This is a genomic window from Pseudoalteromonas sp. 13-15 (assembly GCF_001468205.2).
Lineage (GTDB): Bacteria > Pseudomonadota > Gammaproteobacteria > Enterobacterales > Alteromonadaceae > Pseudoalteromonas > Pseudoalteromonas marina.
Genome location: NZ_CP019162.1, coordinates 230,685 through 288,355, shown reverse-complemented (window position 1 = coordinate 288,355; position 57,671 = coordinate 230,685). Strand labels below are relative to the sequence as shown.

At 39.7% G+C, this 57,671-nt stretch carries 48 protein-coding genes and 25 tRNA genes (1 of these 73 only partly in view); 37 read left to right on the top strand and 36 right to left on the bottom strand.

The window, feature by feature from the left end:
• Positions 1-475: 475 nt before the first annotated feature.
• A complete protein-coding gene (gloA, locus tag ATS72_RS01485) occupies positions 476-862 on the top strand; it encodes a lactoylglutathione lyase (RefSeq protein ID WP_058428639.1) in 387 nt (128 codons plus the stop codon).
• A gap of 49 nt (positions 863-911) precedes the next feature.
• Here the strand turns inward: gloA and ATS72_RS01480 are convergent, their stop codons facing one another.
• The 10 genes from ATS72_RS01480 to ATS72_RS01435 form a co-directional block, all read right to left on the bottom strand.
• Positions 912-1,178 (bottom strand): DksA/TraR family C4-type zinc finger protein, encoded by a 267-nt coding sequence (locus ATS72_RS01480; RefSeq protein WP_010558061.1) that lies wholly within the window; start codon positions 1,176-1,178, stop codon positions 912-914.
• 129 nt (positions 1,179-1,307) lie between these two features.
• Entirely contained in the window at positions 1,308-4,175 is a 2,868-nt protein-coding gene (locus ATS72_RS01475; RefSeq protein WP_058428638.1) for a M16 family metallopeptidase, read from the bottom strand.
• A 193-nt stretch (positions 4,176-4,368) separates the two neighbouring features.
• Positions 4,369-4,444: transfer RNA gene (locus tag ATS72_RS01470), tRNA-Glu, on the bottom strand.
• Between the two features lie 90 nt (positions 4,445-4,534).
• A tRNA-Glu gene (locus tag ATS72_RS01465) sits at positions 4,535-4,610 on the bottom strand.
• Between the two features lie 90 nt (positions 4,611-4,700).
• Positions 4,701-4,776: transfer RNA gene (locus ATS72_RS01460), tRNA-Glu, on the bottom strand.
• Between the two features lie 89 nt (positions 4,777-4,865).
• Positions 4,866-4,941, bottom strand: a tRNA-Glu gene (locus ATS72_RS01455).
• Positions 4,942-5,031: 90 nt separating this feature from the next.
• Positions 5,032-5,107, bottom strand: a tRNA-Glu gene (locus tag ATS72_RS01450).
• A 90-nt stretch (positions 5,108-5,197) separates the two neighbouring features.
• Positions 5,198-5,273, bottom strand: a tRNA-Glu gene (locus ATS72_RS01445).
• A 141-nt stretch (positions 5,274-5,414) separates the two neighbouring features.
• Positions 5,415-5,490 (bottom strand) — tRNA-Glu (locus ATS72_RS01440).
• Positions 5,491-5,526: 36 nt separating this feature from the next.
• A tRNA-Ala gene (locus ATS72_RS01435) sits at positions 5,527-5,602 on the bottom strand.
• A 727-nt stretch (positions 5,603-6,329) separates the two neighbouring features.
• Here ATS72_RS01435 and ATS72_RS01430 point away from each other — a divergent pair.
• The 8 genes from ATS72_RS01430 to ATS72_RS01395 all read left to right on the top strand — a co-directional run bounded on the left by ATS72_RS01430 (position 6,330) and on the right by ATS72_RS01395 (position 9,450).
• Positions 6,330-6,405: transfer RNA gene (locus ATS72_RS01430), tRNA-Val, on the top strand.
• A gap of 150 nt (positions 6,406-6,555) precedes the next feature.
• A tRNA-Val gene (locus ATS72_RS01425) sits at positions 6,556-6,631 on the top strand.
• 43 nt (positions 6,632-6,674) lie between these two features.
• Positions 6,675-6,750, top strand: a tRNA-Val gene (locus tag ATS72_RS01420).
• A 151-nt stretch (positions 6,751-6,901) separates the two neighbouring features.
• A tRNA-Val gene (locus ATS72_RS01415) sits at positions 6,902-6,977 on the top strand.
• 45 nt (positions 6,978-7,022) lie between these two features.
• Positions 7,023-7,098 (top strand) — tRNA-Val (locus ATS72_RS01410).
• A gap of 33 nt (positions 7,099-7,131) precedes the next feature.
• Positions 7,132-7,207: transfer RNA gene (locus ATS72_RS01405), tRNA-Val, on the top strand.
• 54 nt (positions 7,208-7,261) lie between these two features.
• Positions 7,262-7,337 (top strand) — tRNA-Val (locus ATS72_RS01400).
• 475 nt (positions 7,338-7,812) lie between these two features.
• Positions 7,813-9,450: a response regulator gene (locus ATS72_RS01395; RefSeq protein WP_058429163.1), complete on the top strand. Its 1,638-nt coding sequence runs from the start codon at positions 7,813-7,815 to the stop codon at positions 9,448-9,450.
• Here the strand turns inward: ATS72_RS01395 and msrB are convergent.
• From msrB to ATS72_RS01360, 7 genes are all read right to left on the bottom strand, one after another.
• The gene (gene msrB / locus ATS72_RS01390; protein WP_058428637.1) at positions 9,447-9,887 is read right to left on the bottom strand and encodes a peptide-methionine (R)-S-oxide reductase MsrB; all 441 of its coding nucleotides are present in this window, start codon (positions 9,885-9,887) and stop codon (positions 9,447-9,449) included. The two genes, ATS72_RS01395 and msrB, sit on opposite strands and share 4 nt — an antisense overlap.
• Positions 9,888-10,018: 131 nt before the next feature.
• The gene (locus tag ATS72_RS01385; protein ID WP_006794528.1) at positions 10,019-10,465 is read right to left on the bottom strand and encodes a hypothetical protein; all 447 of its coding nucleotides are present in this window, start codon (positions 10,463-10,465) and stop codon (positions 10,019-10,021) included.
• On the bottom strand, positions 10,465-10,986 hold the full coding sequence (locus tag ATS72_RS01380; RefSeq protein ID WP_058428636.1) for a DUF2919 domain-containing protein: 522 nt from the start codon (positions 10,984-10,986) through the stop codon (positions 10,465-10,467). The genes ATS72_RS01385 and ATS72_RS01380 overlap by 1 nt, the downstream gene beginning before the upstream one ends.
• Positions 10,987-10,995: 9 nt before the next feature.
• On the bottom strand, positions 10,996-13,014 hold the full coding sequence (ligA, locus tag ATS72_RS01375) for an NAD-dependent DNA ligase LigA (protein WP_058428635.1): 2,019 nt from the start codon (positions 13,012-13,014) through the stop codon (positions 10,996-10,998).
• 77 nt (positions 13,015-13,091) lie between these two features.
• Entirely contained in the window at positions 13,092-13,859 is a 768-nt protein-coding gene (gene zipA, locus ATS72_RS01370) for a cell division protein ZipA (protein WP_039036671.1), read from the bottom strand.
• Between the two features lie 74 nt (positions 13,860-13,933).
• Positions 13,934-17,338 (bottom strand): chromosome segregation SMC family protein, encoded by a 3,405-nt coding sequence (locus tag ATS72_RS01365; protein ID WP_058428634.1) that lies wholly within the window; start codon positions 17,336-17,338, stop codon positions 13,934-13,936.
• Between the two features lie 67 nt (positions 17,339-17,405).
• A complete protein-coding gene (locus ATS72_RS01360; protein ID WP_010556024.1) occupies positions 17,406-18,137 on the bottom strand; it encodes an RNA methyltransferase in 732 nt (243 codons plus the stop codon).
• Positions 18,138-18,304: 167 nt separating this feature from the next.
• On the opposite strand from ATS72_RS01360, the gene ATS72_RS01355 reads away from it, so the two are divergent.
• Genes ATS72_RS01355 through ATS72_RS01345 form a run of 3 tightly spaced genes read left to right on the top strand, consistent with a single transcriptional unit; the run spans position 18,305 to position 20,831 of the window.
• Entirely contained in the window at positions 18,305-19,414 is a 1,110-nt protein-coding gene (locus ATS72_RS01355) for a YjgN family protein (RefSeq protein ID WP_058428633.1), read from the top strand.
• A gap of 9 nt (positions 19,415-19,423) precedes the next feature.
• On the top strand, positions 19,424-20,446 hold the full coding sequence (locus tag ATS72_RS01350; RefSeq protein WP_058428632.1) for a M48 family metallopeptidase: 1,023 nt from the start codon (positions 19,424-19,426) through the stop codon (positions 20,444-20,446).
• On the top strand, positions 20,433-20,831 hold the full coding sequence (locus ATS72_RS01345) for a DoxX-like family protein (protein WP_006794520.1): 399 nt from the start codon (positions 20,433-20,435) through the stop codon (positions 20,829-20,831). The genes ATS72_RS01350 and ATS72_RS01345 overlap by 14 nt, the downstream gene beginning before the upstream one ends.
• A 43-nt stretch (positions 20,832-20,874) precedes the next feature.
• Here ATS72_RS01345 and speB read toward each other — a convergent pair whose 3' ends face one another.
• From speB to ATS72_RS01320, 5 genes are all read right to left on the bottom strand, one after another.
• Positions 20,875-21,804 (bottom strand): agmatinase, encoded by a 930-nt coding sequence (speB, locus tag ATS72_RS01340; RefSeq protein WP_006794519.1) that lies wholly within the window; start codon positions 21,802-21,804, stop codon positions 20,875-20,877.
• 3 nt (positions 21,805-21,807) lie between these two features.
• Entirely contained in the window at positions 21,808-23,721 is a 1,914-nt protein-coding gene (speA, locus tag ATS72_RS01335; protein WP_058428631.1) for a biosynthetic arginine decarboxylase, read from the bottom strand.
• A 328-nt stretch (positions 23,722-24,049) separates the two neighbouring features.
• Complete coding sequence (locus tag ATS72_RS01330; protein ID WP_006794517.1) at positions 24,050-24,919, bottom strand: MYG1 family protein; 870 nt, start codon at positions 24,917-24,919, stop codon at positions 24,050-24,052.
• Positions 24,920-25,119: 200 nt separating this feature from the next.
• Complete coding sequence (locus ATS72_RS01325; RefSeq protein ID WP_058428630.1) at positions 25,120-27,360, bottom strand: sensor domain-containing phosphodiesterase; 2,241 nt, start codon at positions 27,358-27,360, stop codon at positions 25,120-25,122.
• Between the two features lie 206 nt (positions 27,361-27,566).
• Positions 27,567-28,028 carry a GNAT family N-acetyltransferase gene (locus ATS72_RS01320; RefSeq protein ID WP_006794515.1) on the bottom strand — a complete coding sequence of 154 codons (462 nt, stop codon included), beginning with the start codon at positions 28,026-28,028 and terminating at the stop codon, positions 27,567-27,569.
• A gap of 263 nt (positions 28,029-28,291) precedes the next feature.
• Between ATS72_RS01320 and cysZ the strand changes: the two genes are divergently transcribed.
• Entirely contained in the window at positions 28,292-29,002 is a 711-nt protein-coding gene (gene cysZ / locus ATS72_RS01315; protein WP_170865584.1) for a sulfate transporter CysZ, read from the top strand.
• 75 nt (positions 29,003-29,077) lie between these two features.
• On the opposite strand, the gene rlmM is transcribed toward cysZ, so the two are convergent.
• The 12 genes from rlmM to hemA all read right to left on the bottom strand — a co-directional run bounded on the left by rlmM (position 29,078) and on the right by hemA (position 40,495).
• Positions 29,078-30,163, bottom strand: a complete 1,086-nt coding sequence (gene rlmM, locus ATS72_RS01310; protein WP_058428629.1) for a 23S rRNA (cytidine(2498)-2'-O)-methyltransferase RlmM — start codon at positions 30,161-30,163, stop codon at positions 29,078-29,080.
• 17 nt (positions 30,164-30,180) lie between these two features.
• Positions 30,181-30,549 carry a DUF423 domain-containing protein gene (locus ATS72_RS01305; RefSeq protein WP_006794512.1) on the bottom strand — a complete coding sequence of 123 codons (369 nt, stop codon included), beginning with the start codon at positions 30,547-30,549 and terminating at the stop codon, positions 30,181-30,183.
• Positions 30,549-31,181, bottom strand: coding sequence for an alpha/beta family hydrolase (locus ATS72_RS01300; protein WP_058428628.1), 633 nt, complete (start codon positions 31,179-31,181; stop codon positions 30,549-30,551). The genes ATS72_RS01305 and ATS72_RS01300 overlap by 1 nt, the downstream gene beginning before the upstream one ends.
• Before the next feature lie 2 nt (positions 31,182-31,183).
• Positions 31,184-32,080: a transcriptional regulator GcvA gene (locus tag ATS72_RS01295; RefSeq protein ID WP_006794510.1), complete on the bottom strand. Its 897-nt coding sequence runs from the start codon at positions 32,078-32,080 to the stop codon at positions 31,184-31,186.
• Positions 32,081-32,198: 118 nt separating this feature from the next.
• Positions 32,199-33,053, bottom strand: a complete 855-nt coding sequence (gene kdsA / locus ATS72_RS01290) for a 3-deoxy-8-phosphooctulonate synthase (RefSeq protein ID WP_006794509.1) — start codon at positions 33,051-33,053, stop codon at positions 32,199-32,201.
• 9 nt (positions 33,054-33,062) lie between these two features.
• Positions 33,063-34,316, bottom strand: coding sequence for a DUF819 family protein (locus ATS72_RS01285; RefSeq protein ID WP_058428627.1), 1,254 nt, complete (start codon positions 34,314-34,316; stop codon positions 33,063-33,065).
• A 14-nt stretch (positions 34,317-34,330) separates the two neighbouring features.
• Positions 34,331-35,158 carry a tetratricopeptide repeat protein gene (locus ATS72_RS01280; RefSeq protein ID WP_008133135.1) on the bottom strand — a complete coding sequence of 276 codons (828 nt, stop codon included), beginning with the start codon at positions 35,156-35,158 and terminating at the stop codon, positions 34,331-34,333.
• A gap of 144 nt (positions 35,159-35,302) precedes the next feature.
• Positions 35,303-35,677, bottom strand: coding sequence for a SirB2 family protein (locus tag ATS72_RS01275; RefSeq protein WP_006794506.1), 375 nt, complete (start codon positions 35,675-35,677; stop codon positions 35,303-35,305).
• A 28-nt stretch (positions 35,678-35,705) separates the two neighbouring features.
• Complete coding sequence (locus ATS72_RS01270; protein ID WP_006794505.1) at positions 35,706-37,247, bottom strand: DUF3369 domain-containing protein; 1,542 nt, start codon at positions 37,245-37,247, stop codon at positions 35,706-35,708.
• A gap of 56 nt (positions 37,248-37,303) precedes the next feature.
• The gene (gene prmC / locus ATS72_RS01265) at positions 37,304-38,143 is read right to left on the bottom strand and encodes a peptide chain release factor N(5)-glutamine methyltransferase (RefSeq protein ID WP_058428626.1); all 840 of its coding nucleotides are present in this window, start codon (positions 38,141-38,143) and stop codon (positions 37,304-37,306) included.
• A gap of 2 nt (positions 38,144-38,145) precedes the next feature.
• Positions 38,146-39,231 carry a peptide chain release factor 1 gene (gene prfA, locus ATS72_RS01260; RefSeq protein WP_008133139.1) on the bottom strand — a complete coding sequence of 362 codons (1,086 nt, stop codon included), beginning with the start codon at positions 39,229-39,231 and terminating at the stop codon, positions 38,146-38,148.
• 7 nt (positions 39,232-39,238) lie between these two features.
• Positions 39,239-40,495, bottom strand: coding sequence for a glutamyl-tRNA reductase (gene hemA, locus ATS72_RS01255; RefSeq protein WP_170865573.1), 1,257 nt, complete (start codon positions 40,493-40,495; stop codon positions 39,239-39,241).
• 83 nt (positions 40,496-40,578) lie between these two features.
• Between hemA and lolB the strand changes: the two genes are divergently transcribed.
• The 16 genes from lolB (at position 40,579) to ATS72_RS01175 (ending at position 47,099) form a co-directional block, all read left to right on the top strand.
• Positions 40,579-41,166 (top strand): lipoprotein insertase outer membrane protein LolB, encoded by a 588-nt coding sequence (lolB, locus tag ATS72_RS01250; RefSeq protein WP_082652820.1) that lies wholly within the window; start codon positions 40,579-40,581, stop codon positions 41,164-41,166.
• A 2-nt stretch (positions 41,167-41,168) separates the two neighbouring features.
• The gene (gene ispE / locus ATS72_RS01245) at positions 41,169-42,026 is read left to right on the top strand and encodes a 4-(cytidine 5'-diphospho)-2-C-methyl-D-erythritol kinase (RefSeq protein ID WP_010556006.1); all 858 of its coding nucleotides are present in this window, start codon (positions 41,169-41,171) and stop codon (positions 42,024-42,026) included.
• Between the two features lie 88 nt (positions 42,027-42,114).
• Positions 42,115-43,062, top strand: coding sequence for a ribose-phosphate pyrophosphokinase (locus ATS72_RS01240; RefSeq protein ID WP_008133143.1), 948 nt, complete (start codon positions 42,115-42,117; stop codon positions 43,060-43,062).
• 150 nt (positions 43,063-43,212) lie between these two features.
• Positions 43,213-43,830: a 50S ribosomal protein L25/general stress protein Ctc gene (locus ATS72_RS01235; protein ID WP_008133144.1), complete on the top strand. Its 618-nt coding sequence runs from the start codon at positions 43,213-43,215 to the stop codon at positions 43,828-43,830.
• 18 nt (positions 43,831-43,848) lie between these two features.
• Positions 43,849-44,433 carry an aminoacyl-tRNA hydrolase gene (pth, locus tag ATS72_RS01230; protein WP_008133146.1) on the top strand — a complete coding sequence of 195 codons (585 nt, stop codon included), beginning with the start codon at positions 43,849-43,851 and terminating at the stop codon, positions 44,431-44,433.
• A gap of 53 nt (positions 44,434-44,486) precedes the next feature.
• Entirely contained in the window at positions 44,487-45,578 is a 1,092-nt protein-coding gene (ychF, locus tag ATS72_RS01225; protein WP_058428625.1) for a redox-regulated ATPase YchF, read from the top strand.
• A gap of 318 nt (positions 45,579-45,896) precedes the next feature.
• Positions 45,897-45,973: transfer RNA gene (locus tag ATS72_RS01220), tRNA-Met, on the top strand.
• A gap of 47 nt (positions 45,974-46,020) precedes the next feature.
• A tRNA-Leu gene (locus tag ATS72_RS01215) sits at positions 46,021-46,105 on the top strand.
• 40 nt (positions 46,106-46,145) lie between these two features.
• A tRNA-Gln gene (locus tag ATS72_RS01210) sits at positions 46,146-46,220 on the top strand.
• A 5-nt stretch (positions 46,221-46,225) separates the two neighbouring features.
• Positions 46,226-46,302 (top strand) — tRNA-Met (locus tag ATS72_RS01205).
• 95 nt (positions 46,303-46,397) lie between these two features.
• Positions 46,398-46,482: transfer RNA gene (locus ATS72_RS01200), tRNA-Leu, on the top strand.
• A 40-nt stretch (positions 46,483-46,522) separates the two neighbouring features.
• Positions 46,523-46,597, top strand: a tRNA-Gln gene (locus ATS72_RS01195).
• Positions 46,598-46,662: 65 nt separating this feature from the next.
• Positions 46,663-46,747 (top strand) — tRNA-Leu (locus ATS72_RS01190).
• Between the two features lie 40 nt (positions 46,748-46,787).
• Positions 46,788-46,862, top strand: a tRNA-Gln gene (locus ATS72_RS01185).
• Between the two features lie 38 nt (positions 46,863-46,900).
• A tRNA-Leu gene (locus ATS72_RS01180) sits at positions 46,901-46,985 on the top strand.
• 39 nt (positions 46,986-47,024) lie between these two features.
• Positions 47,025-47,099, top strand: a tRNA-Gln gene (locus ATS72_RS01175).
• 303 nt (positions 47,100-47,402) lie between these two features.
• On the opposite strand, the gene ATS72_RS01170 is transcribed toward ATS72_RS01175, so the two are convergent.
• Together ATS72_RS01170 and ATS72_RS01165 are read right to left on the bottom strand one after the other, a co-directional pair.
• Positions 47,403-48,731, bottom strand: coding sequence for a putative bifunctional diguanylate cyclase/phosphodiesterase (locus ATS72_RS01170; protein ID WP_235591621.1), 1,329 nt, complete (start codon positions 48,729-48,731; stop codon positions 47,403-47,405).
• A 427-nt stretch (positions 48,732-49,158) separates the two neighbouring features.
• Positions 49,159-50,340: an FAD-dependent monooxygenase gene (locus ATS72_RS01165; RefSeq protein WP_058428623.1), complete on the bottom strand. Its 1,182-nt coding sequence runs from the start codon at positions 50,338-50,340 to the stop codon at positions 49,159-49,161.
• A gap of 244 nt (positions 50,341-50,584) precedes the next feature.
• Here ATS72_RS01165 and miaB point away from each other — a divergent pair, with 244 nt between their 5' ends.
• From miaB to ATS72_RS01125, 8 genes are all read left to right on the top strand, one after another.
• On the top strand, positions 50,585-52,033 hold the full coding sequence (miaB, locus tag ATS72_RS01160; RefSeq protein ID WP_058428622.1) for a tRNA (N6-isopentenyl adenosine(37)-C2)-methylthiotransferase MiaB: 1,449 nt from the start codon (positions 50,585-50,587) through the stop codon (positions 52,031-52,033).
• Positions 52,034-52,084: 51 nt separating this feature from the next.
• Entirely contained in the window at positions 52,085-53,143 is a 1,059-nt protein-coding gene (locus tag ATS72_RS01155) for a PhoH family protein (RefSeq protein WP_006793414.1), read from the top strand.
• Between the two features lie 4 nt (positions 53,144-53,147).
• Complete coding sequence (ybeY, locus tag ATS72_RS01150) at positions 53,148-53,606, top strand: rRNA maturation RNase YbeY (RefSeq protein WP_006793413.1); 459 nt, start codon at positions 53,148-53,150, stop codon at positions 53,604-53,606.
• 22 nt (positions 53,607-53,628) lie between these two features.
• Entirely contained in the window at positions 53,629-54,513 is an 885-nt protein-coding gene (gene corC, locus ATS72_RS01145; protein WP_006793412.1) for a CNNM family magnesium/cobalt transport protein CorC, read from the top strand.
• Positions 54,494-56,044: an apolipoprotein N-acyltransferase gene (gene lnt / locus ATS72_RS01140; protein WP_058428621.1), complete on the top strand. Its 1,551-nt coding sequence runs from the start codon at positions 54,494-54,496 to the stop codon at positions 56,042-56,044. The genes corC and lnt overlap by 20 nt, the downstream gene beginning before the upstream one ends.
• 157 nt (positions 56,045-56,201) lie before the next feature.
• The gene (locus tag ATS72_RS01135; protein WP_039036654.1) at positions 56,202-56,786 is read left to right on the top strand and encodes a MalM family protein; all 585 of its coding nucleotides are present in this window, start codon (positions 56,202-56,204) and stop codon (positions 56,784-56,786) included.
• A gap of 15 nt (positions 56,787-56,801) precedes the next feature.
• A complete protein-coding gene (locus ATS72_RS01130) occupies positions 56,802-57,545 on the top strand; it encodes a hypothetical protein (protein WP_235420593.1) in 744 nt (247 codons plus the stop codon).
• Positions 57,542-57,671: the 5' end (the start) of a hypothetical protein gene (locus ATS72_RS01125; protein WP_058428620.1), read on the top strand. It continues 545 nt past the right edge of the window; 130 of the gene's 675 nt are visible here — the first part of the coding sequence; its start codon is at positions 57,542-57,544; its stop codon lies beyond the right edge, outside the window. Before ATS72_RS01130 ends, ATS72_RS01125 begins: the two co-directional genes overlap by 4 nt.

The window sequence follows — 57,671 nt, the reverse complement described above, 5'->3', positions numbered from 1 at the left end:
TTAACGAGGTTACCAATTGGTATGCACAAACATTATGACCAAATGCGTTTATTGTCAACCAATAAGTTACTTTTTGTAAATTAGCCAGTTACAACCAAATGCTAATAGAAATAAAAATACCCAACAATTACAATAAGATAAAAACCATAACCTAACTCTTCGTGTAAAAGCATTGTTAAATAATATTAAAATAAACTTTCAGTGACAGGTTGACCAATAAGCGTAAAAATTGGCTGACCAGTCGTATTTTTATTTAAAATTGGTAATTAATTTAAGTTGTTAACTCACATATAAATAATAATGTTTTATTTATTCATACTTAAATACTAAATGGACGTTTTATTGGTTGTAATAAACATGTGCTGCCCTCATATAATCTCAAACTAACAAAGCAATTCGCCTTCTATAAAAAACGTATTTCAAAACGTCTGAATGAAAGGCCGACGACATTCAAATAAAGTTTAAGGTTACTTACATGCGCTTATTACACACTATGCTTCGCGTTAAAGATTTAGAAAAATCCATTGCGTTTTACACGCATGTTCTTGGTATGAAAGAGCTACGTCGCTCTGAAAACGAAGAGTACCGGTACACGTTGGCCTTTATAGGCTATGGCGACGAAAAAGATACAACCGTCCTTGAGCTAACATACAACTGGGATCAAAGTAGTTACAGCTTAGGAGACGCCTACGGGCACATCGCAATTGAATTTGAAGACATATACAAAGCGTGCGATGACATAAAAGCTGCAGGTGGAAATATAAGTAGAGAACCCGGCCCAGTTAAAGGTGGGACAACCCAAATTGCATTCGTTAAAGACCCTGATGGGTATGCAATTGAGCTTATTCAGAAAAAATCATAAATAATAACGCGTGGTATTTTACCCATAAAAAAAGGTGCCTTTGGCACCTTTATCGTAGTTGACTATCTTTACTACCACGGCGATTGAACGCGTTAGAATTGCTTGGTAGTCCTTCTAATTCTGCTTGGCATGAAATGCAGTAGCGTACGCCTGGTAATGCTAGCCTTCTTGCTTGTGGTATTTTCTCGTCACACTCATCGCAAATCTCAGCACTAGCTCCAGTGATTAAGTTTCTTCTTGCATATTGTACTGCATCGTTAACACTTGCATCTATTTGCTCTTGAATTGCGCCATCTCGCGCCCATCCACTTGCCATAAATCCTCCTCTTTTTCTGGAAGTTTTATATAGGTTAACAAGTAAAATATTTATAAGCCCTGAATAGAGAAGAGATAAAATTAAAGCAGCTAAAAAGCTGCTTTATCATACCGATTATTCAATTAAATATTAAAGACTATAATCAACAACCTTCATACCTAATTTCTCAAGCTCTGGACGCAATGTCTTTGCATCTCCAACCACTAGGTAAATCATATCTTTAGCATTTAAGTGCTTTTTAGCTAAAGCATTAATTTCTTCTTTACTAATAGTGCTAACAATCTTATTTCTTTCTTTTACAAAATTAGGTTCTAAATCAAACTCTAAAATTTGTGCCAAAAAGCCAAGTTTTGCATTAGGGGTTTCGTATTTAAGCGCATCTTTTTGGTTAATTGCCTTACGCATAAACATCAGCTCTTCGTCTGTTACACCGTTTTGAGCGTAGTTATTAAGCTCATTAGTAAACTCTGTAATAGACGCAGCAGTCGAATCAGCTCTTACTGCTGCAGAGGCTGTAAAACCACCTGATGTTTTATCACCCCAAAAACGTGAACGAGCACCATATGTATAGCCTTTATCCTCTCGTAAATTTAGATTGATACGGCTGTTAAAAGTACCACCAAGCGCAAAGTTCATTAAATTAGCTTTAAAAAATTCACCTGTAATATCTTCAACCATATCGCGTTTACCGATACGAATTTGTGATTGCGGCGCACCAGGTTTATCTACAAGATAAATTACGTTTGTTTGAACGTTAGGCTCGGTAAAGTCTACATCAAAACTTTGGCCTTTCCCTTGCCAGTTAGCAAGTGCTGATTTAACTTTTGGTTCGACAGCAGCTTCACTTAAATCTGACACTATAATGACTTGAGCACCTTGTGGTTTAAAGTTGGCTTTATAAAAAGTTTCAACGTCATCTAATGTAATAGCCTCAATACTATTTAGCGTTCCAGAACTTGGAAGTGCAGCTATATTGTCGCCATATAGTAATTTGCTATATGTATTAGATGCTAAATACCCAGCATCCTTCATTGAATGTTGAATATTTTGAACGATTTGCTTTTTATTACGCTCAAAATCATCGGCATTAAATGCTGGTCTAAATAACTTTTCTTCAACAAGCTTTAATGTTGCGTCTAGGTTTTTAGTCAAGGTAGAAACATATACATTTGTGTGTGTTTTATCAGCGTATATGCTTACTTGGCTACCCAGTTTTTCAAGCGCGTTACTCATTTCCTCTGTAGTATAGTTTTGCGTTGACTCGCTCATTAACGATGCAGTCATCGACGATAAACCCACTTTACTGGTCTGCTCGTTATAAAAGCCACCCGGTATTTTAATGAATACAGCTGTAGTGGGTGTTTCACTGCTTTGAGTGCCCAATATTTTAATACCGTTGTCGGTCTTAGTTTGCCAAAGCGCAGGTACGTCTACAGCAGGGTTTGCACCCGCTACAGGCTGAACACTTCGATCAAATGTATCAACAGCTCTTCGGGCGACTAAATCATCAGCAGAGGTTGTCGAGGGGCCTCCAAAATCATGCTTCTTAGGAGTAAAATTATCTGGAGCGGCTATAAGTTGAGTTTGTCCCTCTGGAACTACACTCATAATAACTGCAAATTTACCTTTAATGTATTGATTAAATACACGCATAACATCTGCTTTTGTCACACTGTTATAGCGTGCAATTTCAGCTTTCGTTGAGTTTGGATTGCCCGTAAATGTTTCTGATGCAGCAAGTTGAGATACCTTTCCGGATACGCTTTGTAAGCCAAATATTGCACCCGATTCTATTTTTGCTTTTACTTTATCTAAATCGTCTTGTGTAACACCGCGCTTTTCAAATTCAGTAAATGAATCACGTACAATTTTTTCCATATCAGCTAACGTTTTACCTGATGTGGGGTTTGGTAAAGCATAAATACTAATTGAGCAAGATAACTCTTGGCATGGGTGATTGGCACTAGCTTGAACTGCAAGTTGAGTTTTTACTAGGTTTTTATAAAGTAATGAGTTATTGCCACCACCTAAAATTTCGGCAAGTATATCTAGTGGTGCTTCATCCTCAGAGCGAGCATAAGTCGTTGGAAAACTCATTGCCAGTAAAGGTAAATGAACTTTATCTTCCATCGATATATATCTATCAGCATTTAGTGTTACCGCTTTTTTTTCAACTTTAGGTATTTCAGGGCCTTTTGGGATTGGCGCAAAGTATTTAGTAACTAATGGCAATATTTCATTAGCATTGATGTCTCCACCAATGGTAAGCGTTGCGTTATTAGGACCATACCATTTCAAAAAGAATGCTTTTAGGTCATTAACATTCACACGATTTAGATCGTCCATAAATCCAATAACAGGCCACGAATACGGATGTCCATCGGGATACATTGCTTGTGCCATACGCTCACCTAAACGACCATAAGGACGATTATCGACTCGTTGACCTCGTTCATTTTTTACAGTTTCTCGTTGTACTTCAAATTTTTCTTGAGTCACAGCATCTAATAAAAAGCCCATTCTGTCAGACTCTAACCACAACATCTTTTCTAACTGATTTACAGGCACTGTTTCAAAATAATTTGTTCTATCTGAATTAGTAGTTCCATTTAAAGTACCACCTGCCTCTGAGATTATTTTAAAATGCTCTTCGTCAGCAACATTTTCAGATCCTTGAAACATCATATGCTCAAAAAAATGAGCAAAACCTGACTTACCAAGTTCTTCACGAGCAGATCCAACATGGTAAGTAACATCAACGTGCACAAGTGGATCTGAATGATCTTCATGCACTATAACTGTTAGACCATTATCAAGTTTATATTTTTTATAAGGTATGTTGATATCGTTAGGATTAGCTTGAACAGATTCTATGAGTGTAACGCCTGGAATTGATACTTCTGCTACTGTATTTTTATCAATTGCTTGGGTAGAGCTATTACAAGCAGCTAACCCTGATGCTAATAATACTGCAAGTGCTATTTTTGAGAGTTTCATTTTTTAGTCCATTTTTAATTAACTCAATGAGTTTAAGGACTAAGTAGAGTTACAACAAGTTGTATTGAAGTGAAATTAATATGGTTTTGTAACTAAGTGTAAACGTTTAATCTTTACGAGAAAATAATTACTAATTTTAGAAGAAAATCTGTGGATATCTTAATAACACTACACTAACTATTAGAATAGGAAGTGGCGTCCCCAAGGGGATTCGAACCCCTGTTACCGCCGTGAAAGGGCGGTGTCCTAGGCCTCTAGACGATGGGGACACATAAATGTCTCACTAGGACAACTGAATGGTTTGACTCGTTTCAGGCGAGCTTTCTTAATAACACTACACTAACTATTAAAATAGTAAGTGGCGTCCCCAAGGGGATTCGAACCCCTGTTACCGCCGTGAAAGGGCGGTGTCCTAGGCCTCTAGACGATGGGGACACATAAATGTGTCACTAGGACAACTGAATGGTTTGACTCGTTTCAGGCGAGCTTTCTTAACAACACAACACTGACTATTAAAATAGTAAGTGGCGTCCCCAAGGGGATTCGAACCCCTGTTACCGCCGTGAAAGGGCGGTGTCCTAGGCCTCTAGACGATGGGGACACATAAATGTGTCACTAGGACAACTGAATGGTTTTACTCGTTTCAGGCGAGCTTTCTTAACAACACTACACTGACTATTAAATAGTAAGTGGCGTCCCCAAGGGGATTCGAACCCCTGTTACCGCCGTGAAAGGGCGGTGTCCTAGGCCTCTAGACGATGGGGACACATAAATGTGTCACTAGGACAACTGAATAATTCAACTCGATTCAGGCGAGCTTTCTTAATAACACTACACTAACTATTAAAATAGTAAGTGGCGTCCCCAAGGGGATTCGAACCCCTGTTACCGCCGTGAAAGGGCGGTGTCCTAGGCCTCTAGACGATGGGGACACATAAATGTGTCACTAGGACAACTGAATAATTTAACTCGATTCAGGCGAGCTTTCTTAATAACACTACACTAACTATTAAAATAGTAAGTGGCGTCCCCAAGGGGATTCGAACCCCTGTTACCGCCGTGAAAGGGCGGTGTCCTAGGCCTCTAGACGATGGGGACACATAAATGTGTCACTAGGACATTTGATGAGTTTGACTCACATCATGAGTTGCTAAGGTAATGCATATAATACAAGTAAAGACTCGAGCTTTAATTGTTACGCTATTCTCTTGGTAAAACCACCTCTAGCTTAAAGCTAGATGGCGTCCCCAAGGGGATTCGAACCCCTGTTACCGCCGTGAAAGGGCGGTGTCCTAGGCCTCTAGACGATGGGGACGCAGAAAACTGCTACCCTAGGACAAACACTAATAATTGGTGGAGCTATGCGGGATCGAACCGCAGACCTCTTCACTGCCAGCGAAGCGCTCTCCCAGCTGAGCTATAGCCCCAACTTGATCAACACTCGCCGTAATAACTACGTCGTGTATTGCTTAGTGCGGGGCGCATTCTATGCACCACCCAAAATAAAGTCAACAGTTTTTTATCCAGCTTTATTTAAATGGTTTAATTTTCAACAAACTGGCTATCAAGCATGCTAAAAAACACAATTTGATTAAAATCATTGCCCTAATGCGACTCCCCTACACTTTTATTTTATGTAGCGTTGCTAGTCAGTGAATGGTAGTTCACTACCCTACCCTCAAAAGGTATACATTTATATGCAATTCAAACATTGCAAATATAATTTATAAATTACCGACCTAACATCCCACTTTCATATCAACAAGCCAGTTGGGTAAATGTAGTAAAACACACATGCTTTTTATAGTTGCACTTTAAAATACTTTTTCTATTTTATTTGTTATGACTTTTTAGAGAGGTAACAAAATATATATCCTTATTAAAGAAGGTTTAAATGTTCAACAATTAAAAGTGATCGCTTGTGTATTCCCCCAAAAAACTAGATTAACCACTAATGTGAGTTATAAACACCACAAATACACCACACAATTACGCTACCGAACATGTTTTGCCTATAAAATAGACGCCCTTCATATCTTGTTGTTTATAAAACCTTCATTCAGTACATTTTTGTCATTCAAGTGTTGACACATTTTCAACTCTATCTATAATAGCGCCCCACAACAACGCAGCAATGTGATGTTGTTTAGATGCGGGTGATTAGCTCAGTTGGGAGAGCATCGCCCTTACAAGGCGAGGGTCACTGGTTCAAGTCCAGTATCACCCACCACTTCTTTAAAAGTGTTCTCATCTAAATTCTATTCGGACTCTATGTTCATTTAGAAAAAGAGAGCATCACTGCTACTTACAAGTAACAGAGAAGTTCACTGGTTAAAGTCCAGTACTATTTATTTTGATAGTCGTGTTTTAATTGATATGTGGGTGATTAGCTCAGTTGGGAGAGCATCGCCCTTACAAGGCGAGGGTCACTGGTTCAAGTCCAGTATCACCCACCACATATAAAACCTATTATAAAAATAGTAGTTTAAATTGTAATATGGGTCGTTAGCTCAGTTGGGAGAGCATCGCCCTTACAAGGCGAGGGTCACTGGTTCAAGTCCAGTACGACCCACCATTCTCAGAATGGTGCATATTACAAAAATCTAAATGGGTCATTACTCAGTTTAGAAAAAAGAGAGCATTACCGCTACTTCCAAGTAACGGCGAGGTTCACTGGTTAAAGTCCAGTACTATTTATTTTAATAGTAGCGTTTTAATTTATATGTGGGTGATTAGCTCAGTTGGGAGAGCATCGCCCTTACAAGGCGAGGGTCACTGGTTCAAGTCCAGTATCACCCACCACATATAAATCTATTATATTGATAGTCGCGTTTTAAAATTTAATATGGGTCGTTAGCTCAGTTGGGAGAGCATCGCCCTTACAAGGCGAGGGTCACTGGTTCAAGTCCAGTACGACCCACCATTCTTAGAATGGTGCATATTAAATATATAATTTGGGTGATTAGCTCAGTTGGGAGAGCATCGCCCTTACAAGGCGAGGGTCACTGGTTCAAGTCCAGTATCACCCACCAAATTATACTAAGCGATTAATTAATAAGTTTAAAAAAGTAATACCTATTATATGTGGGTGATTAGCTCAGTTGGGAGAGCATCGCCCTTACAAGGCGAGGGTCACTGGTTCAAGTCCAGTATCACCCACCACATATAAACACTTCCTCGATACCTATTTTTAATTCCTTTCCTATTTTTATTAAATTCCTATTTGAATATTTAGATTTTTTATAAAAAAGAGCATCGCCTTTCTTTACAAATAATGGCGAAGATCACTGGCTCAAGTCCAGTATCACCCACCACATATAAATACTTCCTCGATATCTATTTTTAATTCCTTTCCTATTTTTATTAAATTCTTATTCGAATAATTAAATCTATTATAAAAAAGAGCATCCCCCTTCTTTACTAGTAATAACAGATTAACCACGCCCTATTATTTAGTACCTATTCAAATACGTACATAACCCGTTATTACAGCACCTGATAAAAATGACACTTTATGACCATATAAACGTATTAGTTAAACCTAATTACCTAATAAATACAGCTAGCATTTAAATTCTCTTGTAAGCAGCTAAACTGTTGATTATAGTCTGTGTTAAAAGTGATAACGCTTAAGCCAATGCCAACTAAGATATTTTCAAAAGCCAAAATACTAATAGTCGAAGAGCAACCGCTTGCTCAAAGCTATATGAAACAATCGTTAGAAAGGCTCGGCTTTCGGCAGTTGAGTTTTGCCGATCATGCAAATTCAGCCAAAGAGCAATGTTTAAGTGAATCGTTTGATTTAATTGTTTGTTCGTTTAATTTAAACAAACACCAAGACGGTTACCAATTGTACGAAGAGCTAAGAGTAAAAAAACTTATAAAAAACTCCACTGGCTTTATCTTTATTTCAGCTGAAACAAGTGGCTCATTAGTACACAGTGTACTTGAGCTTCAACCGGATGATTTTTTAGTCAAACCTTTTACAGGGCAAGAACTCAAGACCCGAATTGAACGTATTTTAAAGCGCAAACACGATCTTCAAACCGTATACACGCTTATTGATGATGGCAATGATTCAAAAGCAGTAAAATATATTGATGCCGCACTTGAAAGAAAAGACAATAATTACAGCCCTATCTTACTTCGCCTGAAAGGTGACGCTCTTCTTCGGTTAAAGCGGGCTCAAGAGGCCAAAGATTTTTTTAAATCCGTGCTCGACATTCAAAAGTTTGCTTGGGCAAAGGTGGGGCTAGTTGAAGCGCTTATAGCTAACAACGAGCACATTTTGGCGCAGCGCATGTTAAAAACCATGCTAGAACGTCAAGAAACCCGCCTTGTTGCATTAGACTTACTAGGCCGGTTAGAAATAAAACTCAATCAATTTGAATTGGCACAAGACTTTTTGAGCCAAGCTGCCACAATTGCACCTCGTAATATATCGCGTCAAAAATCGTTAAGTACGGTCTCGTTAATTAATCACGACTACGAAAAAAACTACCTTACACAAAAAGATATAGCAAACTTTGCTAAGCACTCTATTTACGATCATCCCGACATTTACTTAAATGCGGCTCGAGCAGGAATCGATTTTGCGTTAACAACGGATCAAACCGATCAAGTGCAGCGAATTTCAAGGCAGACAAATAAGTATATAAACGATTTAAAAACCCAATTTCCTAATAGTACGAATCAATCGCAAATTGATGTGCTTAATGCGCGGCTTCATTATTTAAAAGATGAGCATCAAAAAGCTAAAAAGCTCATTGAACAATTAGAAGATGACGACTCAATAATACGCTCAGTAGATGGCGCGCTTGATAGAGCAAAAGCCTTTCATGAGCTAGGGTTTCATCAAAAGGCGCAAATGTTATTTTCGCAAATAATTAATCATTGTGAAAGACACCCAAATACCAGCGAACCCACCTACTTACGTTATATACAGCAACAACAAAGCGAACGACGTGACATTAAAATGGGGCCAAAAGAACTTAATAACCATGCGGTAACCCAATTTAACAAAGGGCAATTAAACACAGCACTTGAAGCATTTACGCATGCGTTTAGAGTTATGCCACGCAATCAAAGCATTGCACTTAATTTATTACAATGCTTGTTTGACTCGACCAAGCAAAGTGGCAGCTCATTGAATATAGGACTTGCTAAAAAATGCTACGCCTTATTGGACAAATCTGAACTGCCAGCAGATCAAGCGCAGCGCTTAGATAAAATTATGAATCAAGCAAAAGAGATGAAGCTAAACCTCAAAGACTAAAGCTTTTTCATTGCTGCGCCATTAACGCAGTATCGAAGGCCCGTTGGTAGTGGGCCATCTGGAAATATATGCCCTAAATGCGCATCACACACGTTGCATACAACCTCTACACGTTCCATGCCATGGCTGACGTCGCGTACATAGCCAATTGCTTCTATCGTTGCTGGCTGAGTAAATGAAGGCCAGCCTGTTCCGCTTTCAAATTTTTCGTCAGCATCAAACAATAAATTATCACAACAAACACACACATATTTACCGGGCTCTAGTAATGTACAACTGCCAGACATATCAGGACGCTCTGTCCCCTTCATACGAGTTACGTAGTATTCGTTTTCTGATAATTGTTCACGCCATTGTTCATCGGTTTTAATGACTTTTTTACTGGGTGCAGGGTTGCCATTTTTGGCAAAGTTAATCACATCTTTCCATTTCAACATAGTAACCTCATGAAAACCTATATTACGAATAGGGTGAATAACCTGGACTCTGGATAATTAATTTATATAAAACAAAGATCAGGTTATATGGCTAAATCTTTTTATTATTACGAGGATGAATGATGCCGCGATCAAGCTTGTTCAAAGGTAATAGTTTGCTTTTCTGCAGTAGTAAAAATACGCTGCATAAACGCCTCTAACTCCGCTTTTTTAACGGGTAAGCTAACACTTAGTTGCCGGTCATTATTGCTACAAATAATTAGCTCGTCATCTTTACTCACTACGCGCTCAATACTTTGTATAACCAACCAATTTGGACCATGTTTTTTATCAAAAAAGCCCATTAGGCTAAACACTAGTAAGTGCTGCGCATCGCGTTGAACAAAGTGCTCTAAACGGTTTCGCGCTTTAAATAGTGGTGTAAGCCTATACATGCTTGAACAAAATACAAACACCCAGACTCCTATCAACACTTTAAACCACATAACTTCAAATAACTCAAAAGCAAACATTAAACCAATAAGCACACAGCCGATGAGTGCAATGATTAATGCTATTTTTTTGTTTACTGCGTCCACTATGAATCCCTTTTAAGATCTTTTTTGTCATCTGATGCTTTTTCTGTTGGCTCAGGCCAATCTTTAAAAAACACGGTTAAATAACGACTTTTAACTAAATACCAAAGCACCCAAAACACAATAACCATTTGCACCGCTAAAAAAAGTGAAAACCGGTAATGGCTATGTGCCGCTTGTACTATTAGCCACGTTAAATCTATTAGCGCGCATACAATTAATGGCCAGCGCATATGCCGCCAAATACTCGCTAATCTGTCAGTGGCTTTATGTGAATCGCGAGGGCGGCGCAAGCAAAATAACAACGTAGGTAATATCGCAATACTGCCAATGGCAATAGCAATAAAAAAGTCGCTTTTAGATCTAAAAAATAACGACATTAAGTCAAGCTCTGGTCGTCGGCTCAGTGCCGCTATAACCCAAATAAAATAAGCACGCAGCAACACCACTACACTTAAGTGAAACGCAACAGGGGTGCGATAACTCCCATATTTATCCCAGTATTGAGGTCCGTATTGGCTCATTACTATTTCCTAGCCGTTATGCTTTTTAAGGAGCTCGATTAAATCATCCTCTGTAAGCACGTCTATCCCCAAATCTTGAGCCTTTGTGAGTTTAGAACCGGCTTTTTCACCCGCTACTAAAGCATCAGTTTTAGCAGATACACTACCTGACACCTTTGCACCTAGCTGTTGTAAGCGCGCTTTAGCATCATTGCGGTTAAGCGTATTGAGCGTACCTGTAAGTACATAAGTAAGCCCCGCTAACGGTTGTTCATCCTCTGACGGTGCGCTTAGCGCAGGCCAATGAACACCTTGCTCAATAAGCGCATTGACCACCGCTAAATTGTGCTCTTCACCAAAAAAGCCTCGTACATGCGATGCTACAATATCGCCTACATCGCTGACTTGTGTGAGGCTTTCAACATTAGCACTAATAATATTCTCTAGCGTTAAAAAGTGATTCGCTAAATTTTGTGCCGTAGCCTCACCGGCTTCTCGAATACCCAGTGAATATAAAAATTTAGCAAGCGTAGTGGCTTTTGCTTCATTTAAAGCAGTAACTAAGTTTTTAGCCGACTTAGGTCCCATGCGTTCAAGTGATTCAAAGTGACCTTGCTTTAATATAAATAAATCAGCCGGAGTTTTTATAAGCTCACGGTCCACTAATTGATCAACAATTTTATCGCCAAGACCATCTATATCTAGTGCCTTACGCGAGGCAAAGTGCTTTATAGCTTGCTTGCGCTGTGCGGGGCATACTAGGCCACCAGTACAACGGGCTACAGCTTCCCCTTCTACTTTTTCTACATGGGAGTCACAAATAGGGCAAGTTGATGGAAACACAATGTCTCTTGCATCTGTGGGCCTGCGTTCAAGCACAACTTGTGTTATTTGAGGAATCACATCGCCAGCACGGCGTATAATCACCGTATCGCCGACTTTCACGCCTAATCGAGCAATTTCATCACCATTGTGAAGCGTTGCATTAGACACCGTTACACCGCCTACAAACACAGGTTCTAAACGAGCAACAGGCGTAATTGCACCTGTACGACCAACTTGAAATTCTACATCAAGGAGTTGAGTGACTTCCTCTTGCGCCGGAAATTTATAGGCAATAGCCCAACGAGGTGCCCGCGCTACAAAGCCTAAACGCTCTTGTAGGGCTTTTTTATTAACTTTTATTACTACGCCGTCAATTTCATATTTAAGCTCACTGCGACGCGTTAAAATATCATCATAATAATCAAGTGCAGCTTGTGGCCCTTCCACCAGCTTTGTTTCTGGACAAAGGGGTAAGCCCCAATCAGTTAACTTTTCTAATTGCTGAAAGTGATCCTCAGGGATTGAGCCATCAGCAACCAAACCAGTACTGTATGCATAAAACATCAGTGGGCGTTTTGCGGTAATTTTAGAGTCTAGCTGGCGTAGGCTACCTGCCGCCGCATTACGTGGATTTACAAATACTTTTTCGCCACGCTTTTGCGCTTCATTGTTTAGCTTTTCAAACCCAGCGCTGTCCATAAATACTTCACCACGCACTTCAAGCTCTTTGGGGTAGTCGCCACGCAACTTAAGGGGGACGTTACGAATTGTTTTTACATTTTGAGTAATATTCTCGCCTGTAAAGCCATCACCCCGTGTTGCAGCTTGTACCAACACTCCATCACGATAAATAATAGATACCGCTAACCCATCAAGTTTTGGCTCACAGCAAAAAGTGAGCTCATCGGTGCTCATTAAGCGCTCTTTTATTCGGCGATTAAAGCCCGTAAATTCATCCTCGCTAAACGCATTATCAAGCGATAGCATTGGCACTTGATGAGCAACTTGCTCAAATTTACTAAGCGCTGCACCACCTACTTTTTGAGTCGGTGAGTCAGCAGATAAAAATTCAGGATTTTGTGTTTCAAGCGCACTGAGTTCGCGTAATAGCCTATCGTATTCAGCATCAGGAATGCTTGGGGTATCAAGCACATAATAATTATAATTGTGCTGCTCTAATAGGGTACGAAGATGATTAATTTGCTCACTAATGCTGCTAGACATTTAAACCTCAAAAAACATAAAAAAGCCACTTTGACGATATCGCCCAGTGGCTTGTAAAAATTATATATTACAAATTGTTACGCTGAAAAAGCACGAACCTGCTCAACATATTGCCTTACACGCTCAACACTCATTTCTTCGCGTTCTGCGTCTAATATGTGCGCGCCGAATTCGTCGGCTATTTTTTTAGCCGCACTGTGCAACATATTAAAGGCTGCTAGTCCGTCACCGTCACACGGCAAGGTCATAAATAAGCTAACACCTGCGGTGCTAAACTGTTCCATATTGTCTATATCGAACGTTCCTGGGTTGTACATATTAACTAATCTAAACAACACTGGTCCTTGGCCTGCAGGGTCTAAATGACGATTAAAAAAGCCCTCTTCAGAATATTTAAAACCAAGCGTATTCACAGCAGGTAATAACTTGCTGCCTTGCATAGTTAACCCTTCTGGCATTTGTATATGTACAATAACAAAATCGGGTACTGGCTCTTTTGGTTGTTCATTAGTTTGCTCAACCGACTCTAAATCGTCAACAACACTTAGGTCATCTTCAATAGGAACCTCTGGCGCGCTGGGCTCAATTTGAGGCTCATTAGCATCAAAGTTAAGTTCACCTAGCTGTGGTTCGTCACGCTCACTAATTACCGGCTCTTTTGGCTCAGCTTTTTGACTATATGAATGAGAGGAAGCTGTTTGGCTTTCTTGGAGTGGTTCAACCCGTTCATTAACGGACGTATCTGGGCTCTCTTTTTTTCTTACAGACCATAAACCATGGACTAATAAGCCACCAATGACAATCACACTGATAATGATTAAAACCCATCTTAATTGTTCGGCCATCCCCTCACCTTTTATTATTTGTTATGCCTAAAACCTGTATAGTAATTAAAAACTAATACACGTGTTATAAAAATTTATGCGTGTGCAAGTTGCACCGCTTGTTCAATATCTACTGCAACCATTCGAGATACACCCGGCTCTGCCATGGTAACACCGGTTAAACGCCCCGCCATCTCCATTGCAATTTTGTTATGGCTTATATAAATAAATTGCACTGATTGTGACATTTCTTCCACCAAACGGCAAAAGCGAACAACGTTTGCGTCATCTAATGGTGCGTCAACTTCATCCAGCATACAAAACGGGGCTGGATTTAGCCTGAATATAGAAAACACTAATGATAATGCCGTCAGCGCTTTTTCTCCACCACTTAACAAGTGAATAGTTGAATTTTTCTTACCTGGCGGCCGTGCCATTATACTAACACCACTTTCAAGTAAATCGTCACTGGTTAATTCCAAATACGCACTCCCTCCACCAAAAACTTTGGGAAACAGCTGTGCAAAGTCTTCATTAACTTGATCAAACGTGGCTTTAAAGCGTGTTTTTGTCTCGGTATCTATTTTCCGAATAGCCCCTTCAAGGGTATTTAACGCTTTAGTTAAATCCTCTAACTGATTATCTAAATACTCACTGCGCTGTTTTGCAACATCAAACTCTTCTATAGCTGCTAAGTTAACCGCACCCAGCTTGTCTAGCTGATTCGTAATACCTGTTAATTGGTTTTGCGCTGCATTTAGGGTTAAGTCGTCAGGTAATGTTTCAAGTACGGCTTTTAAGCTTTGTTTAAGCTCTTCTAATGGCTCAAGTGCAGCTTGTGCCTTTATTAATAAGCTCTGCTCTTCAAGTGTTAATTTTTGATGTTGCTCTTGAAGCCCTTGCAGCTCACCTTGCGAATTTTTAAGGCTAGCTTGCTTTGTATGTAAGGCGTCTTTAGCTTGTGATAAATCGTTTTGCAATTGCGTTAATCGTTGTTCGCCTTGCTGATGCTTTTCTAGTAAGGTTGAAATTGATTCACTGAGTGTTTCTTCTGGAATAAGTAACGCCTCTATTTCCAAAACTAATTCTTCAGCTCCTTGTTTTGCCTCTTCATAGGCTTGCGCTGCATGGCTCAGTTTTGTTTGACTTAACTGCCATTCACTACGTGCTTTTTGCTGACTTAAGCTTGCCTGATGAGCCTGCGTTTTGTATTGCTCCAATGCGCTGAGTGCTTGGCTATAATTTTTATCGCTGAGCATGCGCTCATCATTCGCAGTCTCAGTTTCATCTGTTAAATTTAATTGCTGCTCAACAAATAGTTCATATTGCTCGGTTTGTTCATCAAGCTGCTTATTGAGTTGCGCCAGTGACGCACTTATTGTTTGCTCTTGTGTTTTTATTTTTGATAGCTGATATTGATATTGAGTAACTTGCTCTGTGAGCATATCGCTTCGGGTACTTGAAATAGCAATTTGTTGAGCAAGCTGATGAATAACGTCTTTGAGTGCTTTTTGTTCGGTATTAAACTCTGCTTGTATTACAGTGTATTGTTCAAGCTCACTTTTGACCTTTTCAAGCTGACTTTTAACCTGTATGACCTCATCGGTGTGCGCGTGAAGTTGCTTATGCTTTATTAGCAATGAATTGTCGGTGTTACTGTCTGCGTTTACGTGCCAATTACGACCATGCAATTCGCCTTTTTTATCCATTATCGCAATGTAATCGTCATCATTTAGCATAGTTAAATCGGCGTGTTCGCTATAGCCAATTCGCGTGAGTAAGTCAGGATACACGCCAGCGGTAATATAATCTGCCAAGCTTGCCTTAAGTAAAGGCTGACTGCTTGGCCATATACTATTAGTTGATTGCTGCTCTGTTACACTTAAATGCGTGAGCGACTTAAGTGCTTGCTCTATTTGTGGCTCAAAACCATCTTGCACTATGATCTGACTTAAAACCCCGGTTGAGTTAGTGACCTTTTCATCTAACCCCAATGCACTTTTAAGCCCAGCAATACGGGCGTTTAGTTCATTTTCTTTCTGTGTCAGTGTTTTATGATTGTCTTGAGTTTCATCAACCAGCCTATTTTGCTGAGTCAATTTAACTTCACATTGCGCAAGCGCGCTTTGGTTTTTTGCAAGCGCCTCAGTGAGTGCTTGGCGCTGCTGTTTTTGCTCGGCCAGCTGATGTTCTACATTATTATTTTTTAGTTCATCAAGCTGTAAATTTAATTGGCTAAGCTGCTCATTAACATGATTTATTTGCTGTTGCGTGTGCTTTATTTCACTACTTTGCGACTGCACCTGAGTGGTAAGGTGTTGCTGTTGTTCGTTGAGTGTTTGCCAATTCGAATAACTTCGCTGCTTAGTACCCTGCAACCCCTCAAGCTCAAATGACAATTCACTCACTTGCTCTTCGCACATTAAACTGCTTTCTATTGCCTCTTGCAGTGCTTCATCAAGTTCTTCGCATATGTGCTGCTGTTGCGCTTTTTGCTCAAGGCTATCTGTTTGGCGTTGTTGTAATTTTATTAAGCTTTGTTTAAGTGACTGTATTTGTTGTTTAACACTAATTTTTTGCTGTTCGGCTCGAGTTAACTCGGTATGAGTAATATGTTGCTGGTGCTGCGCATCACTTAATCTATCTTGCTGAGCTTGCACCTCTCCTTCAAGTGTCGCAAGCACATCATCGTGCCCTGAGTGAGCCGTTTTAAAAAAGCTGATTTGCTCATTAAGCTTTTTGATTTGCTCGCTTTTGCCTAATTGTTGTTGATGCAGCTTTTGCCATTTTAAGACAGCTACTTGACCTTTTAATGTGCGCTCTGTTGCTTTAAGTTCACGGTATTTTTTAGCATCAAGTGACTGAACAGCCAATTTATCGAGTTGGCTTTGCAACTCTTTACGAACATCTAATAAACGTTCTAAATTTTCTCGGGTACTTTTAATCCGCGTTTGCGTTTCGCGGCGACGCTCTTTGTATTTAGATACGCCCGCGGCTTCTTCTAAAAACACGCGAAGTTCATGAGGTTTACTTTCAATTAAGCGCGATATCATCCCTTGCTCAATAATCGCATAACTGCGAGGACCAAGCCCAGTGCCTAAAAATATATCAGTTATGTCACGCTTGCGGCATTTGCTGCCATTTAAAAAGTACAACGATTGGCCATCACGTGTTACTAAACGCTTAATCGCTATTTGGTTTCTATCGGCAAAGGTATTTTTTAATTCTTGCTCGCCCAACGAGTTATCAAAAATCAGCTCTACAGAGGCTTGCGAAATGGCTTTTCGATTAGTCGAGCCATTAAAAATAACATCTGTCATGGCATCGCCACGCAAGTTTTTAGCTGAGCTTTCTCCAAGCACCCATCTTACCGCATCAATCACATTAGATTTACCGCAGCCGTTTGGCCCAACAACGCAGGTCATTTGATCTGGAAACGGTATTTTAGTGGGCTCTACAAACGATTTGAAGCCCGCTAATTTAATAGTGCTTAAGCGCATCTTGTTGTTTTACCAATTTATTATTGTTGTTATTCATGGGCAATTTAACTCAAAGAACACACGTTTGTTAAGCTTGACGTTTAAAATTATCTAAAATAATCCCAGTTGCCATAGCAACATTGAGCGACTCGGCCTCACCAAACGCAGGAATTGTTATTTTATCGGTTACTAAACCCGCACAGGCTTGTCGTATGCCATGAGATTCGCTCCCCATTAACAATACACCTTCGCCATTAAACTGTGTTTTATGTACGCTTTGGCCATCTAAAAACGCACCGTAAATTGGTAACTTGAGTGTTTGTAGGTAAGCAGGTAAGTCGACCTGACTAACTGAAACTCTTACAAATGACCCCATTGTGGCGCTAATTGTTTTTGGGTTATAGGCATCTGCACTGTCTGTGCTGGTTACAATGTGTTTAATACCATACCAGTCTGCCACTCTTATTATTGTGCCTAAATTGCCAGGATCAGACACGCCATCAAGGGCCAATATTAACCCTTTTATTGTGGGTAAATCGGCTTTTGGCATATCAACAATTGCAATTGCGGCATTATTACTTACAAGCGTGCTCGCTTTAGTAAGAACGTCCTCGTCAGCTTCAATGATATGGGTGTTTGGAAAACGGCTTTGATGAGCATTTATAAATGCCGAAGTTGCAAATACATCAACTGCGTTTAGTGAACTATTAAGCAACTCAAGAACGTTTTTTTCGCCTTGTACAAGGTATTGATTATATTGCTTTCGGTACTTTTTTTGGCCAAGTTGGCGAATAAGTTTGAGTTGGTTTTTTGAAATCATAACAGCCCCATAAAATTATCCGCCCAGTATAACAGAGTTCATTATAAAAAATGTATCACCTAGTTTGAACTCACCTTAGAGATTAAAAGTCCGATTGCAGGGATAAATATTGAGTTTTGCACTTAAAATCGGTAAATTAACAAAAAAACAACATGGAATGGCTTTTAATGGAATCAATACACCCAACTCCTTCACAATCAAACGAATCGAGCGCGAATCCACTCACCCCGCTATCTAGCTCTAAAGTACAATTTAGTGGCAAAGGCGGTGAGTTTTTTGGTATTTGGATAGTTAATATCTTACTAAGCGTATTAACATTGGGCATTTATTCTGCCTGGGCAAAAGTGCGTACAATGCGCTATTTTTATGGGCATACTCGTATAGATGGCCACAGCTTTGACTACTTAGCTACTCCAATGCAAATTTTAAAAGGCCGTATTTTAGCCGTTATTGTATTTTTAATTTACACCTTTGCTGTCAGCTTTCTTCCACTCATAGGCTTTTTATTTGCCATCGCTTTTATTTTTTTAATGCCGTGGATTATTAACCAAGGCTTACGTTTTAATATGCGTATGACCCGTCATCGTAATGTGCGTTTTTCGTTTAAAGGTAATTACGGCGAAGCCTTCATTAACTTTATTCTATTACCGATTGCCAGTGTATTTACACTTTATTTATTAATGCCTTATGTTTTAAAGCGCATAGATACTTACATTCACAGTAATATTAGTTACGGTAATAAGCCATTAGCCGTAAACCTCAAAGGTGAAACCTACTACCTTACAGCCCTTATTTGTTTTGTGGTGAGCTCTATCACCATGGTGATATTTATGGCTATTTTAGGACTATTTGGACTTGATTTACTCAATGTAGAAAACCAACAAGCAGCTCAAGACCCTGCAAAAATGGGGGTTATGTTTGGTGGGTTAATGATTGCTTACGTCGTGATGATTGCCATAGTAACCGCGGTATGGAAAGCGGCAATTAGAAATCATATTTTTAATAATAGCCAATTTGAAGATGTAGCATCGTTTAAATCACAGCTTAAGCCTATTCCTTACGCCATTTTACTTTTAACCAACATGTTAGCTATTGTGTTTTCATTAGGACTTGCTTACCCCTGGACACAAATTCGCACATCAAAAATGCTTGCCGAGGCTACAACCGTTGATATATACCCTGGCGCATTAAACTTAATAGATACAACGCAAGAGCAGCAATCATCCTTTGCTGAGGAAGCGGCTAACGTATTTGATATTGATTTGTCGTTAACATAAGAGTTTATTATGAACGTTCAGGGACATTATTTTCCAAACGCTTCGAGTAATTATCAGCTGTGTGTCGCTAAAATTAGCGGCTCACACGTTGAAATTAATCACGGTAACGACGAACCTGTCCGCTATGCAATTAACGAACTTAATTTAAGTTCAGCGATTGCAGGTCTTGCCGACGAACTAAGCTTTGACGATGGTGGTCGGTTTATTCCGCTTGATGTAGATTTTAGGTGGCCATTTAACGCTAAAAATCATCATTCACTAGAGCGGTTTGAAAAAAATAAGTGGGCTATTATTGCAGCAATTGTAGTTACACCTCTTTTTATGTGGTTAATGCTATACAAAGTTGTGCCCGCAATTGCTGTTTACAGTGTTGATACTCTACCGCATAGCGTTGTTGAACAAATGGGTGAACAAAGTTTTGCTGTAATTAAAAAATTAGCACTCGACCCAACAGAGTTACCTGACGAACAACAAGCCAGAGTTCAGCGACACTTTAAAACTATGCTTGATGAGCTTGCACTTGAAAGGTCGGTGTATAGGCTTTCGTTTTATAAATCCCAAAGTTTTGGTGCTAATGCGTTTGCACTCCCTCATGGCCGAATTGTGGTCACAGATGAATTAGCTAATTTACTGGCCGATAAACCCAATGCACTAAAAGCAGTGTTACTTCACGAAATTGGCCATGTCGTCCACCAGCATAGTGTTCGCATAACAGCACAATCGGCAGCAAGTACGATTGTACTTGCCGTTATATTCGGTGATTTAGAGGGAATAGCTGAGGTTGCCTTGGGGACTGGTGCCTCTTTTGCCCAACAAGGCTTTTCGCGAGATATGGAACGAGAAGCCGACAGTTATGCATTAACTCAACTAGAAAACTTAGGCTATTCAAGCAACGATTTTGCCGATGCAATTGAAGCTTTGCAAAGTGCGCATACCACTGAAAACGAACACCTTAAAAAGGTAAATAACTTACTCGAATACTTATCAAGCCACCCCAGCTCACAGGAGCGAATAGATAATGCTAGGAAATAACCGCGGTTATATACAAATTGCACGCTATATTGTGGGGTTGAGTTGGATGTATCATGGCTTTTTTCCAAAGATTTATCACGTTGCCCCTCTTGAAAAGTTAATGACTGGCAGTGCTGGCTATTCTGCACAAGTGTCTGATTTGATTACGCGTGGTGCCGGTATTGCTGAGGTTATTTTTGGGCTGTTACTAATTATATTTTATAAAAATAAACAGCTAGTTTGGTTAAATATTTTCTTATTATGCGGCCTGTTAGGGGCCGTTGCGGTCATGCAGCCAAATTTGTTAATAGAAGCATTTAATCCAGTTACTACCAACTTACCGCTTATTGCCTTAAGCTTTATATGGCTGAAAGAAATAAAACTCTTGAGTAATCGATACCTCTAAATAATAAAAGAGGATTTACATCCTCTTTTATTATTGGGGCACTTTAGAGTGAGTACTTATTTTTATGTGTCCACAAATGCAATAACTCGCTCGCAATTGTTGCTGCGGCAATAGCGGTAAGCTCACTTTGGTCATACGACGGTGATACCTCTACCACATCCATTCCCACCATATTTATACCTTTAAGCGCGCGCAGTATTTTAAGCACTTTATCTGATGTTAAACCACCACAAACCGGTGTGCCTGTACCTGGTGCAAATGCCGGGTCAAGGCAGTCTATATCAAACGTTAGGTAAACGGGTAAGTCGCCTACCCGCTCGCGTATTTGCGCTGCTATTTCATTGGCGTGCAAATCGTTAGCTTGCATTGCATCAATCACTGCAAACTCATGCTTTGATTGGTCAAAGTCGGTACGAATACCTATTTGTATGCTGTGCTCTACATCAATCAGCCCTTCCATGGGTGCATGATAAAACATAGTGCCGTGATCAAAACGCGAGCCATTGCTGTATGTATCAGTGTGCGCATCAAAATGAACCAGCGCCATTTTGCCATGTATCTTTGCATGCGCGCGCAATAGCGGAAGCGTTACAAAGTGATCGCCCCCAAGGCCTAAAAGCGTTGCTCCTTGGCGAAGTATTTGCTCTGCGGCCATTTCTAGCTGTGCCGTAAAATACTCAGGATCGCCTACCGGATAAGTAAAGTCACCCGCATCAGCAACCGTTAAACGCTCAAACAAAGGAAATGTCCACGGGTATTTAGTGTCTTCCCAGGCTAAATGTACCGACGCTCTGCGAATGGCATCAGGCCCTAAGCGAGCACCGGGACGGCCCGATGTTGCTAAGTCAAACGGTAAGCCTAGTACAACGACATCTGCATCAATGGCATTAATATTTTGCACCATAGGACGACGTAAAAACGTCATCCCGTTTGAATACAATGAGTGGTCAACATGACCAAACAAGCTAGACATTGCTTATAACTCTTCTAAATAAGTGTAGCCATTAAGGCCGTTTTGCAACTCGTCTAAAACGCTTTGCTGTTCATTTTTATCTATTTTTGCAGACACTAACTGCTCGTACGACTGCTGAAAGCTCTCAACATCTAAATGCACATAGCGCATCATATCGGCCACCGTATCGCCTTGATTTATTTCGCTGATACTGGCAACGCCTTGATCATCCATATTGATAATGGCACTGTGCGTATCGCCAAATAAATTGTGCATATCACCTAAAATTTCTTGGTACGCACCCACTAAGAAAAAGCCCATTAAGTAAGGCTTATCTGCACTGTACTCAGGCACCGGTAAAGTGCTTTCAATGCCTTGGCCATCAACATAGTGCTCAAGTGCACCGTCTGAATCACAGGTTATATCAAGTAATACAGCACGTTTTTTTGGTGCTTCGGTTAAGCCACTTAATGGCAATACCGGAAACACTTGATCAATCCCCCACGCATCAGGCAATGATTGAAAAAGCGAAAAGTTTACAAAAAACTTATCGGCTAAACGCGCATTTAACTCGTCAATAATCGGGCGATGAAAACGGTTTTTGTTATCCATGTGTTTGTTAAGCTCATAACAAATACGTAAGTTAACTTGCTCTGCCCACGCACGCTGCGTTAAATCTAAAAGCCCAAGAGCAAACTGGTTATGCGCCTCTGCTAAATCCCCTTGGCTGTCGTGATAAATTTCAATCAGCGCGCGGTCATCCGTTAAATCGGTTAATTGCACAAACGATGCCCACATATTATTTAATAAAAGCGGTGCATCGCCAGCAGGCGCTTTTAGCTCCTCTGGTACGTAGCTTTCTGTGCCTATAACATTTGATATAAGCACCGCATGATGCGCCGTTAGTGCACGCCCCGACTCAGAAATAATCGTCGGCATGGGCTGCGCGTACTGCTTACACGTATCACCTATGGTGTACACAATGTTATTTGCATACTCAGCTAAGCTGTAATTCATTGAGTTATGCGATTGGCTGCGTGTACCGTCGTAATCAATAGCTAAACCGCCCCCTACATCTAAGCACTCAATGCTTGCACCTAATTTGCGTAGCTCACAGTAAAAACGCGCGGCTTCGCTCACACCTAAACGCACATCACGAATGTTTGCCATTTGCGAGCCTAAGTGAAAATGCACAAGTTGCATTAAATCAAGTTGGCCTGCCTCTTTTAAACGGTTTACTACATGTAAAACTTGCGACGCTGATAAACCAAATTTAGATTTTTCACCGCCACTTGCTTGCCACTTACCTTTGCCCTGCGATGCTAAACGAACGCGAATACCAATACGCGGTTTAACATTTAGCGCTTTTGCTTGGCTAAGTACCATGTCGAGCTCAGAGAGCTTTTCAAGCACTATGTATACTTTGTGGCCTAGCTTTTCGCCAATAAGCGCTAAACGCACATATTCTTTGTCTTTATAGCCATTACATACAATCACTGCACTGGTTTTTTCTGCCATTGCCAAAACAGTTAATAGCTCTGGTTTGCTGCCCGCCTCAAGTCCTAATTGTTTTTTTTCTAATTCGGCTTGGCTTGCTACTATTTCTTCAACCACTTCACGTTGTTGGTTTACTTTAATTGGGTAAACTAATAAGTAGTCTTTTGGATAACCATAGTTTTCAATCGCGGTATTAAATGCGCCACATAAACTGTGCACACGATGATGTAAAATTTGTGGAAAGCGCACTAAAGCCGGTAAGCTTAAGCCTTTTTCTTGAAGTTGTTTTGCAATATCTGTCAGTGCAATAGTTTGCTCTGGGGCGTGAGCCTTTGGGGCAACATACACATCACCTTGATCATTAATACCAAAAAAACCTTGGCTCCAATGACGAACATTGTAACTCGTGCGAGCTTGTTCTAGTGATGTTGTCTCTTTCATTTATCTTTCTCTTTTATTTAATGAATGCCGGTTCGGCTAATTGCGCGCATTAAAAGAAAAATAGACCTTTAAGTCCAACAAGTATTTTTACTCGTAACGAGTGATTTTTAATATTAAAAATAAATAGTAAACAGCATGACCAACAAAACCTTATTTTATAGGGCCTAGCTTTAAGAAAAGCTCAGATTGGTAACACACTCATATATTGAGGGGTAATGTTAGGTGTGGTTTAAACAACTGCGTAGGAGCAAATTAATTACTTAGCCTGAAGTCTGCTTTAGAGATTTGATTTCAGAATCAGGCTAATTAACTATTGAAGCTAAATCATTTATTCAGCTAACGCCACTTCGGCAAGCTTCATTGTACTCTCAAATGATTTAGTGCCAGCAATAAATAGCCCATTGTGACAAAAAACAGCGTCGTCTAATCCCGTTTTTGCTTGGAAATCTTCATCAGACAAACCAGCCCATGCTTTAGGAAGCGACTTTCTATCTTCAAACGAGCCGGGCTCGACAGGGACTGTTTGAAGTATCCATTGACCTGAATGTGAAGGATAAACCATGTACAATGCTTCGCTTGACAAAATATGGACTGTTTTTTTCCATGGCGTGTACTTTTCAAGCACAATAACGCGAGGATCTTCAGCACTTTCTATCGCTTTAGCGACAATTGCTTTTGCATTGACACTGCCACTTGCTGACGCTATAAATCGAGTCAGCATACGAGAAGCAAATTCGACAGCTTCATCAAAGCACTTATCAAACTCAGGGCTCTCTTCCCATGTTGGGTTATACATTGAAATTGTTTGACTTAAACTTATACCCTGCTGAACACCCTCAACATGACCACAATCAATTGCATCAATGGTTGAAACTAATCCTGCATCAACTCTGTCTGCAACTGCTTGATTATTGTCACACAGTGCTAAACCATACTTTTGCCACACTAGTCCAAATGACGAGTACGGTATTCCATTTTCACGTTCCCCTGCGCCACCACGTTGGTGGTGATCAAAACGCCCAGCATCTGGATCGTATTGCCCACCTACATCAATCACTATATCAGCACTGTCCATAAGCGCTTTATCACGTGTACGTACTAAATTAAACGAAGGGTAGACATGTTTAAGCACCGCGATGCTAAATACATCATCGGCATGAAAATTACCGTTATGAGTAACTACTGTTAAATCGGTCACTGAACTGGTGTCTTTATTAGAAAGGATAAGGAAGTCTCGCTCTGTATTGCGTTAATTGTGAAAACTATAGGACGTTAAGTGGTGAATTTTATACGAATGTGATTAACAAGAACAGGATTCTTGTTAGTCGTTTTGATACTACGACAGACTCCAGCCAAATTACCAAAGCATGTTAATTTAAAATTGAAGGTGTCTACATTTTAATAAGACTTATGCCAGCATAAATAATCATTGAAGCTCATAGGCTTAGCAATTAAATAGCCTTGAATCATGTCAACGCTCATTGTTTTAAGTACGGTAAATTGTTCTTCGGTTTCAACACCTTCAGCAACAACTGTTAAGTTAAGGCTTTTACCTAAATTAATAATGGTTTGCACAATACTAAACCCTGTGCCTTTATCTAATATTTTATCTATAAAGCTTTTATCTACTTTTAACTCATTCACTGAAAACGAGCTCAAATGCGTTAAACACGAATAGCCTGTACCAAAGTCATCTATTGAGAAAATAAAACCTTGCTGCTTTAACTCATCAATTTGCGATATTACGCTGGCAATATCGCCGCTAAGCATAGACTCTGTGATCTCTAACTTAATATTCGATGGATTAACATTATAATCATTAACAACATTTAATAATTCCGTTTTTAACGTCGTTGAATTGAACTGGACTTGACTGATGTTGATAGACACTTTAAATGAATCATCAATCAGCTGCTTGCTATTAAGCTCATTTATTAGAATACAAATATCACGCAGAACGGTGTTTTGGAGCTTTTGAATAACCCCATTTTGCTCAGCGATTGGAATAAAGTCATTAGGCGCAATTAGCCCCTTACTTGGGTGATGCCATCTAATTAAAGCCTCAGCACCCGTAATTTTACCATTTGCATTTATTTGCGGCTGAAAATACGCACTAAACTCATCGTGTGCAATGGCTCTTACAATGTCGGTTTCAAGTTCGGCCTGGTTTTCAAGCAATGCTTGTAACTCGGGATCATAAAAGCTGCAGCTATTGCCGTTTTTCATTTTAGAACGGTACATAGCCGTATCAGCAAATTTAAGAATGTTATCGGTTAAATGGTTGCTTTTATCTATTAAACAAATACCAATGCTACAACTGACCTGAAAGGCTAAGCGGCCCACTTCAAATTTATCATAAAAAACACTTTGTATTATTTTTGCTATTTTTTCAGACTCTAAAATTGCACTTTCGGTATTATCACCAACATATTCAAGCAATATAATAAACTCATCGCCACCAACACGCGCTAATGTATCTTTTTCACTAACAACACCATTAAATCGTTTTGAAAGCTCTACAAGAACTTCATCACCCGCGCTATGGCCTACTGAGTCGTTGATTCGTTTAAAGTTATCTAAATCTAGAAATAATAACGCACCGGTTACATCGCTTTGCTTTATATTCTCAACATAGGCTGATAATTTGTCATTCAGCATTCGTCTATTTGGCAAACCTGTTAATGGGTCATAAAAGGCAAGCCTTTCTACTTCTAGCTCTGCTTTTTTTCTTGTTGTTATATCGCGTGCAACCCAAACAATATAACGCTGAGATGGGTTATCTGACTGGTAATCTTTAATGGGTGATGTACGACCTTCAAAAACCATTATTTTGCCGTCGATATCTAATTCGTATTCAAATACTTGAACATCGTTTGTGAGCAATGTTTTATTTATTACCGCCATTATTGATGTGGCATCTTCAGCAGGCATTACGTCATTAATTTTTTTATTTATTAAGTCAGATTGTGACTTGTATAAAAGCGCGTCGGTGGTGCCATAAATATCCATATACTCACCCTCTTCACTAATAATAAGTGTTAAATCGGGCATAACCTTAGTAAAAGCTGCAAATTTTTCATTACTTTTTTCTAAATCAGTAATGAGCTGGTTAGCTTTTATGTACTCTGCATTTTTTTCAAGTGCAATACTTGTGAAATTTACAAAATAGTCGATTAATTCAAGTTCGAAAGGTGAAGGCTTTTTGGGCTTATCGTGGTAAATGGCAAACGTGCCTAAAATACTAGATTTAGTTGAAATAACAGGGGTAGACCAACACGACTGCAATCCAAACTGTAAAGCGACGTCTTTAAAATCAGCCCACAAGGATGAATTAGCTATGTCTTCAACAATAACGCGCTCGCCTAAATAAGCAGCAGTACCGCACGAGCCAACATTTGGACCTATATGAACCCCATTGATTGCCTGACAATAACCATCCTCAATGTTAGGCGCGGCACAGTGCAGCAATTGCCCTTTGTTTAGTGACAAAATAGAACATTTAGCGGATTTTTCATCAATAAGTTCTTCTATCGATAAGCATATCTCGTCAAGGACATCCTCAAACGGGAGCCCAAGCGCTATTTTAGATAAAATATCTTGCTGATGGGATAACAACTTATTTAATCTAACTGTTTCCATTTGACACCACACACTTTCATTATTGTTTTTAGCTTACAGATGTTTTTTAAAAACAGTACGTATTCTGTACCGAATAAAATTATTCGCTTAGGTAACATAAAGTATAGCTTTAAATAAACGACTATTACTGCTAATTGCTGTTTTTTATACAATAATAAACAGCATAGCGTTAGCCTATAAAATATAGGTGTTTTAAAATCTGCTTGTTATTGGCTTAAGCCAAGCTCCATAAACACACTTTGCGGGTTATCTTGATAAGAACCAAAACAACCACAACGTTTAAACCCTAAATTTTCATATAGTTTAATCGATTCTATTTGTTTAGGGCCGGTTTCCAATCTAATTAATGGTATTTCTTCTTCGCCTGCGTAGTGCAAAAGAATTTGCATAACTCTGCGAGATAACCCTTTCCCACGGTAACTAGGGTTTACATAAAGGCGTCTTACTTCTGCGTAAGATGGTTCCCCTGATTGCATTACAATTGCCCCACAAGCAACAATCCCGTCATCATTTTTTAACCCAATGGCATAAACGTTAGGTTTATCTAGTTCGCTTAAGGTAAGTGATTGCGCGGTAGCTACAGGGTATAAAGAGTTTATAAGTCGGTCGATATCAGCAAAAACATTAATCACATCCTGGTCATTCGGTTTTAAATCAACTAACTGCATTGAGTATCTCAAATTTATATTAATTATATGTTGTGAAACTATACCGAATTGTAACAAATGAACAACCTCTGCATTGTGTTTTAACACAATTACAGCTTTAAATGATTCAGACTCAGTACTTTCAAATAAGGAACTGATAAAAAATGCGTATACCTTGCTTTAAACACTTTGTTACGCAAAATAGCTGTTCAAAATTATTAAGCTATTTATACTAACTTTAGTTGTAAACATTGATTGAGGTTGTTGTGCAGATCATACAAGGTATGGAATATTTTTTTTCAGGGTTTAAATTAATAAGCCAAAAAGGATTAAAGCGCTTTGTGCTCATCCCGCTTTTGATTAATATTTTATTATTCGGTAGTTCATTATTTTTCTTATTTGGCTGGCTGAGTGACGGTTTTAATTATATCAACAATATGCTTCCCGAATGGCTAAGCTGGTTAGAATGGTTAATGTGGCCAATTGCGGTATTAGTCGTGCTATTTAGTTATAGTATGGTGTTTACCGTGATTACAAACTTTATTGCAGCCCCATTTAATGCACTTTTGAGCGAAAAAGTAGAGTTGTACTTAACGGGTCAAAAAATTAACGATGATGGCTTTGCTGACTTAATAAAAGATATACCACGTATGCTTGCCCGTGAGTGGACCAAGCTATGCTATTACTTACCACGTGCTATTGGCTTTTTTATATTACTGTGGGTTTTACCGGTGATAGGACAAATACTGTGGGTATTATTTACTTGCTGGATGTATGCGGTGCAGTATAAAGATTATGCATTTGATAACCATAAAATTAGTTTTAAAGACATGAAAAACGACTTAAAGTCTAAACAGGGGCTTTCTTATGGGTTTGGCTTTGCTGTTATGTTATTAACAGCTATTCCATTTGTTAACCTAATTGTTATGCCTGTCGCGGTATGCGGTGCTACAAGGCTGTGGGTAGATAATTACCGACCAAATTACCGAAGCTAACTCTTAAATGAAGTTATTACTTTAGTAACAGTGTGTATATAAAAATGGGCCTAGCGGCCCATTTTTTATCTTCAATCAGCTGTATAAGCTTTGAGGGACTTTAGTCACATTCAAATGTACCGTTATCTCTTCTCTATCATGGTATAAATGTTTAGCTTGTAATTCGTAGCTAATACCGTACTTAGCGAGCTCTTCTTTTATCATTGCTAAGCACTCATATACACTGTCAAAGCGCTTTTTCATTGGTAACTTAAGATTAAAAATAAGCTCTTTTGCATAGGCATTGACTGCCCAGTCAATCATTAGGCTTGTTACTTTGGTTGGTTTTTCTACCATGTCACATACAAGCCAAGTAATGTTTCTTTTCTCTGGACGATATTTAAAGCCATCCTCTCTAAAATGCTTAACCTGCCCTGTTTCCATTAGGTTATCATTCATTGGTCCATTGTCTATTGCATTAACAAACATGCCTCTGCGCACCAACTGATATGTCCAACCACCTGGGCATGCGCCTAGGTCAACACATCGCATACCTGCAGCAACACGTGTTTCTCTTTGTTGCTCTGGTATAAACACATTAAACGCTTCATCAAGTTTAAGTGTAGAACGGCTAGGACCATCGCTTGGCATACGCAAACGTAAAATCCCCATAAAGTTGGGTGAATTGTTATAGCTGTATGAATAGCCAACATATGCGGTATTATTTTCCAAAAATAACACATGCATCACAGGCCGATTTGCCTTTGACTCACGCAACACGGTGTTTTGTTTCTCTAGTGCTTTTTTAAGCGGTGTGGAGATTTTTTTACAAAAAGTAAGCAGTTCTTTCCCTTCGTTTGTATCAGGCGTCTCTACTCGTAGTTCAGCACATAAAGGAAAATCTTTAGCTGCTTGCACAACTGCGCCTACACGGTCTTCTAAAGGCATATCTTCTAGTAATGTGCCGGCAAACCACTGGCGAGCAAACACCATATTTTTGAAGTCGATTCTTTTGATTATCTCGTCGCTATGCTGCGCTTCAAAACATTCATATATAACGTAACCTGTATTAGGTTTTGCTTTTACATACCCTGCAAAACCCTGCTCAGCAGCATGAAATGTTATTTCAGCAGCTGCATCGTTTTCAAACCCACTGCGACAATAAATCACAACACTAGACATAATAACCCTTAAACTTTTTAAAACTTAAATCGTGCAACTTGCACTAAAATAACAATCCAACCAATAATAAAGCACACCCCACCAAGAGGAGTAATTGGCCCTAACCACTTCATTCCTGTCAGTGCTAATAAATATAGGCTGCCACTAAAAAGCAGTGTACCTATTATAAAAAAGTGGCCAGCCCAATTTAGGTTAATACCCCATTTTAAGAGTAAAGCTACTGCAATTAGTGCTAAACCGTGCACCATTTGATACTCAGCGGCTGTTTTAAACACACCTATCGAATATTCTGATAGACGACTTTTTAGTCCGTGAGCGGCAAAAGCCCCCAACATAACCGAAAGCATACAAAATAAACTGCCTGCCATTAAAAATAGTTTTGTCATTATTTACCCAACATTTTGTTTATAAATTGCGCTGCACTAGAAGCTGCTATTTGGCGGTTTTCTAATTCAGTAATGCCACTTTTTTTACGTGGTTTTAATGAATGGTCGCCATCAGCCAGCCATACATAGTCGGGCTGTTTTGGCATTGCCAGCGTTTTTAGTTCTTCACGCGTACCAAATGTATCTCGCTCACCTTGCAACACTAAAAATGGACAAGGAATATCAGCAAAGTGTTCTGTACGAAGCTTGTCTGGTTTACCTGGTGGATGAAATGGGTAACCAAATGCAATAACGCCTTTAATTGGCTGCTTAGTTGTGCATGCAAGCATTGACGCCATTCGCCCACCCATTGATTTACCGCCAATAAACAAGGGTAATTTAGGTTGAGCATGCGTTAATACTTGCTCATAGTATGTAAGCAACTTGGGAGCACGCTCTGGTGGGCGTCGCTTGCCGGTTTGCTTTGCAATTTGCATATATTCAAAATCAAATAAACCAACATCAACACCCTGCTCACTGATCAGTGCAGCCACGTGCTGCATAAAGTCAGAATCACTGCCAGCACCAGCACCATGGGCAAAAATAAACTGTGCAATTGCGGGTTGGCTTTGACTTTTGAACCATTCAATCATGATTAATACTCTTGCTCTTGTTCAACCAAACTTAGCATCCATTCTTTAAATGACACTATTTTTCCCAATTCAGTTTGTGATTCACGAAGCACCAAATAGTAAGCGTTTTTACTTTCTAGACTGTGGCTAAATGGAATAACTAATCGCCCCGCATCAATATCTGGTTTAGCTAACACACTATTCCCAATTGCAACGCCTTGACCATGAACGGCAGCTTGCAGCACCATAGAAGAGTGGCTAAATATAGGCCCTTGATTTACTTGTACATTACGTACACCCGCAGTTTTCATCCACGTTTTCCAATTTTTACGTGTAGTGTCATGCAATAGGGTGTGCTGTGCTAAATCACTGGGTTGATCAAGTGGTTTGGGACCACTCAATAACATAGGACTGCACAATGGCACTAAATACTCTGTATGTAACTTATAAGCTTGCACTCCATTCCAGTGGCCACGCCCGTAGTAAATGGCAATATCGACATCGTCACTTAACGAATTTTCGTCTTGGTCTTGTGCTTTTATTCTTACGTCAATTTCAGGGTGTAATTCATTAAATAAACTTAAACGAGGCACTAACCATTGAATAGCAAAACTAGGGGTTAAACTTACCGTTAATGAGCCTTTAGCCCCTCGCGCAAGTAACTTTTCTGTGGCATCAATCAGTTGCGTAAAAATTTCTTTAATATCTAAAAAATAACCTTGGCCTTCTTCCGTTAATAATAACGAACGATTTTTTCGTAAAAATAGCTTTAAACCTAAATGTTCTTCGAGTGTTTTTATTTGATGACTGACAGCTGCTTGCGTTACATAAAGCTCTTCTGCGGCTTTTGTAAAGCTTAAATGCCGCGCCGCAGCTTCAAATGCTTTGAGTGCGTTTAATGGGGGGACTCGTCTTGACATAATAACCAAGCTTTGAATTAGTTTTTCTTATGCATGAATTATATACCCATGACGAGAAAGAGTATATTTAAGGTGTAAAAAAAGCGACTAATGTCGCTTTTTATTATGCGGTCACTTTTTATAAGTCGCTAGCGCTGGTATCTAACGGCGCAAAACTCTTAACCAAATCATCTACCGCTTTCATTTGCGATAGATAGCCTTCTAATTTGCTTAGGGCTAATGCACATGGTCCATCACACTTTGCTTCATTAGGGTTTGGATGTGCTTCGATAAATAAACCAGCGATCCCCAAAGCCATTCCGCTTCTGGCTAACTCTGCCGCTTGAGCTCGACGCCCATCAGCTGAATCTGCGCGACCACCAGGGCGTTGCAGCGCATGCGTTGCATCAAAAATCACTGGTGCCATTGCTTTCATGTCATCCATTCCTAACATATCAACAACCAGGTTATTATAACCAAAGCTAGAGCCACGCTCACAAAGTGCAATATTATTATTACCAGCCTCATTAAATTTAGTAATGATGTGGCGCATTTCATGTGGTGCTAAAAACTGCGGCTTTTTCACATTGATAATCGCACCTGTTTTTGCCATAGCAACAACTAAGTCTGTTTGACGGGCTAAAAAAGCAGGCAACTGAATAACATCAACCACTTCAGCAACCGGCGCCGCTTGATGCGGTTCGTGAACGTCAGTGATAAGAGGAATGTTGAAGGTGTTTTTAATTTCTTCAAATATTTTTAACCCTTCCTCCATTCCCGGACCACGGTACGAGTTGATTGAAGAACGATTAGCTTTATCAAATGATGCTTTAAACACATATGGTATGTTTAGCTTTGTCGTTACTTCTACATAATGCTCTGCAATGCGCATGGCTAAGTCGCGCGATTCTAAAACGTTCATACCACCAAATAAAACAAACGGTTTGTTGTTTGCTAATTCAATATCATTAATTTTGATAATTTGATCTTTCATTTTAATTCCTTAAGGTGCAACTGCTTGCAACATTAATCCACAAATATAAGCCATGTATGTACCCACTCCGTAACCTAATACAGCCAGTAAAACACCGACAGGCGCAAGCGAAGGGTGAAATGCTGACGCAACAACAGGCGCAGACGCTGCGCCTCCGACATTAGCTTGCGAGCCTACTGCCATATAAAAAAGCGGTGCTTTAATTAATTTTGCAACAAGCAACATTAAACCAGCATGTACTAGCATCCAAATAGCCCCCACTAAAAACAAGCCCGGGTTATCAAAAATAGCGGTTACATTCATATGTAAGCCAATTGAGGCAACTAAAATGTATAAAAAGCTTGAGGCTACTTTAGATGCACCAAATGCTTCAATCTGTCTTACTTTAGTAAAAGACAAACTAATACCAATGGTAGTTGAAATGACAATTAACCAGAAAAACTTACTGGTTAAACTGTACTCTTTTGCCCACGCATAATTATTAGCGAAAAACGGCCCTAAAAAGTCTGCGCAAAAATGGGCTAAACCAGTAATACCAAATGCAATAGCAAGCAATGTCATGTAATCATTCAGCGTTGGCATGCGCGCATGCTCTGCATGATATTTTTCAACACGCTGCTTTAAATCTTCAATGGCGCTGGTGTCTGCTCCTGTAGCAGCATCAATTTTCTTATGGTTAGCTGCCATTAGTAACAAAACTGCCATCCAAATATTAGCCACTATGACATCAACGGTGACCATGACTGAAAAAATATCGCCGCCCACCTCAAACATTTCTTTCATTGAGGCTTGGTTTGCACCACCGCCAATCCAGCTTCCAGCTACGGTGGTCATGCCGCGCCATACAGCATCTGGCCCATGCCCGCCTACAATTGTAGGGTCTACCGCGCTCACAACTAATATAGCCAGAGGTCCGCCGATAACAATACCGAGCGTTCCGACTAAAAACATAATTAGTGCTTTAGGGCCTAAGTTTAAAATCGCTTTTAAATCAATGCTAATAGTTAAAAGTATCAAACAGGCGGGTAATAAATAGCGTGAAGCAACGTAATAAACATTCGATTTATTACCATCGACAATACCAAACGTATTAAGCAAAGAAGGTAAAAAGTAGCAAAGCAATAAAGCCGGTACATATTTATAGAACGTTTTTAATGCTGGGCGCTCGCTGTTTGAGGTTTTAAATATAAACCCCAAAATAACCGCAAGTAAACCAAGCACAACTGCATCATTGGTGATTAATGCGCTTTGTGTTTCGACCATGGTATTCCCTAATATTAATGGTGAGTTTTATTATTATCTTCTAATTCTTCAATTTGGTGCTGGATGATTTCTATTGCTGGATCATCTGGGCATTCATCTACAAAAAATTGTAGATCATCTCGGGCCATTTTAGGGCAATCGAGCTGATTTAATAAATACCCTCTGTCACGCCTTTCGTAGGGGTCGTCGCCAATTAATTCCATTAACATTTCAACGCATGTTAATGCGTGGCCAAATTTATTTTCACTAATGAAAGACCACTTTTGCTGCGCTAAGAAAAGCTTATAAACTTCATCGTCAAAAATAAGTTCTAAGGGCTCTTGTTCTTGCCCTTCAGCTTCATCAGCATTTTCAGGAATAATATACCAACTTTGCTGACCGCTACTTGGCTCAACCAAATAGCCTTCTTCATCACTCATAGCAATATGAACACCTATATCGCCTTGATTTAGGCTCATACTGGCATCGAGGTTAGCCTGTTGTAAAAAATGACAAAGTAAAATTGCCAGAGTAGTTGGCGAGCCGCTACGCATAGTTAGGGTGTAGCTTAGGCTATTTAATTTATGCTCAGGTACTTTTAAACTCGAAGCGCTAAATAGCCATGTACTGTAAAAGGTGTCTAGCAACTTATCTAAGCGTTCATGAGAGTCGGGTACAACAATACATAATGCATTAATTTGTTTTTCAAAATCAGCCAGAACATCAAAAGCGGCTGTTAAGTCTAGTTGTGGATCCCATTTCGATTCAGCCTTAATACAACGATAAATTGCCGCAGGGGTAAAGTCATCGTAAGCATCATCAATATAAGAGTCATCGTGTTCATCAAACCCAAAAGTGGTCATCAATACTGCAACATTTCTAGAAAACGAACGCGTAGTTTACCTAATTCTACCCATATATTCCAATAACGAAATGTACTTGATCAAATGCATGGAGGGAATATTCGAGCTTTAGAGATACTAAAGCTCGGTAAATTTATTTAAGGCTTAAAGTAGTAATGCTGACTTGGCTGTTGCCAAATAACCAATAGCTAAAATAACAAACGTATTTACAATAAGGTAAGATATTTTAGCCAAAAAATTAGTTTGCTTAGCGCTTATAATTCCAATAGCAATATAAGCAACCACTAATATAATTTTTTCTAATAACCAATGTTGTTCAAACGGGTTTATCTTCCCCATATACATAAGTGTAAATGCAGAAATTAAAAGTAATGTATCAATGCTATGGCTACCAATAAATACAAGTTTATTACGAGCAATTTTGCCACTGCCCATTCGTGAAAAAGATCGAATATAAAATAAAACTACACTCAATGCTGCTATTGCCATGTGTGAGTGCTTTACTGCTAAATAATCCATATGCCTCTGTTCTTCTATTTATATAAAATTAATCTGGGTAACGTTTGATAATTATTTCAAGTTCATCAAGATTTGCGTTAAAAACATCAACTAACTTTGGTTCAAAATGCGTGCCTTTTTGTGCGTTTATCTCTTCAACAACACGCTCGAGCGTCCATGAATCTTTATAGCAGCGTTTGTGCCTTAACGCATCATATACATCAGCCAATGCCACAATGCGGCCGAATATATTAATTTTATTCCCTGCTAAACCTTCAGGGTAACCAGAACCATCCCACTTTTCGTGATGTTCCTTGGCTATAGTGGCACCTGCACTGACAATTTCATGAGCTGATCCTTTTAAAATACCATAGCCTTTATCAGTGTGGGTTTTCATTACTTCCCACTCTGGTGCATCAAGCCTTGCGGGCTTATTTAATACCGAATCGGGGATACCTACTTTACCTACATCATGCAAAGGCGCAGCTAATCTAATCAAATCAGCTTGCTGTTTAGATAAACCATAACCAAGCGCCAAAGCATGGCAAATATGTGCAACACGTTTTACATGATTACCTGTTTCAGTAGAGCGTTGTTCAACCGCTTCACTTAATCTGTAAACAAGCTCTTGTTGTGTGGCCTCAATCTCTGATTGTAACTGAACATTTTCAAAGGCTAATTGTACATTTTGAGCAAAAATTTCAACGAGGTTGCGTTGTGTATCGGTTAGTGTATTTGGAATGCCTGTGATAAACAGCATTGAGCTGTGGTTATATTCACTGCTGCAATAAGCAAATAGGTAATTATCTTTGTAGATAATAGACTGATTATTTAACGCTTCTTGGCATGCGCTTAATTGCTCTGCGTGTAGCACCTCTTCAAGGTCTTTACCTTCACTTTTTTCAAACTCACCGGTACCTGAACAAATAATCATTTTATTGTTCTGAGATGCTGGGTTTTGTGCAACAAGGGTGGTCGCGTACATAGCCTGATCTGAAATACCAAGCAATGATGTAAGTTGCTGCATTACTCCTTCTATAAAATGCTCTATTGAATGTGCAGAAAAAATATTGCGTGATGCAGTTATTATTTTCTCAAGGCCAACACGAGATTGTTCTATTGAAATAATATCGCGGTACGAACGAAGGCTCGACATGATAACTGTAAACAATTTTTGTGCGGTGAGTTCTGTTTTTGATTTGTAGTCGTTAATATCAAAATTAACTATTACTTGGCGTTCTGGTGCCTGACCAGGTTGGCCGGTACGTAAAATAATACGAATGTGGTTATTTTTTGCGGTTTCACGAATGTATTTTACAACTTGTAGGCCTGCATCGTCTGTTTCCATTACAACATCAAGTAGAACAATTGCTGCGTCTTTATGCTCATCAATTAAAGTTTTAGCCTCAGCGCCAGAATACGCGCTGATAAATTCTAAACGTTTATTTTGAAACTCAAAATCACTCAATGCCAATTTAGTAACTGCATGAACTTCAGGTTCGTCATCAACGATTAGTACTTTCCAGGTGCCCAAATCGGTGTTATCTACCGGTGTATCTGGCTCATCTGAAAATAAAAAGTCACCCATCATAATTAGAATTCCTACATGACACATTTAACACACGGATGCAGTAATAATTAAGCTTATTATGGCCACTGTGCGAGCGTTACACGGTCATTTTCACCAAGATCTTTTATCGTTTTAATATTAACAAAGGCCATCGTTTTAAAAAATTCACGAACAGCAAAACCTTGGTCATAACCGTGCTCTATTAGAAGATAGCCACTAGATAGCAAATAGTCACGTGATTGTGTAATTATTTGTTTAATATCAGACATTCCTGAATCTTCAGCAACTAAGGCAGATAAAGGTTCAAATCGCACATCGCCTTGAGCCAAATGTTCGTCACTACTTTCTATGTACGGTGGGTTGGTCACTATAAGATCAAAATATTCATTATCAAGTGAGCTAAACCAATTGCTTTGTTTAACACGCACATTACTAAGTCCTAGACGCTGTTGATTCCGAGTTGCAAGCGCTACAGCGTCAGTCACTTTATCTACCGCTGTAATATTCCACAAAGGCATTTCACTACCCAATGCCAATGCAATTGCCCCAGTACCTGTTCCCAAGTCCAAAACTTTTGCATTTTCCGAAATTCCTAAACCAAGTGCAGCCTCAACTAATGTTTCAGTATCTGGCCGCGGAATTAACGTTGTTGCATTGACTTCTAAGGTTAAACTCCAAAACTCACGTTGCCCTGTAATATGCGCTACAGGTTCGCCGTTTAATCTCCGAGCGCAAAGAGTGTCAAAGGTGTTTTGTTGCTCAGTACTGAGCAACCTTTCGGGCCAAGTAAAAAGATAGCTCCGTGGTTTATCAAGAACATGAAGAAGTAATACCTGTGCGTCTAATTTCGCACTTTCGCTGCTTTGCGCTAATAAATTAGCGCCAGCAGCAACAGCTTGCTCGAGAGTTTGATTCACTATTACTCATCGCCCATTGCGGCAAGTAAATCAGCCTGATGCTCTTGCATTAAGGGGTCTACAATGGCACCTAAATCACCCGCTACAACTTCATTTAAGCGGTACAGCGTTAAGTTGATACGGTGATCGGTTATACGTCCCTGCGGATAGTTATATGTACGAATACGTTCAGAACGGTCACCACTACCAACTAAGTTGCGACGCTCAGAGGCTTCTGCTGCATGACGCTTCTCATCTTCAGCTTGCTGTAAACGTGCTGCAAGTACTGACATCGCTTTAGCACGGTTTTTATGCTGCGAACGCTCATCTTGACATTCAACAACCACACCCGTAGGTAAATGCGTAATACGAATTGCTGAGTCAGTTTTATTTACGTGCTGGCCACCTGCACCCGATGCTCTAAAAGTATCTACTTTTATATCGGCGGTGTTAATTTCAATTGCTTCAGCTTCTGGAATTTCTGCCATTACCGCTACAGTGCACGCCGATGTATGAACACGACCTTGCGATTCAGTCTCTGGTACACGTTGTACACGGTGTACGCCAGACTCAAATTTAAGCTTACCGTATACGCCTTCACCGCTAATGTTAGCAATGACTTCTTTGTAACCACCGTGTTCGCCTTCATTGGTAGTTACTACTTCTAATTTCCACTTTTGCGTTTCAGCAAAACGGCTGTACATTCTAAATAAATCACCGGCAAAAATAGCGGCTTCATCACCCCCTGTACCTGCGCGGACTTCTAAAAATACATTGTTATTATCTTTTGGATCTTTAGGAAGCATTAATACCTGAATTTCATCTTCAAGGCTTAATATTTGTGCTTTGGCTTCTTTATACTCTTCCTGTGCCATTTCTCGCATATCAGGGTCTGAGTCTTTAAGCATCTCTTCAGCGCTTGCTAAATCTTCTTTTGTTTGTTGAAACGATAAAAAAGTTTTAACTATTTCTTCAAGCTCAGAGTATTCTTTTGAAAGGCCACGAAAGCGATTTTGATCGCTAATAACCGACGGGTCGCTCAACAGTGCTTGTACTTCTTCGTAGCGCTCTACTAGCGTTTCTAATTTATTATAAACAGACTCTTTCATTTAACGGTTATTCCTGATCAATACCTAACATTTTTTTCAACTGATTTAATTGAGCCACTTCACCTTTTTTAGCCGCATCTTGAATGGCACGGGTAGGCGCGTGCATTAAGCGGTTGGTTAACTTATTGGCCAATTCTAAAATTACTTTTTCTGCGTCTTTACCACTAGAGAGCTGGCTAACTGCTCTTTCTACTAATTCAGACTTAATTGTTTGAACATCGTTTCGATAGTGACGAATTAACCCCACAGAATCGAGTGAACGCATCCACATACAAAACTCTTTGGTGCGCTCAGTAATAATTATCTGTGCCTGCTGTGCGGCTTGTTCTCGCGCTGCCATATTTTCACTTACAATCGTTTGTAAGTCGTCAACCGAGTATAAATAAGCCGCATCTAGCTCACCAACTTGGCTCTCAATGTCGCGCGGTACCGCAATATCAATAAACAACATCGGTTTGTTACGGCGCTGCTTTAGTGCTTGCTCCACAACACCTTTACCAATAATAGGCAGTGTACTGGCCGTTGAGCTTATTATAATATCTGCGTTATGCAAACGCTCTGGCAACTGCGCTAATGCAATGACATCTGCAGACACTTCATCGGCTAAATTGCGGGCTCGTTCAATAGTTCTATTGGCTACGGTAATATTTTGTGGCTCATTTTGATACAAATGCTTAGCAACCAGTTCTATTGTTTCGCCTGCACCTATTAATAACACATTGGTTTTATCAAGCTTGCCATAAATATGCTTAGCTAAATTAACAGCCGCAAACGCTACCGAAACCGCACTGGCGCCTATGTTAGTTTCAGTTCGGACCTCTTTAGCAACCGAAAATGTCTTTTGAAACAAACGATCAAACGTAACACCCACTGCATCATGTGTTTTAGCACTATTATAGGCTTGTTTAATTTGCCCTAAAATTTGCGGTTCACCTAACACAAGCGAATCTAAACCGCAGGCAACGCGCATTAAATGGTTAATTGCTTGATTGCCCTCGTGGCAATAAATGTTATTACTCAGTTCCTGTTCATCTAAACCATGGAAACTGGCAAGCCATGCTAACAGTGTTTGGGAATTTTGCTGAGCAAGGCTACAATAGATTTCTGTTCGGTTACAGGTAGACACGATCACAGCTTCATTAAAGTCGGCATGGCCACTTAATTGCTGCAACGCCTCTGACATTTGCTCAGGCGAAAAAGCCACTTTTTCACGCAGTTCTACGGAAGCAGTTTTGTGATTTATACCTAGTGCTATTATGGTCATGTTTGCCAAATATTGCTGAGCCCTACTTTAAAGGCGGCAATTTTACCAAAAATCAGCGGAATATGGAAAGTAAGGAACAACATTTGATTAGACATTATTTAATATTAGCTATAACTTTTATGTTTTTAAGTGGCTGCGCGCAACAATTACCAAATAAAACAGCAGTTTACAACAACTGGAAAGGTCAACTCGCCAATCAAAAAACTTGGCATGTAGAGGGGAAACTTGCTTTTATTAGTCCCGATGAGCGCCAATCTGCAAACTTAAATTGGCAGCAACAAGAAAATAACAATAATTTAGTACTGACTTCATTTATTGGCACACGCATTTTACAACTAAAACAGTCGCGCAATGTTGCTGAGCTTGAATTTGACGATAAAGTTTATGTAGATACCAATGCATCTGCGCTGCTTAAGCGCTTAACTGGCTTTGCTTTACCTGTTAATAATGCTGATAACTGGCTTAAAGGCACTATTGATTCACAAACGTTGCAAGTTGATGAACTTGGCCGTTCGAAACAAGTACTTTGGTTAGATAATGAAAGTAAACAATGGCAAATAAACTATGCAGATTATATACAAACCGCTGGTTATTGGTTGCCTACAAAACTGACGCTCAAACACCAAAAAATTAAAATTAAAATTCAACTATATGACTGGCAATTTAATTAACTATGAATAGCAAAACCTTTTTTTCACTTATTGCACCTGCAAAACTCAATTTATTTTTACATATTAATGCGCGCCGAGATGACGGTTATCACGAATTAGAAACCTTATTTACCTTCTTAAACTTCGGCGATGAGCTCTCTTTTGAGTTAACAGATGAATCATCAATTTTAATCACTGGTGATACTAAAGACATACCACTTGAAGATAATCTCATCTATAAAGCTGCTTTAATGTTACAAACTGATACTAAAACAAAGCACGGTGTAAAAATAAATTTGATAAAACGACTGCCTATGGGAGGAGGTGTTGGAGGGGGGTCTTCTGATGCGGCAACAACACTATTAGCGCTCAATAAATTGTGGAATATTAATTATGACATTAATAAACTTGCTAATTTAGGGTTACAATTAGGGGCTGATGTGCCTGTATTTATACGTGGTGAAAGCGCCATTGCGCAAGGCATTGGGGAAAAACTACACCGTGTTGAACTTGCGCAAAAATGGTACTGTGTTGTGCACCCAAACCAGCATGTAAGCACCGCTAAAATATTCACTCACCCCGACTTAAAACGCGATACACCAAAAATCTCAGGTGATTGGAAACAGCAAACTTTGCACAACGATTGTGAGCCTTTAGTTAAAAAGCTATGCCCCGAGGTTGAAAAAACCCTCCAGTGGTTGCTAAAATACGCTCCGTCGAAGATGACCGGAACAGGTTCATGTTGTTTTGTAGAGTTTGATACACAAGCTCAAGCTAGCCATGTACTTGCTAACCTCCCCCATACTTGGCAGGGATTTGTAGCGTCAAATGCTAATATCTCCCCTGCTCATACGGAGTTAACCGCCATTTTCGATCAATGAAGTAACGTAAAAGTAATCATAAGTTAACTCGTAATGATTTTTATCATTACTCGTTAGTCCAAAATTTCAGTGCCTGAGGAACCCTACCGTGCCTGACATGAAGCTCTTCGCTGGTAACGCAACACCTGAGTTAGCTCAAAAAGTTGCAAAACGTTTATATATTGAATTAGGCGATGCTGTTGTTGGCCGTTTTAGCGACGGTGAGATCAGTGTTCAAATTAATGAAAATGTTCGTGGCTCGGATGTTTTTATCTTGCAATCAACCTGTGCCCCTACAAACGATAACCTTATGGAACTTATCGTTATGGTTGATGCTCTTCGTCGCGCATCTGCGGGTCGTATTACTGCCGTCATTCCTTATTTTGGTTATGCCCGCCAAGACCGTCGCGTACGTTCTGCCCGCGTACCAATCACTGCTAAAGTTGTTGCCGATTTCTTATCGAGTGTAGGTGTAGACCGTGTACTTACGGTTGATTTACATGCAGAGCAAATTCAAGGCTTCTTTGATGTACCAGTAGATAATGTATTTGGTAGCCCTGTATTACTTGAAGATATGAAAGAGCGTCATTTTGATGATGTTGTTATTGTTTCTCCAGATATTGGTGGTGTAGTGCGCGCACGTGCAATTGCAAAACTATTAGACGATACTGATTTGGCTATTATTGATAAACGCCGCCCACAGGCAAATGTTTCTCAGGTAATGCATATTATTGGTGATGTAGAAGGCCGTGACTGTATCATTGTTGATGACATGATTGATACTGGCGGTACGTTATGTAAAGCCGCTGAAGCACTTAAAGAACATGGTGCTAAACGCGTATTTGCTTATGCAACTCACCCTATTTTATCAGGTAAAGCAGCTGAAAATTTACGTGATTCTGTTATTGACGAAGTTATTGTAACCGACTCAATTCCATTATCTGATGAACTTAAAGCGCTTGATAAAGTAAAAGTGCTAACGCTTGCTGATATGTTAGCAGAAACTATTCGTCGTATTAGCAACGAAGAATCTATTTCAGCGATGTTTGAGCACTAATCTCAGGTATTTGCTGAAAACAAAAGCGCCTTTTGGCGCTTTTTTTGTATGCTATGTATATTTTACTGAATCACAGTGGTATGATAGCGCGCCTTTTGGCTAGGGACCTTGGTCGCAAAGGCCCTAAACTTTTAAATAATTGGAGACATCATGTCTAACACAACTTATACATATGACGCTGAACTTCGCGTAGAAACTGGTACTGGTGCGAGCCGCCGCCTACGTCGCGAAGACAAAGTTCCTGCAATCCTTTACGGAGCTGACAAAGAAGCTTTATCTCTTACTTTTGCTCATAAAGATATGATCAAAGCACAAGAAGACGAAGGTTTTTACACTCATATTCTTACACTTAATGTAGGCGGCGAGAAAGTTGAAGCTATCTTAAAAGATATTCAACGTCACCCATTCAAGCCTAAGCTTACTCACCTTGATTTCCAACGTGTAGACGCAACTCATAAATTAACAACTAAAGTTCCTCTTCACTTCATCGGTGAAGAAATTGTAACTAAAGCTGGCGCAACTGTTGTTCACCAGTTAACTGATGTTGAAATTTCTTGTCTTCCAAAAGCATTACCAGAATTCATTGAAGTAAATGTTTCTGAGTTAGTAGCTGGTGATTCAATCCATATCTCTGATTTACAACTACCTGCAGGCGTTGCGTCTGTTGAATTAGGTAAAGGCGAAGGCCATGACCTTTCAGTAGTTACAATCAAAGCAAACAAAGCAGCTCCAGCTGAAGACGAAGAAGCTTCAGACGCTGCAGAATAATATTTAAGGTCTCGCACCTTGAATTCTATTCAAATGCTTGTGGGCCTGGCTAATCCAGGCCCCGAATACGCAAATACACGCCACAATGCAGGTGCTTGGTTCATCGAGCAACTCGCAGCACGCTACAACTGTACGCTAAAACACGATCCTAAATATCACGGCCTTACTGGCAAAGTGATAATCCAAGGCCAAGAATTCAAATTATTGATCCCCACTACTTACATGAATTTAAGTGGTAAAGCGGTCAGTAGTTTAGCCAACTTTTTCAAAATCCCTGTTGAAAATATCTTAGTTGCACATGACGAGATGGATTTAGAGCCCGGTGTCGCCAAATTAAAAAAAGGGGGCGGACACGGTGGTCATAATGGCTTAAAAGACATTATGGCAAAAATGGCAAATCAAAAAGATTTTATGCGTTTACGTGTTGGCATAGGTCATCCAGGACATCGTGAAATGGTTACCGGCTGGGTGCTTGGAAAAGCGCCAAAGGTTGACCAAGAAAAAATGGATGCTGCTGTAGATGAAGCAGTTCGTTGTATGGAAATACTTGCAAAAGACGGCGTGCTAAAAGCACAAAACAGACTTCATTCGTTTAAACCCTAATAAACTTGAGTCCAAGTGCACGGTTAAACGAATTCTAAACAAGGTATCTTACTATGGGTTTTAAATGTGGCATCGTTGGCTTGCCTAACGTAGGTAAATCAACGCTTTTCAATGCATTAACTAAAGCGGGTATTGAAGCCGCTAATTTTCCTTTTTGTACCATTGAGCCTAATACAGGTGTGGTACCTGTTCCAGATCCTCGCTTGGACGAGCTTGCTAAAATTGTAAACCCACAACGTATTCTTACTACAAGTATGGAGTTTGTTGATATTGCTGGCCTTGTAAAAGGCGCATCAAAAGGTGAAGGCCTTGGTAATCAGTTCCTAGCGAATATCCGTGAAACTGATGCAATTGGTCATGTAGTACGTTGTTTTGAAGACGAAAATGTAATACACGTAGCGGGTACAATTGACCCTGCTGACGATATTGACGTGATCAATACTGAGTTAGTACTTGCTGATATGGACAGCGCTGAGAAAGCGATGTTCCGTAATGCTAAAAAAGCGAAAGGCGGCGATAAAGAGGCAAAAGAACAAAATGCGGCGCTTGAAAAAGTAAAAGTACACCTTGATGAAGGCCTTACACTTCGATCGTTAGAATTAACTAAAGAAGAAAAAGTAGCTATCAGCTCTATCAACTTCTTAACTATCAAGCCAACTATGTATATTGCAAACGTAGCAGAGGATGGCTTTGAGAATAACCCACTACTTGACCGCGTTCGCGCTATAGCTGAATCAGAAGGCGCTGTGGTTGTCCCTGTGTGCGCAGCAATCGAATCTGAGTTATCTGAACTTGATGATGAAGACAAACTCGAATTTATGGCTGACCTTGGCTTAGAAGAGCCAGGCCTTAACCTTGTAATTCGAGGCGGCTACGAATTACTCAAGCTACAAACTTACTTTACCGCAGGCGTAAAAGAAGTGCGAGCTTGGACAATTCCTGTAGGTGCAACAGCGCCACAAGCTGCTGGTAAAATTCATACCGATTTTGAACGTGGATTTATCCGTGCACAAACCATTGCTTATGACGACTACATTAACTGTAAAGGTGAAAGTGGTGCAAAAGAAGCGGGTAAAATGCGCCAAGAAGGTAAAGAGTACATTGTTAAAGATGGCGATGTAATGAACTTCCTGTTTAACGTATAAGTATTTATTCCCTCTATTTAGGGAAATAAATTTTAAAGGCTCGTTTTTACGAGCCTTTTTTGTTTTTTAAACGTATATACACTGTTAGCTTTTGGGGATAAATAACACTAAGTTAATTTTAAAAAAGCGTAACCTGTTATACTTCCTCTTTAATCGGTGTTAAAAAAACGGCGTTTTTATTAAAATTTAGCCTGTTAGCTTAATTTTCCTGCAAACAAACACAGTTAAGCGTTTTTTTGCAAAAAAGGTGTTGACGAATTTGGGTCATGTCAGCATAATACGCCCCGCACTCAGCGATGAAGTGCTAACAAAAAAGATGGCTAAGTAGCTCAGCTGGTTAGAGCACATCACTCATAATGATGGGGTCACAGGTTCAAATCCCGTCTTAGCCACCATTTATTTTTTGTTGCTCAATGAAGAGTTTAAAATAACTACCTTGTGTGCGGGAGTGGCGGAATTGGTAGACGCGCTGGATTTAGGTTCCAGTATCTTAGGATGTGAGAGTTCAAGTCTCTCCTTCCGCACCATTATTCTTGATAAGAATTAAAACTATCAGTTGTTTATTGTTGGGATATCGCCAAGCGGTAAGGCACCAGGTTTTGATCCTGGCATTCCCAGGTTCAAATCCTGGTATCCCAGCCAACAATGGCTAAGTAGCTCAGCTGGTTAGAGCACATCACTCATAATGATGGGGTCACAGGTTCAAATCCCGTCTTAGCCACCATTTCTTTTTTAAGAATTGGCTCTGCAAGAGTTAAATTGCAACTCAATGAAGAGTCTAAAATAACTACCTTTCTTTGATTATTCAAAGTTAAAAATGCGGGAGTGGCGGAATTGGTAGACGCGCTGGATTTAGGTTCCAGTATCTTAGGATGTGAGAGTTCAAGTCTCTCCTTCCGCACCATGTTCTTGATTAGAACTAAAATTATCAGCTAATTCTTTGTTGGGATATCGCCAAGCGGTAAGGCACCAGGTTTTGATCCTGGCATTCCCAGGTTCAAATCCTGGTATCCCAGCCAACTTCTTCTACCAAAGAGTGTTGTTAAAGAATAACTCTGTTATGAGTATAAACATAAAACTATATGCGGGAGTGGCGGAATTGGTAGACGCGCTGGATTTAGGTTCCAGTATCTTAGGATGTGAGAGTTCAAGTCTCTCCTTCCGCACCACGTTCTTGATTAGAACTAAAACAATCAAATATTTCTTTGTTGGGATATCGCCAAGCGGTAAGGCACCAGGTTTTGATCCTGGCATTCCCAGGTTCAAATCCTGGTATCCCAGCCAACTTCTTCTACCAAAGAATGTTGCTAAAGAATAGAACTGCGGGAGTGGCGGAATTGGTAGACGCGCTGGATTTAGGTTCCAGTATCTTAGGATGTGAGAGTTCAAGTCTCTCCTTCCGCACCACGTTCTTAATTAGAACTAAAACTCATCCAAATTTAAAGTTGGGATATCGCCAAGCGGTAAGGCACCAGGTTTTGATCCTGGCATTCCCAGGTTCAAATCCTGGTATCCCAGCCAATTTTCTAACCGCTCTCCTTTGTACCATCTAAAATAAATTCTATTATCCAATAGATCATCTTCTATAAAATCTATCCAACTAATTCAATATTTTAAGATCAGTCGCTAAACACCTCGTGATATAAATGTACTGAAGCTGATTGAAAAAATAATACGTTTAATAATTTAATTCTGTAAATAAAAACACTGCTGATTCATAGTGAAAATTGAGTTACTTAGTCGTTTTATTAAAAATCTCAATACTACTAACATCAAGTTTAGTCTCATAAATTTTATTACGCATTGCTATTACTACATAATGCTTTAGCTGCCTTTATTTAAGTATTTCTCTATAAAGCGCTCTAAAGGTAGTGGCTTGCTAAAATAATAGCCTTGAAGGAATTCACAATTCATTGATTTAAGTACTTCTTGTAGCTCCTTCGTTTCGATTCCTTCTGCAACCACATTACAATTGAGCCGATGTGCTAAAAATAACGTCGATTCTACAATTGCATAATCAGCTATCTTAGTAAGCATATTATTAATGAAAGACCGATCTATTTTAATTTGATTTATAGGTAGCTCTCGCAGTAAAGATAAGGAAGAAAACCCGGTACCAAAGTCATCTACACTAAATTCAAATCCACGACGGTTAAGTTTGTACATCATTGCTCGAGCGGCCTCCAAGTCAGTCATCATTGCACCTTCTGTAATTTCAAAAACAATGTAGTTACTTAACGTAGGATCATCTTTAAGGAGCTCTTCTATAAACTCCACAAAGCTCTCACTTTCAAGGTCTCGTGTTGATAAATTTACGTGCATGGTGCCAGTAAAACCTAACGATTTTAAACGCTGTAAATTTTTTATTGTTTCAATTACAACCCATTGAGTGATACTAAGAATCACCCCTGTACGCTCTGCCACTTTAATAAATTGATCCGGAGCAATAAACGAACCGTCTTGTTGGGGCCACCTAATTAATACTTCTGCACCATGTATTTCGTCAAAACGAGTGCAAAATATTGGCTGAAAATAAAGCTCAAATTCATGGTTTATAAGGGCGTTTTTTATTTTTGTAGTCATATCAAGAAAGTTATCAGCCCTTTCACTCAATCCTTCAAAATAATTAACAAATAACTGCTGTGTGCTTTTAGCTTCAAGTAAAGCTAAATCTGCATTTTTAAATAGCTCATTGGCATAAAACGCATCTTGAGGATATGAGCTAATGCCGACTTTTAGCTTTAACCATACTTTTTGCGCATTAATTAAAAAAGGCTCTTCAACAGAGCCCTTTATAACTTCAATACAATCATAAATATCTTGCTCATTTGCTGAATCTAAAATTAACGCAAATTCATCACCGCCAATTCGGTGCAGTTCACCTATGTTTAATAAATTTAGATTTAACGTTTTGGAGAATATGCACAACAATTCATCTCCTAAGCTATTACCGTAGAGCTCATTTACACGTTTAAAATTACTTAAATCAAATAAAAATAAACTAAATGGTTGCTCATTATTAATATGCTGAATCAATAGATTAAAAAAACACTTGCGATTAGGGAGGCTTGTTAAGCTGTCATGCTCTGCTAGGAATCGTTGATGATTTTCAGACTTTTCTATTTCTAAAATACTTTTTAAGCTGAGGCGCATTATTAGAAATACAAAAATACCCCCTCCTAATAAAATGAGTGAGATACTAATTAAGACCAAGTTATCTAAAGTGTTATTTGCAAAATAATGTAATATCCAACAATACCCAAAAATAAATAAAACAACTAAAGCAAGAAGTAAACTCCATGCCATATTTTTAGTCTTTTTGCATATTGTTATTATTGGCTGAATGCTAAAACCTAAAAGCAAAATACCTAATAAGATTACAATTAATAAACTTTCCATAGCCCCTCAAACTAAAGACTTCTTATTGCTTGAGTATGGCAAATATACGTAAAAGGGAAATAAAATTAGGATTAAGAGCTTTAAAATAACTTTTAAGCTCTCATTTTAAGGGCTGAATAGTCAAAGGATTACAAATTGGTTTAATGAGTAAAATGCATATCTTAAATGTAAACGCATATTCTTAGCTAAATTCACCGCTAATTGCGTACTTTAATACCCAGTTTTTTACCACCCCAGTATTGTTAGCCATTTTTAAAAATTGGCTACGCGCCCATTTTAGTGGCGCTATTTGGTTTGAAAAACCAAAATAGCAGGCATCCATCATACTCATCATTAATAAGTTAGCTTTTCGGCGGGCGCGTTCGTACTCTTGCAGCTTTAACGCACATCCTACGTCGGTTGCATCATTTAATAGAGTGGCTAAAGCGACCACGTCCTGGAAGCCCAAGTTAACGCCCTGCCCAGCCAGTGGATTAATAGTGTGCGCAGCATCGCCTACTAACACCAAACGACCACAAGAATAATTATTAGCATGTTGACGAGTAATTGGAAACACTGCATGACTTTGCACGTCAAAATCGCCTGCAAGGCCAGGGAACTTAGCCAAAATATGACTTTTTAATTGTGCTCCATCTAATCCTTTAAATGTGTTTAATGTGTTGCCATCGTCATACCAAATTAAATTAGCGTAAGGTGCTTGCATAGGTAAAAAAGCCAACGGGCCTGATGGCGTAAATTGCTGCCATGTCTTTATTTGTTGAGGCGCGTCCGACTTAATAAGTACGCCCATACATTGCTGCTGGTACTGCCAACCGGTTACACCAATATTTGCTTTAGTTCGTAATTGTGATTGTCCGCCATCGGCTGCAACCACTAAGCTGGCGGTATAACGTTGCTCGCCATATACCAAGGTAATCGAATCGGCATTTTGTTCAATTTTACTAACAACCTGTTTTTGCTCGATGACTTCAATATCGTATTGCTCAAACTGCATCCATAAACTGGCTTGTATTAAACTGTTTTCGATTAAGTGACCCAAATGCGTGGTATTAATGTCGGCGCAATCAAATAACAATTTATCGTCGCCGCGTTCAAAAGCTTCTAACTGTTGGTATGGCGCAATCCGGCCTTTTCTTAAAATGGGCATAGCCCCTAAACCATCGAGTAACTTTTCAGAAAAACGATTAATAGCTGATACTCTTATATCAACGTTGTCATTACTCAAAACATGAGACGGATCGATTAGGTGTTTTTCGATAATGCGCACTGACTTTCCCTGTTGTGCTAACTTTATTGCCATTGCCGCACCAACCATGCCGCCGCCAACCACTATCACATTATTTTGAGTCATGTTTTTCATCATTTTGTTAATACGTTAATCTATTTTAATTGTACCGTAACTCACCGCTACAGTGCGAGAGTATATAACTATCAAGCTATTAAACTCGTCTGAGTTTGATTTGAGATCACAAACATGAAAACTATACTTGGATCTGGGCGGGTATCCAGCTAAAATACGCGTCCTTTAAGTGAGCAAGCTTGCTCCTTAATTCTGTTTCAAGCACATATTTGTGCCATTATCGAATTGAACACGAGGCTAAATTTCAATGAGCAAAAAGCTGCATATCAAAACCTGGGGTTGTCAGATGAACGAATACGACTCTCAGAAAATGGCTGAACTTTTAGATGCCACCAATGGCTACCAGCTAACTGAAGATGCAACAGATGCCGACGTAATCTTACTTAACACCTGTTCAATTCGTGAAAAAGCACAAGAAAAAGTATTTCACCAATTAGGCCGTTGGAAGTTGTTAAAAGACGACAAGCCTGAGCTAATTATTGGTGTAGGTGGCTGTGTTGCCTCTCAAGAAGGTGATTCTATTCGCCAGCGAGCTCCATTTGTAGATGTTATTTTTGGCCCACAAACACTGCACCGTTTACCTGAAATGATTAAGCAAGTGCAAGGTAATAAAGGTTCGTCAGTTGTTGATATTTCGTTCCCAGAAATTGAAAAGTTTGACCGCCTACCTGAGCCAAAAGCTGAGGGCCCTTCTGCGTTTGTATCAATAATGGAAGGGTGTTCTAAGTATTGTACCTTTTGTGTTGTACCTTATACCCGTGGCGAAGAAGTTAGCCGCCCAGTTGATGACGTACTCCTTGAAGTGGCACAACTTGCAGAGCAAGGCGTGCGTGAAGTAAATCTATTGGGGCAAAATGTAAACGCATACCGTGGTGATACTCACGATGGCGACATTTGCTACTTCTCAGATTTAATTCGATTAATTGCTGCAATTGATGGTATTGACCGTATTCGTTATACAACATCGCACCCAGTAGAATTTACACCAGATATTATTGATGCATATGCTGACGTACCAGAGCTTGTAGATCACTTACACTTACCGGTACAAAGTGGCTCTGACCGTATACTAAACCTAATGAAACGCGGCCATACAGCACTTGAATACAAATCAACAATTAGAAAGCTGCGTAAAATTCGCCCTAACTTAAGCATGTCTTCAGATTTCATCATCGGTTTCCCGGGTGAGAGTAAAGCTGATTTTGAAGCCACGATGAACCTTATCAACGATATTGGGTTTGATATGAGCTTTAGCTTTATTTATAGCGCACGCCCTGGAACACCTGCGGCAGATTTACCAGACGACGTAACTGAGCAAGAGAAAAAAGAACGCTTATACCTGTTACAGAACCGTATTACACAAATGGCACAGCACATTAGCCGCCAAATGTTCGATACAGAACAGCGTATTTTGGTTGAAGGTCCATCGAAAAAGAATCCAATGGAATTACGCGGTCGTACCGAAAATAACCGTGTTGTTAACTTTGTTGGTCCACATTCGGTGATCGGCCAGTTCGTTGATGTACGTATCACTGAAGCACTGCCTAACTCTTTACGTGGTGACTTAATTCGTACAGAATCAGAAATGAACTTACGACGCGATATCGCTCCATCAGCTATTTTAACCAAAGCAGCAAGCAGTGAGCCAAAACCAGAGACTCTTAACGAAATTGGCGTAGCTACTTTCGTTCCTTAGTCAATATACCTAGCGCCAGTAAATACTGGCGCCGTTCTATAGGAAGCAATTTTGAGTAATCAGTTAAAAACATTAGAGATTTATTTAGAACCTGCCGATAACAAACGCCTTTCTTCTTTATGTGGCCCGTTTGACGAAAACATCAAACAAATTGAACGCCGCCTAGCTGTTGAAATTATTCACCGTGACAACTTTTTTAAAGTAACGGGAAAGCTACTCAATAGTGCCTCTGCGGTCGAAATCTTAAAAAATCTATATGTTGATACTCAACCTGTGCGCGGTGTTATTGGTGAAATAGAACCTGATAATGTTCACTTGGCAATTACCGAATCTAAAGCCCTAGAGCAAGATGCTTCAAGCAGTGCATACGGCAAAGAAATGGTTATAAAAACGCGCCGTGGTGTTATTAAGCCGCGAAACGACAACCAAGGCCTTTACGTTGCCAATATATTAAATCACGACATTACTTTTGGTATAGGCCCTGCTGGTACAGGTAAAACCTATCTAGCAGTAGCTGCCGCAGTTGATGCCCTTGAGCGACAAGAAATTCGTCGTATTTTGTTAACGCGCCCCGCTGTAGAAGCTGGTGAAAAGCTTGGTTTTTTACCTGGTGACTTAAGCCAAAAAATTGACCCATACCTGCGCCCGCTTTACGATGCGCTATTCGAGATGCTCGGTTTTGAAAAAGTCGAAAAGCTAATAGAAAAAAACATCATTGAAGTTGCACCCCTTGCTTATATGCGTGGTCGTACATTAAACGATGCGTTTATTATTTTAGATGAAAGTCAAAATACCACAGCAGAACAGATGAAAATGTTTTTAACCCGTATAGGGTTTAATTCAAAAGCGGTGATCACTGGTGATATAACCCAAGTTGATTTACCGCGCGGTACACGCTCTGGCCTGCGCCATGCTATTGAAGTGCTCGACAGTGTAGATGAAATTAGTTTTAACTACTTCAAAGCACACGATGTAGTGCGCCACCCTGTTGTTGCGCGCATTGTTGAAGCATACGAGCGTAACGATGAGAGCGAGCGCTTGAAGCGAATTGAAAAGCAAAAAGCAAAAGACGAGCTAGCTGCTCAACTTAACTCTACTACTAAAGAGTAATACTTTGACAACCGAACTTGATTTACAAATAGCCTGTGAGTTTGACAACCTCCCTAGTGAAGCCCAATTTGCATTATGGGCTGATAAAGCGTTAAGCCAATATCGTGATGAGTCAGAACTCACCATAGTAATTAGCGACGAAGCGCAATCACAACAGCTTAATAACGACTACCGGGGTAAAAACAAACCCACTAACGTATTGTCGTTTGAATTTGAAGCGCCACCAGGAATAGAGCTTCCCCTTGTTGGTGACTTAGTTATTTGCCCAGCCATTGTATTGGCTGAAGCAGTGGAGCAAGAGAAGTCATTTCATGACCACTTTGCCCACATGGTCATTCATGGGTGCTTGCATTTACTTGGATTTGACCATATAAAGAGTGAAGACGCTTTGCAAATGGAAAGCATAGAAAAGCAATTACTTGCAGAGCTAAATATAGCAGACCCATACCGGGACGAAATTTAAATTAACGGAGCAATTAGACGCAATGAGCGACGGTAACTCGCAATCTAGCCAGGGTTCTTCTGGCAAAACGTGGTTGGGTAGAATAACCCAAATGCTGCAAGGGGAACCCCAGAATAGAGAAGAGCTGGTCGAAGTGATTGCCGATGCGCAAGAACGAGACGTAATCGATCCAGAAACAAAAGAAATGATTGAAGGTGTGCTTAGTGTATCTGAGCTTAAAGTGCGAGACATAATGATCCCGCGCTCACAAATGGTCACTCTTGAGATCGACAGCCCGCTTGAAGAGCTAATACCCATGATGGTTGACTCAACTCACTCACGCTTCCCTGTGGTGATTGAAGACAAAGATCACGTAGAAGGTTTTTTACTTGCTAAAGATTTGCTGCCGCTTATCTTAAATAAAGACGAGCATTTACCTTCAATACGCGATTACTTACGCCCTGCCATGGTCGTACCTGAGAGCAAACGTGTTGACACTCTGCTTAATGAATTTCGTCAGCAACGCTATCATATGGCTGTCGTTATTGATGAATACGGCGGTGTATCGGGACTCGTTACAATTGAAGATATTCTTGAAACCATTGTTGGGGAAATAGAAGACGAGCACGACGAAGAAGAAGAACAACAAGATATTCGTCAACTTGCAAAACACGTTCATGTTGTTCAGGCCTTAACGCCAGTAGATGACTTTAACGAGCACTTCAGTACAGGGTATAGCACAGAAGAAGCCGACACTATTGGTGGCACCGTTTTACATGCATTTGGCCATATGCCTAGCCGTGGTGAAACAATAGATATAGATGGTTACCAATTTAAAGTAACCAATGCCGACAATCGTCGTATCTTGCAACTGCAAGTCACCGTTCCTAAGGCTGATGACACCGACAGTGAAGAAACTGCTAACTAGACTGACCCTATTAGCAAAAGATATAAAATCATGGCTCGCATTTATTGCGGGCCTTATTTTAACTTTTAGCTACTCCCCTTTTGAAATTTGGCCAATTGCATTTATTAGTATTGCAGCTGTCATTTTTTGTATTAATCCAAACAATACCGGAAAAGCCCATGCGAAGAATGCCGCTAAATATGGTTTTATATTTGGTTTAAGCTGGTTTGGTGCAGGTATTAGTTGGGTACATGTGTCTATAGCTACCTTTGGCGGTATGCCGCTTGTAGCCTCTTTTTCGTTAATGGCACTATTGTGCGGCTACTTAGCGCTTTATCCCGCCTTAGCGTTCTACTTAACAACTCGTTTTGCCACCAGCCCAAATAGCTTTGGTTTGCTGCTTATTAGCTTTTTTGCTCTTAGTGAATATTTACGGGGGGTGGTCCTTACCGGGTTTCCGTGGTTAAGTTTTGGGTATACCCAAACCGATGGACCATTAAATATACTGGCTCCTTACATTGGTGAATTTGGACTGACTTTAGTATGTATTGCCATTGGCTTTGCACTGTACCGGATAACACAAAAAGACATAAAGACCCCGCTGGTTACGCTTACTGTATTTACTGTTTTGTGTATTGGTTCGCGTGCAACAAACACCGTTGAGTACTCAGGTAAGTCAATGTCGACTTTACTAGTACAAGGCAATATAAAGCAGCACCTTCGCTTTGAGCCTAGCGAGTTTTGGACCACCATGAGCAAATACCAAGATATGACTCGCCCACATTGGGATGCTGATTTAATTGTTTGGCCTGAAGCCGCAGTTCCAGAAATAGAAGCCCTTGCCGACAGCTACTTAGCTGGGCTAGATAGCGCAGCCTCATTTAATGAAACCGCCCTTATTACGGGCATTGTTGACTACCAAATCGATACTAAAACCATATTTAATACACTTATAGTGCTGGGTAACAAAGAGCGCGGCGACGAGCACGGCCATTATGAGTACCTAGGTAAAAATCGCTATCAAAAACACCAGTTACTGCCGATTGGTGAATTTGTACCGTTTCAAGATATTCTGCGCCCAATCGCACCTTTGTTTGATTTACCTATGTCGTCGTTTACGCGTGGCGACAGAATACAAAACAACTTGCGCGCCAATGGCTTTAACCTGCTCCCTGCTATTTGCTTCGAAATAGTATTTGCCGATTTAGTACGTGGCAATTATAAAACTAACTCAGACATATTATTTACTGTAAGTAACGACGCGTGGTTTGGTCAATCAATTGGGCCATTGCAACACATGCAGATTGCCCGCATGCGTGCCCTTGAGTTACAACGCCCGCTGGTACGTGTTACCAACAACGGTGTAAGCGCCGTATACGACCCGCTAAGCAATACACAACAAACCATGCCACAGTTTGAAGCAGCAGTATTAAAAGCCGATGTAAAATTGATACAAGGTAATAGCGTGTATAGCCAATATGGCAATGTGTTTGTATGGGGAATTGTGACGTTATTGGGGATTGGTGGGACTCTAATGCGATTTAAAAACTAAAAGGTACTCAATATTTATGGGTCAAATTAGAGAATAAGCTTGTGTGAACAATTCATATTTAATTTTATTTACATTGAGTTACATATTATAAATTTATGTGTTTCAGTCTTATTTCATATTAGTTAGTATCAATATACTAATAATAATTAAAATATTTATGAAAAAAGTAATAAGCATAGCAACCTTAGTCATATTATTGTTTGGCTGCGCTAATTCAGCTAAAAGTGACCTATCAAGACTAAAAAGTAATCCCGCCTGCTGTACCAACTTAAGCGACATTGCATTTGCAACACAGCAAATAAACAAGCTGACCTCTTTTGATTTGAAAAACCAGCCTATTAGAATTTTTAATGAAGCCAAAAGCCCATTCATTGCAATTGAAAAACCAAATAATAGCCGCTTCGCTCAAGTTTTTAGTTACGCCAATGGCGCATTTGTTCAAACAGCAACGCTTGTTTACCCTGAGTTAATACTGTTAGATAAATCAAAGCAGGTTATAAAACACCTTAAACCTTATGAGGCGTGGGAAAATGGTTTACCAACAACATTAGATTTAGCTGGTAACCTATATTACAAAACTCAATTTACTCTACCAGAGGAAGCCAAATACTTAATTTTTTATACTGATAGCAGTTTGAATAATAAAAAAACAACAATCAATTGGCGCTCACAAGTTGGTGGAAGTGAATATAGGCAACTTACCCTTACATCGTTCGCTAAAATTGGTATCAAATTACTTTAATTTTCAGGAGTTTTTATGAGATATATTTTTACCATTATTATCCTTGTCATATTAAGTGGATGTAAATCCTCACCAAACTACATGAATACGGGACAACTAAAAGCAAATTATCAGGTACTTGGATTTGGCGGTTTTTATGTTGAAGAAGATCTCACTTATTTTGAAAAACAATTAAAAAACCATTATAAAGCGCCAATAAAAAAAGCACTTGAAGCGCGTGGTTTTAAAGTAGTAGACGCCAGCGAAGTTTATACGGTATTTAATCAATTATTAGATAACGCTGAGAACTTATACGACCCGCTTACAGGACAAGCAAATGAAAACCTACGTAATGAACTCTGGAAAGAAGCGCTTGCCACTACAAAAACAAACCTCGGTGTAAATGCTTTTGTGTTTGCAGGTGTTGATACTGTACGCGCACATTTTACAAACAGTATTTTATTAGGCCACGTAGCCAAGTGGTATGGCCAAGAAGAGTCTTACCTTGAAGGTGGTGCCGATGGGGGTGATATATTCGTATCGTTATTTCAAAACGAACAAGGTTATGTGCCAGGAAGCAGAGTGTATATCAGAATTAGAGATGAGAAAGACACACTCTTAACTATGGGCTCTGGAGGTATTGAGTTAGTGGCACAATTTAACAGTGATGAAGAAATTATTGTGAAAGATGCCGATAAATTATTTAAAGACCCTGCAAAATTGGATAGTGCATTACAGTTCGCATTAAAAACAATCGACACTTGGAAGACGAAAAAATGATTAAACACATGGTTGTCATCATCGTTTTACTAAATTTAGTCGGTTGCAAACTATTTCAATACAATAGCGACCCTAAAGTGATAGCGAATGGAATTACAATCGCTAAACCGGCAACACATAGTAACC

Coding starts and splice junctions, on each gene's coding strand:
- ATS72_RS01165 (WP_058428623.1), bottom strand. CDS start 50,340: ATGATGAAAAACATGACTCAAAATAATGTGATAGTGGTTGGCGGCGGC.
- ATS72_RS01170 (WP_235591621.1), bottom strand. CDS start 48,731: ATGCGCCTCAGCTTAAAAAGTATTTTAGAAATAGAAAAGTCTGAAAAT.
- ATS72_RS01235 (WP_008133144.1), top strand. CDS start 43,213: ATGTCTAACACAACTTATACATATGACGCTGAACTTCGCGTAGAAACT.
- ATS72_RS01355 (WP_058428633.1), top strand. CDS start 18,305: ATGGAATCAATACACCCAACTCCTTCACAATCAAACGAATCGAGCGCG.
- gloA (WP_058428639.1), top strand. CDS start 476: ATGCGCTTATTACACACTATGCTTCGCGTTAAAGATTTAGAAAAATCC.
- speA (WP_058428631.1), bottom strand. CDS start 23,721: ATGAAAGAGACAACATCACTAGAACAAGCTCGCACGAGTTACAATGTT.
- ispE (WP_010556006.1), top strand. CDS start 41,169: ATGAATAGCAAAACCTTTTTTTCACTTATTGCACCTGCAAAACTCAAT.
- ligA (WP_058428635.1), bottom strand. CDS start 13,014: ATGTCTAGCAGCATTAGTGAGCAAATTAATCATCTTCGTACCCTATTA.
- corC (WP_006793412.1), top strand. CDS start 53,629: ATGAGCGACGGTAACTCGCAATCTAGCCAGGGTTCTTCTGGCAAAACG.
- msrB (WP_058428637.1), bottom strand. CDS start 9,887: ATGTTGAAATGGAAAGATGTGATTAACTTTGCCAAAAATGGCAACCCT.
- kdsA (WP_006794509.1), bottom strand. CDS start 33,053: ATGAAAGATCAAATTATCAAAATTAATGATATTGAATTAGCAAACAAC.
- ATS72_RS01135 (WP_039036654.1), top strand. CDS start 56,202: ATGAAAAAAGTAATAAGCATAGCAACCTTAGTCATATTATTGTTTGGC.
- ATS72_RS01350 (WP_058428632.1), top strand. CDS start 19,424: ATGAACGTTCAGGGACATTATTTTCCAAACGCTTCGAGTAATTATCAG.
- ATS72_RS01305 (WP_006794512.1), bottom strand. CDS start 30,549: ATGACAAAACTATTTTTAATGGCAGGCAGTTTATTTTGTATGCTTTCG.
- ATS72_RS01380 (WP_058428636.1), bottom strand. CDS start 10,986: ATGAGCCAATACGGACCTCAATACTGGGATAAATATGGGAGTTATCGC.
- ATS72_RS01295 (WP_006794510.1), bottom strand. CDS start 32,080: ATGTCAAGACGAGTCCCCCCATTAAACGCACTCAAAGCATTTGAAGCT.
- ATS72_RS01300 (WP_058428628.1), bottom strand. CDS start 31,181: ATGATTGAATGGTTCAAAAGTCAAAGCCAACCCGCAATTGCACAGTTT.
- rlmM (WP_058428629.1), bottom strand. CDS start 30,163: ATGTCTAGTGTTGTGATTTATTGTCGCAGTGGGTTTGAAAACGATGCA.
- ATS72_RS01270 (WP_006794505.1), bottom strand. CDS start 37,247: ATGATGGGTGACTTTTTATTTTCAGATGAGCCAGATACACCGGTAGAT.
- ATS72_RS01365 (WP_058428634.1), bottom strand. CDS start 17,338: ATGCGCTTAAGCACTATTAAATTAGCGGGCTTCAAATCGTTTGTAGAG.
- ATS72_RS01275 (WP_006794506.1), bottom strand. CDS start 35,677: ATGGATTATTTAGCAGTAAAGCACTCACACATGGCAATAGCAGCATTG.
- ATS72_RS01285 (WP_058428627.1), bottom strand. CDS start 34,316: ATGGTCGAAACACAAAGCGCATTAATCACCAATGATGCAGTTGTGCTT.
- ATS72_RS01325 (WP_058428630.1), bottom strand. CDS start 27,360: ATGGAAACAGTTAGATTAAATAAGTTGTTATCCCATCAGCAAGATATT.
- cysZ (WP_170865584.1), top strand. CDS start 28,292: ATGGAATATTTTTTTTCAGGGTTTAAATTAATAAGCCAAAAAGGATTA.
- speB (WP_006794519.1), bottom strand. CDS start 21,804: ATGTCTAGCTTGTTTGGTCATGTTGACCACTCATTGTATTCAAACGGG.
- ychF (WP_058428625.1), top strand. CDS start 44,487: ATGGGTTTTAAATGTGGCATCGTTGGCTTGCCTAACGTAGGTAAATCA.
- hemA (WP_170865573.1), bottom strand. CDS start 40,495: ATGACCATAATAGCACTAGGTATAAATCACAAAACTGCTTCCGTAGAA.
- ATS72_RS01475 (WP_058428638.1), bottom strand. CDS start 4,175: ATGAAACTCTCAAAAATAGCACTTGCAGTATTATTAGCATCAGGGTTA.
- zipA (WP_039036671.1), bottom strand. CDS start 13,859: ATGGCCGAACAATTAAGATGGGTTTTAATCATTATCAGTGTGATTGTC.
- ATS72_RS01130 (WP_235420593.1), top strand. CDS start 56,802: ATGAGATATATTTTTACCATTATTATCCTTGTCATATTAAGTGGATGT.
- ATS72_RS01280 (WP_008133135.1), bottom strand. CDS start 35,158: ATGACCACTTTTGGGTTTGATGAACACGATGACTCTTATATTGATGAT.
- ATS72_RS01395 (WP_058429163.1), top strand. CDS start 7,813: ATGCCAACTAAGATATTTTCAAAAGCCAAAATACTAATAGTCGAAGAG.
- ATS72_RS01480 (WP_010558061.1), bottom strand. CDS start 1,178: ATGGCAAGTGGATGGGCGCGAGATGGCGCAATTCAAGAGCAAATAGAT.
- ATS72_RS01345 (WP_006794520.1), top strand. CDS start 20,433: ATGCTAGGAAATAACCGCGGTTATATACAAATTGCACGCTATATTGTG.
- prfA (WP_008133139.1), bottom strand. CDS start 39,231: ATGAAAGAGTCTGTTTATAATAAATTAGAAACGCTAGTAGAGCGCTAC.
- ATS72_RS01360 (WP_010556024.1), bottom strand. CDS start 18,137: ATGATTTCAAAAAACCAACTCAAACTTATTCGCCAACTTGGCCAAAAA.
- miaB (WP_058428622.1), top strand. CDS start 50,585: ATGAGCAAAAAGCTGCATATCAAAACCTGGGGTTGTCAGATGAACGAA.
- ATS72_RS01320 (WP_006794515.1), bottom strand. CDS start 28,028: ATGCAGTTAGTTGATTTAAAACCGAATGACCAGGATGTGATTAATGTT.